The organism is Neobacillus camarae, from assembly GCF_054950115.1.
The window spans coordinates 804040-861710 of record NZ_JBUCKX010000003.1; the positions used below are offsets into that span (position 1 = coordinate 804040).

At 43.0% G+C, this 57671-nt stretch carries 59 protein-coding genes (2 of these 59 only partly in view); 3 read left to right on the forward strand and 56 right to left on the reverse strand.

The genetic code is table 11. The features are described 5' to 3' along the window. Window positions 1–908 carry the 5' portion of a Gfo/Idh/MocA family protein gene (locus tag ACY8D0_RS19320; protein WP_462412123.1) on the reverse strand. 214 nt of this gene lie to the left of the window's left edge, so only the first 908 of its 1122 coding nucleotides appear in the window; it begins with the start codon at window positions 906–908; its stop codon lies off the left edge, out of view. A 58-nt stretch (window positions 909–966) separates the two neighbouring features. Then, window positions 967–1893, reverse strand: a complete 927-nt coding sequence (gene rnz, locus ACY8D0_RS19325) for a ribonuclease Z (RefSeq protein ID WP_462412124.1) — start codon at window positions 1891–1893, stop codon at window positions 967–969. Between the two features lie 229 nt (window positions 1894–2122). Between rnz and zwf the strand changes: the two genes are divergently transcribed. Beyond that, window positions 2123–3592, forward strand: coding sequence for a glucose-6-phosphate dehydrogenase (gene zwf / locus ACY8D0_RS19330; protein WP_462412511.1), 1470 nt, complete (start codon window positions 2123–2125; stop codon window positions 3590–3592). 83 nt (window positions 3593–3675) lie between these two features. Here zwf and ACY8D0_RS19335 read toward each other — a convergent pair whose 3' ends face one another. From ACY8D0_RS19335 to mce, 4 genes are all read right to left on the reverse strand, one after another. Next, complete coding sequence (locus ACY8D0_RS19335; RefSeq protein ID WP_462412125.1) at window positions 3676–4950, reverse strand: DNA polymerase IV; 1275 nt, start codon at window positions 4948–4950, stop codon at window positions 3676–3678. A 72-nt stretch (window positions 4951–5022) separates the two neighbouring features. Beyond that, entirely contained in the window at window positions 5023–6144 is a 1122-nt protein-coding gene (locus ACY8D0_RS19340; RefSeq protein ID WP_462412126.1) for a tripeptidase T, read from the reverse strand. A gap of 85 nt (window positions 6145–6229) precedes the next feature. Continuing rightward, window positions 6230–7780 carry an acyl-CoA carboxylase subunit beta gene (locus tag ACY8D0_RS19345; RefSeq protein WP_462412127.1) on the reverse strand — a complete coding sequence of 517 codons (1551 nt, stop codon included), beginning with the start codon at window positions 7778–7780 and terminating at the stop codon, window positions 6230–6232. After that, a complete protein-coding gene (gene mce, locus ACY8D0_RS19350; protein WP_462412128.1) occupies window positions 7780–8193 on the reverse strand; it encodes a methylmalonyl-CoA epimerase in 414 nt (137 codons plus the stop codon). Before mce ends, ACY8D0_RS19345 begins: the two co-directional genes overlap by 1 nt. 156 nt (window positions 8194–8349) lie before the next feature. On the opposite strand from mce, the gene prli42 reads away from it, so the two are divergent. After that, window positions 8350–8448, forward strand: a complete 99-nt coding sequence (gene prli42 / locus ACY8D0_RS19355; RefSeq protein ID WP_462412129.1) for a stressosome-associated protein Prli42 — start codon at window positions 8350–8352, stop codon at window positions 8446–8448. Window positions 8449–8508: 60 nt separating this feature from the next. On the opposite strand, the gene ACY8D0_RS19360 is transcribed toward prli42, so the two are convergent. The 14 genes from ACY8D0_RS19360 to ACY8D0_RS19425 all read right to left on the reverse strand — a co-directional run bounded on the left by ACY8D0_RS19360 (window position 8509) and on the right by ACY8D0_RS19425 (window position 25817). Continuing rightward, window positions 8509–9018 (reverse strand): L,D-transpeptidase, encoded by a 510-nt coding sequence (locus tag ACY8D0_RS19360; protein ID WP_462412512.1) that lies wholly within the window; start codon window positions 9016–9018, stop codon window positions 8509–8511. Window positions 9019–9137: 119 nt separating this feature from the next. Continuing rightward, a complete protein-coding gene (locus ACY8D0_RS19365) occupies window positions 9138–9860 on the reverse strand; it encodes an amino acid ABC transporter ATP-binding protein (RefSeq protein ID WP_462412130.1) in 723 nt (240 codons plus the stop codon). Then, window positions 9853–10512 carry an amino acid ABC transporter permease gene (locus ACY8D0_RS19370; RefSeq protein WP_462412131.1) on the reverse strand — a complete coding sequence of 220 codons (660 nt, stop codon included), beginning with the start codon at window positions 10510–10512 and terminating at the stop codon, window positions 9853–9855. The genes ACY8D0_RS19365 and ACY8D0_RS19370 overlap by 8 nt, the downstream gene beginning before the upstream one ends. A gap of 80 nt (window positions 10513–10592) precedes the next feature. Continuing rightward, a complete protein-coding gene (locus tag ACY8D0_RS19375; protein ID WP_462412132.1) occupies window positions 10593–11369 on the reverse strand; it encodes a transporter substrate-binding domain-containing protein in 777 nt (258 codons plus the stop codon). Between the two features lie 250 nt (window positions 11370–11619). Further along, entirely contained in the window at window positions 11620–12057 is a 438-nt protein-coding gene (locus tag ACY8D0_RS19380) for a BrxA/BrxB family bacilliredoxin (RefSeq protein WP_462412133.1), read from the reverse strand. Window positions 12058–12143: 86 nt separating this feature from the next. Then, window positions 12144–13193, reverse strand: coding sequence for a methylmalonyl Co-A mutase-associated GTPase MeaB (gene meaB, locus ACY8D0_RS19385; protein ID WP_462412513.1), 1050 nt, complete (start codon window positions 13191–13193; stop codon window positions 12144–12146). Window positions 13194–13198: 5 nt separating this feature from the next. Beyond that, window positions 13199–15397 (reverse strand): methylmalonyl-CoA mutase, encoded by a 2199-nt coding sequence (gene scpA / locus ACY8D0_RS19390; RefSeq protein WP_462412134.1) that lies wholly within the window; start codon window positions 15395–15397, stop codon window positions 13199–13201. After that, window positions 15378–17246: a methylmalonyl-CoA mutase family protein gene (locus ACY8D0_RS19395; RefSeq protein WP_462412135.1), complete on the reverse strand. Its 1869-nt coding sequence runs from the start codon at window positions 17244–17246 to the stop codon at window positions 15378–15380. The genes scpA and ACY8D0_RS19395 overlap by 20 nt, the downstream gene beginning before the upstream one ends. Before the next feature lie 304 nt (window positions 17247–17550). After that, entirely contained in the window at window positions 17551–18855 is a 1305-nt protein-coding gene (locus tag ACY8D0_RS19400; protein ID WP_462412136.1) for a dihydrolipoamide acetyltransferase family protein, read from the reverse strand. Between the two features lie 82 nt (window positions 18856–18937). Then, window positions 18938–19921: an alpha-ketoacid dehydrogenase subunit beta gene (locus ACY8D0_RS19405; RefSeq protein ID WP_462412137.1), complete on the reverse strand. Its 984-nt coding sequence runs from the start codon at window positions 19919–19921 to the stop codon at window positions 18938–18940. Window positions 19922–19933: 12 nt separating this feature from the next. Further along, window positions 19934–20926 (reverse strand): thiamine pyrophosphate-dependent dehydrogenase E1 component subunit alpha, encoded by a 993-nt coding sequence (locus tag ACY8D0_RS19410; protein WP_462412138.1) that lies wholly within the window; start codon window positions 20924–20926, stop codon window positions 19934–19936. A 33-nt stretch (window positions 20927–20959) separates the two neighbouring features. After that, window positions 20960–22381: a dihydrolipoyl dehydrogenase gene (gene lpdA / locus ACY8D0_RS19415; RefSeq protein WP_462412139.1), complete on the reverse strand. Its 1422-nt coding sequence runs from the start codon at window positions 22379–22381 to the stop codon at window positions 20960–20962. A 126-nt stretch (window positions 22382–22507) separates the two neighbouring features. Further along, window positions 22508–23611, reverse strand: a complete 1104-nt coding sequence (gene bcd, locus ACY8D0_RS19420) for a branched-chain amino acid dehydrogenase (protein ID WP_462412514.1) — start codon at window positions 23609–23611, stop codon at window positions 22508–22510. A gap of 118 nt (window positions 23612–23729) precedes the next feature. Continuing rightward, a complete protein-coding gene (locus ACY8D0_RS19425) occupies window positions 23730–25817 on the reverse strand; it encodes a sigma-54 interaction domain-containing protein (RefSeq protein WP_462412140.1) in 2088 nt (695 codons plus the stop codon). Between the two features lie 166 nt (window positions 25818–25983). Here ACY8D0_RS19425 and ACY8D0_RS19430 point away from each other — a divergent pair, with 166 nt between their 5' ends. Further along, window positions 25984–26229, forward strand: a complete 246-nt coding sequence (locus ACY8D0_RS19430; RefSeq protein WP_462412141.1) for a DUF2627 domain-containing protein — start codon at window positions 25984–25986, stop codon at window positions 26227–26229. Between the two features lie 16 nt (window positions 26230–26245). Here the strand turns inward: ACY8D0_RS19430 and ACY8D0_RS19435 are convergent, their stop codons facing one another. The 36 genes from ACY8D0_RS19435 to ACY8D0_RS19610 all read right to left on the reverse strand — a co-directional run. Further along, on the reverse strand, window positions 26246–26971 hold the full coding sequence (locus tag ACY8D0_RS19435; protein ID WP_462412142.1) for a glycerophosphodiester phosphodiesterase: 726 nt from the start codon (window positions 26969–26971) through the stop codon (window positions 26246–26248). Between the two features lie 156 nt (window positions 26972–27127). After that, window positions 27128–27922 (reverse strand): sporulation transcription factor Spo0A, encoded by a 795-nt coding sequence (gene spo0A / locus ACY8D0_RS19440; protein ID WP_462412143.1) that lies wholly within the window; start codon window positions 27920–27922, stop codon window positions 27128–27130. A 460-nt stretch (window positions 27923–28382) separates the two neighbouring features. Beyond that, on the reverse strand, window positions 28383–29669 hold the full coding sequence (spoIVB, locus tag ACY8D0_RS19445; protein WP_462412144.1) for a SpoIVB peptidase: 1287 nt from the start codon (window positions 29667–29669) through the stop codon (window positions 28383–28385). Window positions 29670–29823: 154 nt separating this feature from the next. Next, entirely contained in the window at window positions 29824–31521 is a 1698-nt protein-coding gene (gene recN / locus ACY8D0_RS19450) for a DNA repair protein RecN (protein WP_462412145.1), read from the reverse strand. Between the two features lie 16 nt (window positions 31522–31537). Next, window positions 31538–31987 (reverse strand): transcriptional regulator AhrC/ArgR, encoded by a 450-nt coding sequence (gene ahrC / locus ACY8D0_RS19455; RefSeq protein WP_462412146.1) that lies wholly within the window; start codon window positions 31985–31987, stop codon window positions 31538–31540. Window positions 31988–32170: 183 nt separating this feature from the next. After that, window positions 32171–33001, reverse strand: coding sequence for a TlyA family RNA methyltransferase (locus ACY8D0_RS19460; protein WP_462412147.1), 831 nt, complete (start codon window positions 32999–33001; stop codon window positions 32171–32173). A 4-nt stretch (window positions 33002–33005) separates the two neighbouring features. After that, window positions 33006–34901: a 1-deoxy-D-xylulose-5-phosphate synthase gene (gene dxs / locus ACY8D0_RS19465; RefSeq protein ID WP_462412515.1), complete on the reverse strand. Its 1896-nt coding sequence runs from the start codon at window positions 34899–34901 to the stop codon at window positions 33006–33008. 148 nt (window positions 34902–35049) lie between these two features. Beyond that, window positions 35050–35940, reverse strand: a complete 891-nt coding sequence (locus ACY8D0_RS19470; RefSeq protein ID WP_462412148.1) for a polyprenyl synthetase family protein — start codon at window positions 35938–35940, stop codon at window positions 35050–35052. Between the two features lies 1 nt (window position 35941). Beyond that, the gene (locus ACY8D0_RS19475) at window positions 35942–36175 is read right to left on the reverse strand and encodes an exodeoxyribonuclease VII small subunit (protein WP_462412149.1); all 234 of its coding nucleotides are present in this window, start codon (window positions 36173–36175) and stop codon (window positions 35942–35944) included. Then, window positions 36159–37523 carry an exodeoxyribonuclease VII large subunit gene (gene xseA / locus ACY8D0_RS19480; RefSeq protein ID WP_462412150.1) on the reverse strand — a complete coding sequence of 455 codons (1365 nt, stop codon included), beginning with the start codon at window positions 37521–37523 and terminating at the stop codon, window positions 36159–36161. Before xseA ends, ACY8D0_RS19475 begins: the two co-directional genes overlap by 17 nt. Before the next feature lie 128 nt (window positions 37524–37651). Then, window positions 37652–38506 (reverse strand): bifunctional methylenetetrahydrofolate dehydrogenase/methenyltetrahydrofolate cyclohydrolase FolD, encoded by an 855-nt coding sequence (gene folD / locus ACY8D0_RS19485; RefSeq protein ID WP_462412151.1) that lies wholly within the window; start codon window positions 38504–38506, stop codon window positions 37652–37654. 42 nt (window positions 38507–38548) lie between these two features. Further along, complete coding sequence (nusB, locus tag ACY8D0_RS19490; RefSeq protein WP_462412152.1) at window positions 38549–38941, reverse strand: transcription antitermination factor NusB; 393 nt, start codon at window positions 38939–38941, stop codon at window positions 38549–38551. A gap of 178 nt (window positions 38942–39119) precedes the next feature. After that, window positions 39120–39527, reverse strand: coding sequence for an Asp23/Gls24 family envelope stress response protein (locus tag ACY8D0_RS19495; RefSeq protein ID WP_462412153.1), 408 nt, complete (start codon window positions 39525–39527; stop codon window positions 39120–39122). 18 nt (window positions 39528–39545) lie between these two features. Beyond that, a complete protein-coding gene (gene accC, locus ACY8D0_RS19500; RefSeq protein WP_462412154.1) occupies window positions 39546–40901 on the reverse strand; it encodes an acetyl-CoA carboxylase biotin carboxylase subunit in 1356 nt (451 codons plus the stop codon). Between the two features lie 13 nt (window positions 40902–40914). Further along, window positions 40915–41436, reverse strand: a complete 522-nt coding sequence (accB, locus tag ACY8D0_RS19505; RefSeq protein ID WP_462412155.1) for an acetyl-CoA carboxylase biotin carboxyl carrier protein — start codon at window positions 41434–41436, stop codon at window positions 40915–40917. Between the two features lie 337 nt (window positions 41437–41773). Further along, window positions 41774–42325 (reverse strand): SpoIIIAH-like family protein, encoded by a 552-nt coding sequence (locus ACY8D0_RS19510; RefSeq protein WP_462412156.1) that lies wholly within the window; start codon window positions 42323–42325, stop codon window positions 41774–41776. Between the two features lie 15 nt (window positions 42326–42340). After that, window positions 42341–43009 (reverse strand): stage III sporulation protein AG, encoded by a 669-nt coding sequence (spoIIIAG, locus tag ACY8D0_RS19515; RefSeq protein ID WP_462412157.1) that lies wholly within the window; start codon window positions 43007–43009, stop codon window positions 42341–42343. 1 nt (window position 43010) lies between these two features. Further along, window positions 43011–43631 (reverse strand): stage III sporulation protein AF, encoded by a 621-nt coding sequence (gene spoIIIAF, locus ACY8D0_RS19520; protein WP_462412158.1) that lies wholly within the window; start codon window positions 43629–43631, stop codon window positions 43011–43013. Window positions 43632–43647: 16 nt separating this feature from the next. After that, complete coding sequence (gene spoIIIAE, locus ACY8D0_RS19525; RefSeq protein ID WP_462412159.1) at window positions 43648–44847, reverse strand: stage III sporulation protein AE; 1200 nt, start codon at window positions 44845–44847, stop codon at window positions 43648–43650. A gap of 87 nt (window positions 44848–44934) precedes the next feature. Then, entirely contained in the window at window positions 44935–45324 is a 390-nt protein-coding gene (spoIIIAD, locus tag ACY8D0_RS19530; RefSeq protein WP_462412516.1) for a stage III sporulation protein AD, read from the reverse strand. 16 nt (window positions 45325–45340) lie between these two features. After that, on the reverse strand, window positions 45341–45544 hold the full coding sequence (gene spoIIIAC, locus ACY8D0_RS19535; RefSeq protein WP_042458257.1) for a stage III sporulation protein AC: 204 nt from the start codon (window positions 45542–45544) through the stop codon (window positions 45341–45343). 11 nt (window positions 45545–45555) lie between these two features. Next, a complete protein-coding gene (gene spoIIIAB, locus ACY8D0_RS19540; protein WP_462412160.1) occupies window positions 45556–46071 on the reverse strand; it encodes a stage III sporulation protein SpoIIIAB in 516 nt (171 codons plus the stop codon). Then, window positions 46072–46989 carry a stage III sporulation protein AA gene (gene spoIIIAA, locus ACY8D0_RS19545; RefSeq protein ID WP_462412161.1) on the reverse strand — a complete coding sequence of 306 codons (918 nt, stop codon included), beginning with the start codon at window positions 46987–46989 and terminating at the stop codon, window positions 46072–46074. It abuts the gene before it with no gap. Window positions 46990–47749: 760 nt separating this feature from the next. Next, window positions 47750–48259: a TlpA family protein disulfide reductase gene (locus ACY8D0_RS19550; RefSeq protein WP_462412162.1), complete on the reverse strand. Its 510-nt coding sequence runs from the start codon at window positions 48257–48259 to the stop codon at window positions 47750–47752. A gap of 68 nt (window positions 48260–48327) precedes the next feature. Further along, window positions 48328–48459 (reverse strand): CcmD family protein, encoded by a 132-nt coding sequence (locus ACY8D0_RS19555; RefSeq protein WP_462412163.1) that lies wholly within the window; start codon window positions 48457–48459, stop codon window positions 48328–48330. An 11-nt stretch (window positions 48460–48470) separates the two neighbouring features. Further along, on the reverse strand, window positions 48471–49232 hold the full coding sequence (locus ACY8D0_RS19560) for a cytochrome c biogenesis protein (protein WP_462412164.1): 762 nt from the start codon (window positions 49230–49232) through the stop codon (window positions 48471–48473). 3 nt (window positions 49233–49235) lie between these two features. After that, window positions 49236–49916: a heme exporter protein CcmB gene (locus tag ACY8D0_RS19565; protein ID WP_462412165.1), complete on the reverse strand. Its 681-nt coding sequence runs from the start codon at window positions 49914–49916 to the stop codon at window positions 49236–49238. Then, window positions 49913–50617, reverse strand: coding sequence for a heme ABC exporter ATP-binding protein CcmA (ccmA, locus tag ACY8D0_RS19570; RefSeq protein WP_462412166.1), 705 nt, complete (start codon window positions 50615–50617; stop codon window positions 49913–49915). Before ccmA ends, ACY8D0_RS19565 begins: the two co-directional genes overlap by 4 nt. A 26-nt stretch (window positions 50618–50643) precedes the next feature. After that, window positions 50644–51639: a hypothetical protein gene (locus ACY8D0_RS19575; RefSeq protein WP_462412167.1), complete on the reverse strand. Its 996-nt coding sequence runs from the start codon at window positions 51637–51639 to the stop codon at window positions 50644–50646. Then, on the reverse strand, window positions 51636–52010 hold the full coding sequence (locus ACY8D0_RS19580) for a hypothetical protein (RefSeq protein WP_462412168.1): 375 nt from the start codon (window positions 52008–52010) through the stop codon (window positions 51636–51638). Before ACY8D0_RS19580 ends, ACY8D0_RS19575 begins: the two co-directional genes overlap by 4 nt. A 12-nt stretch (window positions 52011–52022) precedes the next feature. After that, window positions 52023–52526, reverse strand: a complete 504-nt coding sequence (locus ACY8D0_RS19585) for a cytochrome c-type biogenesis protein (protein WP_462412169.1) — start codon at window positions 52524–52526, stop codon at window positions 52023–52025. A gap of 1 nt (window position 52527) precedes the next feature. After that, window positions 52528–54510 carry a heme lyase CcmF/NrfE family subunit gene (locus ACY8D0_RS19590; RefSeq protein WP_462412170.1) on the reverse strand — a complete coding sequence of 661 codons (1983 nt, stop codon included), beginning with the start codon at window positions 54508–54510 and terminating at the stop codon, window positions 52528–52530. Between the two features lie 25 nt (window positions 54511–54535). After that, a complete protein-coding gene (locus ACY8D0_RS19595; RefSeq protein ID WP_462412171.1) occupies window positions 54536–54988 on the reverse strand; it encodes a cytochrome c maturation protein CcmE in 453 nt (150 codons plus the stop codon). Window positions 54989–55003: 15 nt separating this feature from the next. Continuing rightward, window positions 55004–56065 (reverse strand): hypothetical protein, encoded by a 1062-nt coding sequence (locus tag ACY8D0_RS19600; RefSeq protein ID WP_462412172.1) that lies wholly within the window; start codon window positions 56063–56065, stop codon window positions 55004–55006. A gap of 530 nt (window positions 56066–56595) precedes the next feature. Next, window positions 56596–57288 (reverse strand): c-type cytochrome, encoded by a 693-nt coding sequence (locus ACY8D0_RS19605; RefSeq protein WP_462412173.1) that lies wholly within the window; start codon window positions 57286–57288, stop codon window positions 56596–56598. Between the two features lie 10 nt (window positions 57289–57298). Continuing rightward, on the reverse strand, window positions 57299–57671 hold the 3' portion of the coding sequence (locus ACY8D0_RS19610) for a PCYCGC motif-containing (lipo)protein (RefSeq protein WP_462412174.1). Its footprint extends 80 nt past the window's final position; the window shows 373 of its 453 coding nt (coding positions 81–453); its start codon lies off the right edge, out of view; its stop codon occupies window positions 57299–57301.

The window sequence follows — 57671 nt, forward strand, 5'->3', positions numbered from 1 at the left end:
TGAGCGGTGTTTTCCCCAGAAATCGGGATATCAATAGTCCAGCATTCCGGTTTTCCAAAACCGCCTTTATAGGCTGCATTAAATTCGCGTTCGGATTGAGTTAACCGATAAAAAGTCAGGTTATCCTTTTCAACGACGATTTTACCGCGGTCCCCTTGAATTTCAAAGCGGTTGGTTCCTGGAGCCTCTCCCGTTGAGGCAATAAACACTCCGGTTGCCCCATTTGCGTATTCCACATATGCCGTCACATCATCTTCGACTTCAATATCATGATATTTCCCATAATGGCAAAACGCGTGAACACGCTTTGGCTCAAGGCCGGTCGTCCATTGCCACAAGTCCAGTTGATGGGGAGCTTGATTTAATAAGACGCCGCCTCCCTCACCTTTCCAAGTTGCCCGCCAATGGCTGGAATCGTAATAACTTTGGGAGCGGTACCAATCGGTGATAATCCAGTTTGTGCGTTTAATTTCACCAAGTTCACCAGATAAAATAAGGCTCCGTAATTTTTGGTATAGCGGATTGGCCCGTTGGTTAAACATCATGGAAAAAACTTTTCCGCTTTCGGCTGCGGCCGCGTTCATCTGCAATACATTCTTTGTATAAACTCCCGCAGGCTTTTCCAACAATACATGCATGCCTTTTGCAAAAGCTTTCTTGCCAAGTTCGGGGTGGCTGTAATGCGGGGTGGCAATTAACACAGCCTCGATTCCGGATTCATTAAAGAAAGCATCCTCATCTGTAAAGAATTTCACATCGTCTTTCAAATTTCCCCTTACCCACTCCTGTTGGGCCGGCCTGCCGCAAACGGCTGTTAACTCCGCCCCGGCAATCATGCCCTTGTCCAATGTATGCACATAGGATTTCCCCATGTGTCCGATTCCAATGATTCCGACTCTTACACTCATGTTTCTTCCCTCATTTGTCTTTTATTTATTTATAGGCACTGCGTGGTTTAAAACTTAACTATTTTAAAAGAGGAATTGAAATTTCCTTAAAATCCTCGGCAATGTCAACATTAGGGAAGACTTCCATGGCCTCGTTGACTAGATCTTTAGAAGCATTCCGGTCGTATCTGGCACTTATATGGGTTAGGCATAGTTGCTTGCAACCTGCTTGTTTGGCAACCCGTGCCGCTTGACAGGTCGTCGAGTGGAAATACTCGTGTGCTAGTTTTTCTTCGCCCTTTGCAAATGTTGCTTCATGGACTAACAAATCAGCATTTTCAGCAAGCTTTACGGCATTACCGGTTAACCGCGTGTCACCGAGAATGGCGACAATTCTTCCCTTTTGCGGCGGACCAAGAAATTCGGCTGGATTAATTACCCTGCCATCTTCCAGCGAAACGATTTCCCCATCTTTAATTTTTCTAAAAATCGGACCGGGCTGTACACCTGCTTCCTTCAGCTTATCTGCCAGCAGCGTCCCTGGTTTGTCTTTTTCCACAATCCGATACCCGAACGAAGTGACTCCATGGTCCAAGTGCCGCGCTTCTACTGTAAATTGATCATCTTCGAAGATGATTCCTTCATCTATCTCTATGACGGTTAACCGGTATTTTAAATAAGTTTGGCTTACTGTAAGACTTACTTGAATGTAGTCTTTAATGCCTTTAGGGCCATATACCGTAACCTCCGACTCCCCGCCTTGGAACGAACGGCTGGCAAGCAAGCCTGGAAGGCCATAAATATGGTCACCGTGAAGATGAGTGATAAAGATTTTTTCAATTCTCCGGGGTTTTAACGATGTATGTAAAATTTGATGCTGGGTGGCTTCACCGGCATCAAATAACCAAATCGCCCCCCGTTCATCAAGAAGTTTTAGCGCAATCGATGTAACATTTCGAAGCTTTGCCGGTACTCCGGCACCTGTGCCCAAGAAAAATACTTCCATATCCAAACACCTCTTTTTCCGTCCTGTCTTAGTCTATAGGTTACTATAGCATAAACTTCCACTTCATGCTCCATGTAAGAAAAACATAATGCAAATGATTACATGCAATCCATTATATTTGAGAATTCTAAGAAAAACCGCTACAATTTAATCTTGATTTACATAAGCAAAAAATGCCAGTAAGAAAAGAGGTTTCAATTTAGTGGAACAAAACATATCTTCATTAATTATGATTTTTGGGGCAACTGGTGATTTGGCCAAGCGGAAATTATTTCCTTCCCTTTACCGGCTATACGAGCGAAAGAAACTAGATAAATTTGCCGTCATTGGCGTGGCCAGACGGCCGTTAACAAACGAGGAATTTCAGAAGAATATTCGTGAATCTGTCGTGTCTTCATTAGGAGACAAAGACAATCTCGATGAGTTTATTTCCCATTTCTATTATCAATCTCATGACGTAACCGATTCTGATTCCTATGTCGCGTTAAAAAATCTAGCCGATCAAATAGATGATCAATATGGCTTGGAAGGTAACCGTATTTTTTATTTGGCTATGGCACCAGAGTTTTTTGGCACCATTGCCCTTCACTTGCAATCCGACGGTCTAACAGATGTAACGGGCTATAAGCGGCTCGTGATTGAGAAGCCTTTTGGTCATGACCTTGCTTCCGCTATCGAATTAAACAACCAGATTAGAACCGCCTTTTCCGAAGAAGAGATTTATCGGATTGACCATTATTTAGGAAAGGAAATGGTTCGGAATATCGAAGTCATCAGGTTTGCCAATGCTATATTCGAGCCGCTCTGGAATAATCGGTACATCTCCAATATTCAAATAACTTCGAGTGAAACATTAGGAGTGGAGGAACGCGGCCGGTATTACGAAACAAGCGGGGCTTTAAGGGACATGGTGCAAAACCATATGCTGCAAATGGTAGCATTGCTGGCCATGGAACCGCCAATTCGGCTGACGACTGATGAGATTCGCTCAGAAAAAGTAAGGGTGTTCCGGGCGCTTAGAGTAGTTGAGGGCGAAAAGGTAAAGGATTATTTTGTGCGCGGACAGTATGGGGAAGGCACCCTTGATAACAACTCCGTTCCTAATTATCGGGATGAACCTATGGTGGACAAGAATTCGAATACCGAAACGTTTGTGGCCGGAAAGATAAAAATTGATAATTTCCGGTGGGCCGGGGTTCCTTTCTATATTCGAACCGGTAAGCGAATGGCAGCGAAAACGACAAAGATTGTGGTGCAATTTAAAGATATTCCAATGAACTTATATTACCAAACCGAAAAAGTTCTAAATCCCAACCTTCTGGTCATTCACATACAACCCGAAGAAGGAATTACCCTGCATTTAAATGCAAAAAAAGCCGGCGGACATCTCGATGCTCAAGAGGTTAAACTAAGTTTTGCCAATACCGGAACAAATGCCATGAATACACCTGAAGGTTATGAAAAACTGCTGTTTGATTGCATGCGTGGCGATGCAACCAACTTCACCCATTGGGATGAAGTCGCCTATTCTTGGGCGTTTGTTGATAGAATCTCCGAATATTGGGAACAAACGAAAGAAGAAAGTTTTCCAAATTATGCATCAGGTTCCATGGGTCCTAAAGCAGCGGATGAGCTTTTGGAAAAAGACGGGTTCTTTTGGTGGCCTGTCAACAATATGGATGTGGATGTTTGTAAATAGTAACTAAAACGCCTTGTTAGATATACTGAGAAAAGCGATAAAACTAATAAACAGGCTCCAATTGCTGCGTGCAATGGAGCCTGTTATTCATCCTCTTGGTCTTTATTCGGGAACGATTGAAGAAAATCTTTATTAAAGCTTGTAGCCGTGCCCGCATCGGCAGGGTTTTCTTTACGGGAACCTGCTGATTCTATGATAGTTTTGCCGTACTTCTCCCGAAGATCCGATAACGTTTTTAAAAGTGGTTCTTTTTTGGCTTCCTTTTCAAAGCTGAATAAATCCAATTGTTTGTAAGCCGATTCCTGTTCGACTAAATCGTAACCGGTAATTCCTAACAATCGAATTGGGTCACCATTCCAATGTTTTAGAAACAGCTGTTTGGCACTTTCGGCAAGATCCTCCTTGTGCTGGACCGGATTGGCGAGTTTCTTGCTTCTTGTGATGGTTTTTCGGTCTTTATACCGTACGGTAATTCCTAAAGTTGCGGCAAGAACATTTTTCCGCTTCATGCGGATTGAAACGGTTTCGGCAAGCGAATCCAGCACTTGAAAAAGCTCCTGCTGATGGCTGACATCCTTGGGCAGCGTGGTGGAATTGCCAATACTTTTAAATTCCGCAACAGATTCAGGATCAACCGGACGGTCGTCAATCCCGTTAGCCCGATTCTTTAATCGGCCCCCATTAATCCCAAGCAAGGCTTTTAGCTGCCATTCATTGGCTTGTGCTAACTCTCCAATGGTTTGAATTCCAATTGTTTGCAGTTTTTCGGCTGTCTTCTTTCCCACTCCATGCATCTCTTCAGTAGGCAGCGGCCACAGAACTGCTCGGACATCGCGCTTGCGAAGAATCGTAATCCCCATCGGTTTTTTCATATCTGAGGCCATTTTCGCTAAAAACTTATTAGGAGCAATCCCAATGCTGCAAGGTAAATCAAGTTGCTCATAAATTCGCTTTTGAATATTTTCAGCAATTTCTATGGGGCTTCCCAACTCATGGGAATTCGTAATATCCATATATCCTTCATCAATCGATACAGGTTCGACAAGGTCTGTGTAATTCCTCAAAATGGTAAACATGCCAATGGATGCTGTACGGTACCGCTCAAAATTGGGCTTTTTGACAATCAGCTGCGGGCACAATTTCTTGGCCTCCCAAAGCGGCATGGTGGTTTTCACGCCGAATTTTCTTGCCTCGTAACTGCAAGTAACAATGATGCCTCTCCGCTCCTCCACATTACCGGCAATGGCCAATGGCTTTCCCTTTAAACTTGGGTCATAGGCCATCTCAACCGAGGCATAGAAGCTGTTCATATCAACATGTAAAATGACCCGGCCGTTTTTCGGATACATTTCCTTCATCTTGATCATCCTTGTTTATCGTATATCTTAAGTATAGCAAAAAGGAGAGCCGAAGACTCTCCTTTCAAGATCCTATTGGTTCGTGACAATATCGATAATAGCTAATGTCATGTCCGCCAATTTGTATAGCTCCTCGATCGACATCCGTTCATTGGTCGTGTGAATTTCTTCATAGCCAACAGCCAAGTTGACAGTTGGTATGCCCAAACCGTTGATGACGTTTGCGTCACTGCCGCCGCCGCTTTCCTGCAATTCACAGCTGCGGCCAATTTTTGCCGCTGCGCTGCGGGCAATTTCCACAACTTGGTCGCCTTCGCCAAATTTAAAGCCGGGATACATGACCTGTACGTGAACTTCGGCTCTGCCGCCCATTTCTTCAGCAGTGGTTTCAAACGCCTTCTTCATTTTGCCTACTTGAGCTTCCATTTTTTCAGGAACTAGTGAACGGGCCTCTGCTAAAATATCGACACGGTCACAAACAATGTTGGTTGCCTGTCCGCCTTCAAATCTGCCGATATTAGCCGTCGTTTCTTTGTCAATTCGTCCTAATGGCATTTTGGAAATGGCCTTTGCAGCTATCGTGATAGCTGAAACGCCCTTTTCAGGAGCAACGCCAGCATGAGCTGTTTTCCCATATATCACAGCTTTCACTTTTGCCTGGGTAGGGGCAGCAACCACGACGTTCCCTACTAAACCATCGCTATCAAGCGCATAGCCGAACTTTGCCTTTAACAAAGATGGCTCCAGCGCCTTAGCGCCAACAAGACCGGACTCCTCTCCAACGGTAATAACAAATTGAATAAGGCCATGCTGAATATTTTGTTCTTTTAGTACCCGAATGGTCTCGAACATTACGGATAAACCGGTTTTATCATCCGCACCCAAAATCGTTGTGCCGTCTGATACTACAAACCCATCCTTAATGGATGGCTTTACGCCTTTTGCTGGTACAACGGTATCCATATGGGATGTAAAGTAAATTGGTTCTACCCCTTCTTTGGTAGCCGGAAGGGTACAAATTAAATTGCCTGCTCCATGCCCGGTCACAGAGGTAGTATCATCTTCCACCACTTCTAGGCCTAAGTCAGTAAACTTTTGTTTGAGGACTTTGGCAATTTGCGCTTCGTTTTTTGTTTCTGATTCGATTTGAACGAGCTCTAAAAATTCATTTAACAGACGTTCCTGATTAATCATCTAGAAGACCTCCAAATATGTACTCTCTATATCAGTATACCTTTTCCGGTTCCCTCCATCAAATAAAAGGCGGCACAGGTCGCATTTATAGCGGAATATTCCCATGTTTTTTCTTCGGTCTTGATTCTTGTTTATTCCGCAGCATTTCCAATGCCTGGACAATTTTGATTCTTGTGTCCCTTGGGTCAATCACATCATCCACCATCCCCCGACTGGCGGCCACATAAGGATTGGCAAACTTTTTCCGATATTCTTCAATTTTTTGCTGTCTAGTTATTTCGGGATTTTCACTGTTTTGGATTTCTTTGGCAAAGATGATATTGGCTGCCCCTTGCGGACCCATAACGGCTATTTCCGCATTTGGCCAGGCAAAAACCAAATCTGCCCCAATCGACTTACTATTCAAGGCCACATATGCCCCGCCATATGCCTTTCTTAAAATAACCGTAAGCTTTGGAACCGTTGCCTCTGAGTAAGCAAATAAAATTTTTGCTCCATGGCGGATAATCCCGCCATGTTCTTGTTTGACACCTGGGAAAAAGCCGGTGACATCCTCAAATGTAATAATAGGTATATTAAAAGAATCGCAGGTCCGGATAAACCGGGCTGCCTTGTCGGAAGAATCAATATCCAGGCCGCCGGCCATTACCTTAGGCTGATTGCAAACAAGCCCTACGGTTTCTCCCTTTACCCTGGCAAACCCAACCACGATATTTTTGGCAAACTCCTGGTGGATTTCCATAAATGAATCCTCGTCCACCACATGTTCGATGACTTTGCGGACATCGTATGGCCGGACTGCATCAAATGGTACAACATCAATTAAGTCCGGGCGATAATCTTCCTGTTCGTGATATTCATGCCTTGGGGGTTTCTCTTGATTGTTTTGAGGAAGATAGCTTAGCAGCATGCGGACATTTTGTAAGACTTCCTCTTCTGTAGCCGCTTTAAAATGAGCATTACCGCTGATAGAATTATGGACGGCAGCACCCCCAAGGTTTTCGGGTGAGATTTTTTCTCCCGTAACAGTTTCAATTACCTTAGGGCCGGTAATAAACATCTGGCTCGTCTTTTCCACCATAAATACAAAATCGGTAATAGCAGGCGAATAGACAGCCCCACCGGCACACGGCCCCATAATAACAGAAATTTGTGGGATAACGCCGGAGTATATGGCATTCCGGTAAAAGATCTGTCCATAGCCATCCAATGAAACGACCCCTTCTTGGATGCGCGCCCCTCCTGAGTCATTCAAACCAACAAACGGTGTGCCATTCTTTGCAGCCAAATCCATGACATTGGCGATTTTCTTGGCATGCATTTCCCCTAAGGCACCGCCAAAAACGGTAAAATCTTGGGAGAATAAGTAGATTGAGCGTCCGTTTACTTTTCCATAACCTGTGACAACCCCATCGCCCGGACCTTTTTGTTCGTCCAAGCCAAAATCATTGGTCCGATGTTCGATAAACGGATTCAATTCGACAAAGGTACCGCTATCCACCAATAGGTCGATTCTTTCCCTCGCTGTCAGTTTCCCTTTGACGTGCTGCTTTTCAATCCGTTCATCACCGCCGCCGAGCTCGATTTCCCGTCTTTTATCATACAATTCATTCAATTTTTCGAAGATGTCTACCATTACCCCTTCATCCCCTTCTTTTCACAAAGCTCAAATAATACACCGGATGCCGACTTCGGATGCATAAAGGCGATATGTGCTCCCCCGGCACCAAGCCTCGGGCTTTCATCAATCATCCGGATCCCTTGTTCCTTCATTTCCCTAATTCTTTCTTCTATGGATTCCACACCAAACGCAACATGGTGAATGCCTTCGCCACGTTTCTCAATAAATATGGCGATTGTGCTTTGTGGTGAGGTTGGCTCCAAAAGTTCAAGCATCGTTTCTCCCGCCTGCAGAAAGGCCACCTTCACCTTTTGACTGTCCACCTCTTCAATTTTTAACAATGGAAGCTTGAGCACCCCCGTATAAAAAGGAAGAACGGTTTCAAGCGACTTGACTGCTATCCCGATATGGTCCACCTTTTTAATCATGACTTCTCCCCTTGTCCCAATATTGACATTTTTTAGACAATTACATTATTCTAGAAAAAATTCATAAATCCTTCCTAATTTCCCATATCCGTTCCGTTGTTTAACTTGACCTATCGATGTAAAATGTTCGTATAGACTTGAAGGAGGTACTTATCATTGAGAAATAAGAAAACAAGAAAAATAATTGTCTATTTAATGCTGTTTGCTATGCTTGCCTCCACCCTCCTCCTTGGAATCGCGCGTTTTCTAAATTAGCGGCATAAAAAGAGGATGACTTGTACGGATAGTAACCCATACTAGTCATCCTCTTTGCCTTTATTGGATGGCTCCATGTTCCCTCGCTAATTCCTCAAACGAATGCTTGGAACTGGTGATCAGCAATTTAGTTCCGATTGGAATCAATTGAAATAAATTGCTGATTATTTCATTTTGAGTGCGGATACAGCCCTGTGAAATATATTTACCGACAGATGCGGGTTGATTGGTGCCGTGGATGCCATAGGTTCTGCCATCAGTTCCTCTTGCGTCAAACCCTATCCAACGTGCCCCGAGCGGATTTCTCGGGTCTCCGCCTGGGATATCTTTACGTCGGTAATAGGGATCTTTTGCTTTTACGGTAATCGTAAACAAGCCTTCAGGTGTCAGTTCTTGTGTCTTACCGGTCCCGACACTGACTGTCGTTTGTACCCGGTTTTCGTTGACAAACGCCAATTCATTTGTACTTTTATTCACAATCACAAACGGGTCACCAGGCATTGGATTGGTGCCGAGTGGCCATAATGGAGACAGGAATACCGTAAACAGGACTGTTGATAAAATCTTTATCAAATAAACCACCTGCCTTTTTTTCCTTAGCTTGCCTCGATTTGTCTCACTCATTCATTTTCCATTTTTCTGACAAAACAAAAAGATGGCCGAATAGGCCATCTGAATTAAACTTTATATTAAAGCATTTTTTGTAAGAATTCTTGTGCTCTTTGGCTCTTTGGTTTGGTAAAAAATTCCTCTGGCGAGCTGTCCTCAACGAGCAATCCATTATCTAGGAAAAGCACCCTGTCGGCAACCTCTTTGGCAAAGCCCATTTCATGAGTCACGATTGCCATTGTCATACCAGTATGTGCCAATGTCTTCATAACGTCTAATACTTCTTTTACCATTTCTGGGTCAAGAGCGGATGTTGGTTCATCGAATAGCATAACATCTGGCTGCATGGCCAATGCCCTTGCAATCGCTACCCGCTGTTTCTGGCCTCCTGACAGCCGATTGGGAAATTCGCCCGCCTTGTCAGATAAACCTACCCTCTCTAGTAATTCTAACCCTATTTTCTCCGCTTCGGCTTTGGTGTAGCCTTTCACCTTGATTGGTGCATAGGTTAGATTCTCAAGAACCGTTTTATGTGGAAAAAGATGAAAGTGCTGGAACACCATTCCGACATTTTGACGGACCTTCATGATATTGGTTTTCTTACTTGTTATTTCCTGATCGCCAATCCAGACCTTCCCGTCCGTCGGTTTTTCCAAATGGTTCATACAACGCAAGAAGGTCGATTTTCCTGATCCGGATGGCCCAATAATGGCTACCACTTCCCCCGGTTTTATCGAAGTCGTAATCCCCTTTAATACCTCAAGTTTTCCATAGTTTTTATATAAATTTTCTACCTTAATCACTGCGTCTCATTCTCCCTTCAACTGCTTTTCCCAAGAAGGTTAAGGCAATAACAAGTACATAATAAATCAGCCCGGCAATTAACAATGGTTCAAAGTACGAATAATATTCCGCTCCCACCTGATAAGAACGGCGCATAACATCCATTACACCAATTGTGGTAACAATGGCTGATTCTTTGGTCAAAGAGATAAATTCATTTAATAGTGCAGGCAGGATATTCTTTAATGCTTGCGGCAGGATAATATCCCACATCATTTTTCCGTAAGGCACGCCTAAAGCCATCGCCGCTTCCTGTTGTCCCTTATCTACCGCAAGAATTCCGGCGCGGATAATTTCGGAGATATAGGCTCCGGAATTTAGCGAGAAGGATAATACGGCAGCCGTATAGGGCTCTATTTGATAACCAAAGATTTGCGGTGACCCAAAATAAATCAGCATCAGCTGCAAAACAAGCGGAGTCCCGCGGAAAATCGATGTATACAGGTCGGCAAACCAGCCGAGTACTTTGATTGAACTTATTTTAAATAGAGATAAAATAATACCAAAAATAAATCCCAGTACCCCTGCTAATAGAACAATTTTCAAGGTTACTAAAACACCTTTTAAAATATAGGGCAGAGAAGGGATGAATTGTGCAAAATCCAAATTCATTATGATCGTCCTTCCTAATAAAAATAGGAGAGACGTCTGGAAGCAATTATATTTCCAAACGTCTCATTAAGTAATTGATGTTATTGTTGATCGCCAAACCATTTTATGACTAGTTTATCCAATTCGCCATTTTCTTTCATTTTCTTTAGTTCTTTATTAAACTTTTCAGTTAGGTCACTGTTCTTTGGAAACGCAATGGCAGAACCAGCTTCAGGGTCGTCATTAAGTGTAAAGCCTTGCAGCTCGGTTTCTTTAGTAAAATAACCCTTCGCAACGGTGTCTTCAATAATTGCAGCATCAAATCGGCCTGCTTTAATTTCTTGGATAAGATCTTGGATACGATTGCGGTCTTCAATTTTAATCGGAATCTCTTTATTAATTTCTTTTGCTTTATCTGCCTGAATAGAACCAAGCTGGACGCCAACCGTTTTGCCTTTCAGGTCTTCTAGTTTGGAAATGCCGCTGTCCTTTTTGGAAACAATCATGAATTGCGCGTTATAGTAGATATCACTGAAATCCACATTTTTCTTTCTTTTCTCCGTAGGAGTCATCCCAGCTAAAACAAAGTCTGCCTGGCCTGATTTTAAAGCTTGCACAAGGCCATTGAAATCCATGTCTTTGACTTCCATCTTATAGCCAAGCTTGCTGGTAATTGCTTTTGCCAAATCCACATCGAAACCGATAATTTCATCGCTTTTTTCTGTTTCGATATACTCAAATGGAGCATAATCTGCAGAAGTTCCCATTACCAATACTTTTTTGTCGCTGGCTTTGCTTGTTTTTTCGCTGGAACCACAACCAGCCAGTAAGCCTGCTGCCAATACCATTGAGGTTAATAAAATAAATCCCTTTTTCATTTGTTTTCCCCCTATAAAGTTATCCGACTATTTGAATTATTGTTTTTTACATAATCTGAATACAATTATTATCCTTTTAGCAGATTAATAGTCTACAGGATTAATAATTATTCAACGTATTGAATTTTAACACATAAAAATAATTATGCAAATATATTTTCAATAATTCCTTAGATATTTTTTTGATGTAAATTTTGCCAAAAAAAATAGACCATTTTCGATAGGAAAATGGCCTTTTTGTGTCGGGGATTTATACTTCTTCACAGTATTTTTCGAATTCTTGTTGTAGTTTTGCTACAACAGTTGCTGGATCATTACCTTCAATTTGATGTCTTTCAACCATCGTACAAATCTTTCCGTCCTTCAACAGAGCAAAAGATGGTGAGGATGGCGGATATCCAGTAAAATAGCTTCTAGCTTTTTCCGTAGCATCTTTATCCTGTCCGGCAAAGACGGTTACCAAGCGGTCAGGGCGCTTATCATAATGCACGGCATAGGCCGCAGCTGGACGGGCAACGCCACCGGCGCATCCGCATACAGAATTGATCATGACCAATGTGGTGCCTTGTTGTGTTAGAGCCTCATCCACTTCCTCCGGTGTTTTAAGCTCTTCATATCCTGCAGAAACGATTTCTTGCCGCGCTTGGCGAACAACATCGTTCATGAATATATTAAAATCCATACTCATAAAATCACTCCTTATTAATCAATATACCTACATCATAACAGTAAAAATATTATTTATTCAAATGAAGAGTTCACCATGTAGTATATTTATTGATTTTGTTCCATAAAAAGTCTAAACAGCATGTCGGCAGCACTTGCGACAGTCCGTTCACCAGCAATCACCTGATTCTCCAATTTCGGGAGTTGGCTTTTTACATCAGGATGATGATAAAACTGGTAATGGAGATGGTCCGCAATAATGGAATACAACCACTCTCTTGATTGGGCCTTCCGTCTCTCCTCAAATCCTCCTGAAGCTCTCCCGGTTTTCTCAAAGGATTGGATTACCTGCCATATATCACTTATGCCTTCATTAGTGATGGAGGAACAAGTAAAGGCTTTTGTTTCCCAGCCTTTTGTCGCAGGCTGCAGGAAATGCAAAATCCGGTTATATTCCTGCCGGGTCTTTTCTGCCTTCGGTTTATTGGAACCGTCTGCCTTGTGGACAATGACCGCGTCCGCGAGTTCCATAATTCCCTTTTTCATCCCCTGCAATTCATCACCAGCACCCGTGAGGACGAGCAGCATGAAGAAATCCACCATATCCCTAATCAAGACTTCACTTTGCCCGACGCCAACAGTTTCGATAAGGATCACATCGAAACTGGCTGCTTCACATAGCAGCATGGCTTCCCTTGTTTTGCGGTGCACCCCTCCCAATTTTCCCGCTGTGGGGGATGGCCTGATAAACGCCCGTGGATGTTTGGACAGCTGCTCCATTCTCGTTTTGTCGCCAAGGATACTGCCGCCGCTGATGCTGGAGCTTGGATCAATAGCCAAAACTGCAACACGATATCCTTTATTGCATAAATACAGGCCGAAGGATTCAATAAATGTGCTTTTTCCTGCCCCAGGCACACCGGTAATCCCGATGCGGATTGAGTTACCAGTATAAGGCAGCAATTTTTGCAAAAGAGACTGGGCTTTTTGGAAGTGTTGCTCTGCATTGCTTTCTGCAAGCGTAATGGCCCTAGCCAGAATACTCCTATTTCCCCGAAGGACTCCTTCAAACAATTCATCTATTGATGGCTCGGTATTCCGGCGTTTTTGAAACCGGATATTTTTTTGTATTGGGCTGTTCTCGGGGCGTTGGTCCATAGCCATTATGGTGCCACTTCCTCATAGCCCAGCTGTTTATAAATTTCCTTGATTACCTTTTGTGCGGCGACTGGGATAATCGTACCCGGCCCAAAGATGGCGGCTGCACCGTGATCGTATAAATATTGATAATCTTGAGCGGGTATGACGCCGCCTGCCACCACGAGAATGTCTTCTCTGCCCAGCTTCTTCAATTCTGCCACAAGCTGCGGCAAAAGCGTCTTGTGGCCGGCAGCAAGCGAACTCATGCCGATGACATGAACATCATTTTCGATCGCTTGCATAGCGGTCTCCTCTGGAGTTTGAAACAGCGGTCCGATATCGACGTCAAACCCCAGGTCGGCAAATGCTGTTGCAATGACCTTTGCTCCGCGGTCATGACCATCCTGGCCCATTTTTGCGATTAAAATCCGCGGTCTTCTGCCCTCGTTTTCTACGAACTCATCAGTCATTTTTTGAACCACTATGATTTCCTCATCGTTGTGGAAGGCTGTGCTGTATACACCACTTATGGATCGAATCACGGCTTTATGCCGTCCGGCCGCTTCTTCGATTGAATCGGAAATTTCCCCTAGCGTAGCCCGCACGCGTGCCGCTTGAACAGCCAATTCCAATAAGTTGCCTTCACCACCTGCTGCAGCAGCCGTTAGGGCTTTCAGGGCTTCCGCCACTTTTTGGTCATCACGTCCTGCCTTGAGTTGATTCAATTTTTCAATTTGTGTTAACCTTACAGCCGTATTGTCAATGTCCAATATCTCAATTGGTTCGTCCCTTTCCGGACGGTAACGGTTCACACCTACTATAATTTCATTGCCTGAGTCAATTTGCGCCTGCCTCCGTGCCGCCGCTTCCTCTATCCTCATTTTTGGCAGCCCCGTTTCAATGGCTTTTGCCATGCCTCCAAGACTCTCGATTTCTTCAATATGTCCCCATGCCCGCTTGATTAATTCATCGGTCAGCTTTTCCACATAATAAGATCCGCCCCATGGGTCAATAACCTTGGTGATGCCCGTTTCCTCTTGCAAAAATAATTGCGTGTTTCTGGCAATTCGCGCCGAAAAATCCGTAGGAAGGGCAATCGCTTCATCCAATGCATTGGTATGCAAGGATTGGGTATGGCCCATAGCTGCCGCATGAGCTTCAATCAAGGTCCTAGTCACATTATTAAACGGATCCTGCTCCGTCAGACTCCACCCGGATGTTTGCGAATGTGTCCGCAATGCCATTGATTTTTCGTTTTTAGGATGGAAGGATTTCATCATCTTTGCCCAAATGAACCTGGCCGCCCGCATTTTGGCCACTTCCATAAAATAATTCATCCCTGTGGCCCAGAAAAATGACAGCCTTGGCGCAAAGGAGTCGATATCGATTCCTGCCTTCAGCCCGGTCCTTACGTACTCCAGTCCATCCGCCAGTGTGTAGGCCAATTCCAGGTCGGCGGGTGCCCCCGCTTCCTGCATATGATAGCCGGAAATACTGATGCTGTTAAACTTCGGCATGTACTTTGACGTATATTCAAAAATATCAGCAATAATTTTCATGGACATTTCAGGAGGATAAATATATGTGTTACGGACCATGTATTCTTTTAAAATATCATTTTGAATGGTGCCGGAGAGCTTATCTTGGGTAACCCCCTGCTCCTCTGCCGTGACGATATAAAAAGCCATTATTGGCAGTACTGCCCCGTTCATAGTCATCGAGACAGACATTTGGTCTAATGGGATTCCTTCAAAAAGGGTTTTCATATCCATAATGGAGTCAATAGCAACCCCCGCTTTGCCCACATCGCCTATTACCCGGGGATGATCTGAGTCATATCCCCTATGGGTAGCCAAGTCAAAGGCGACTGATAATCCTTTTTGGCCCATTGCCAGATTTCTGCGATAAAACGAATTGCTCTCCTCGGCTGTTGAAAAACCGGCATATTGCCGGACCGTCCAAGGCCGGTTCACATACATCGTCGGATAGGGTCCCCTTGTAAATGGAGGGATTCCCGGCAAATGGTCAAGATGTTCTAATCCCTCCAAGTCCAATTTTGTATAAATGGGTTTTAGGCTGATTTGTTCATTTGTTTCAAACAGCAGATCGTCCAAGGGCGCTTGAAGGTCCTTTTCTGCCAGTTCCCTCCAATTTTCCTTCGTGGAAAAGAGTGGTTGATCAAATAAGGACAAACTTTGGAAATTAGGCCTTTGTTTCTTCATTGAATTGCACCTCCATGCTGCCCAATATGGCTGAGACGGTTTCATAGCAATTGCTTTTTACATGGATAAACTGATTGATTCCTTCTTTTCTCCAGTGCTCCTGTTTTTCTTTTTCAGGCAGTCCCGCCAAACAGAATACTAGATTGGGATATTCCGTTTTTAAAGCTAAAAGAAGCTCGTGCCCCATTTGTTCATACTGCTCATTGGTGCCGCACAAACAAGCCCATTTCAGTTGTGCCTCGTTTAAAAATCGCTTTGCCTCCTCTAGACAGAAAAGCGGTCCACTCTCAATGGTTTGGATTCCCCCTGCCGCCAAGAACCCTTTCATAAAATCAAGCCTTGGTTTATGCTGCTTTAACTCCCCCAGACAAAGCATTCCTGCAACAACTGGCGCACCTGTGTTAGCTTCAAGTTGTTTTGCTCTGTTTCTTAGTTGTTCATATGGCTCAGATAATCTTCTTTGCGGGATATTTGTGATTTGAATTTCGGAGGCGGCACCAAAGTCTCCCCAAGTAACTGCACAATCCTTTTCTGCCGGCTCAAGAAGAGCCTCGTCAACTTTTGCATACGCATTTGTTCCAATGATGCTTTGCTTCCTAAATTGAACATCATGGTTTCTTTTAGAAAAAACCGTTTCTATCTGCTCTTGCAGCCAATCAGATTTTAAAACTTCAAGGATGCCACCCCTTGCGTCAATCTGCTGGAAAAACGCCCAGGCTTCTTCCGCTAACTGATTGGTCAGCGATTCTATATACCACGAGCCTCCTGCAGGGTCGATGATTTTCTTGAGCTGGGTCTCTTCTTTTAAGATCAGTTGAATATTGCGGGCAATCCGTTCGGAGAGAGCGGTGTATCCTGTGATTTCATCGTATGGTGCGGTATGTAAATACTGTACACCTCCCAAAACAGCAGCAAAGGTTTCATTTGCCGTCCGCAGCAGGTTAACATGCGGGTCAGTTACCGTCAACGTAAACCGGGATGTCTCTGCCGCAATTTCCATTCGCTGCGTCTGTTGTTCCGCCCCATATAGGGAGGCAATCCGACCCCAGACAATCCGAGCGGCCCTCAATTTGGCCAACTCGGTAAAAAATTGGCTGCCTATCGAGAATTGGAAAACCATTTTGGAAAGCGCCGACTCGACATCCATTCCCGCTTCCGTTAGCTGATCCAGGTAAAAAACCCCGGTTGCTGCGGCGATACCAATCTCTTGTACCGAGTTTGCCCCGCCGTTATGGAAAGGGGATGAATCAATAAGAACTGTTCGCAATTTAGGATAATATTGGTTTGCATTAACAATATCATTCAGCCAGTCCTTGAAAGTATTTTGGTCGAAGCGACCCTGGACGGCCGAAAGGGCAACGGGGTCATTGGCAATATATCCGGTTACTTGGCTTGAGTTATATTGGTTGTTGATTAGATGGGTTAAAAATTCGGCATGCAGCCATTTGGTGTTCACCGCAAAAGGAAAGTGTGGGTAGAAATCCGAAAAGCCAAGATTTTCGACTAAATCCTTCGTTACCTCAAAAGAGATAGCCGTTTGTCCTTTTTCGAATGCGAAGTTGAGTTTATCTTTCAGTTCATTCGGTGTATCCGCCTTTATTCGTTGGGCAATCTTCCATTCGTGGGTCACATACCCCAACGGATGGATCCCCCTTCGTAAATCGGAACCGCATGGATATTGGGGCACAGTCTGTTCATCTTTGGGTGAATAAAGCGGCTTTAAGCCAATATTTTCGTATGTGGTACCCATTAACACGCCGAGCGGCTTTCCTTTTAAAGACGCTTTGGCCCGTTCTTCCCATTCTTGTAATGATGGAGAAGGAAAAGTTTGATTTTTGATACTCTCCATACCTTCTTCATCCCCCTTCCTGATATTTAATAATTAGGCAATGTTAAATGATATTATTGACTTTTTAACACTGTTGATTAGAGCAGATAAGCTCGATTCCTGCGGGAGTACGGGGCAGGGCAGGGGAGCGCGCTGCCAGCTCTCCGGCACGCCTGTGGGTTCGCTGAGCTTCTTCGCTCCAAACAACAGCCCTATTTAACAGAGATAATTATTAAAATTATAAAATTCAATTAATTTTATTGTAGAATAGAAAGCGTTATCAAGCAATAAAAATAACCGCTGCCATTTTAGACAGCGATTATTTTTAATAAATAGAGGTAGTGGTCTTTGAGGTATGTTCAATAATATCTTTCACCCGCTGCAGGAATCGGCCGCAAATCAAACCATCCAAGATCCGGTGGTCCAGGGACAAGCACAAGTTTACCATATCACGAACAGCAATCATTCCGTGATTCATGACCACAGGCCGTTTCACAATTGATTCAACTTGTAAAATGGCGGCTTGCGGATAATTTATAATCCCCATAGATTGGACAGAACCAAATGATCCCGTATTATTGACGGTAAACGTACCACCCTGCATATCATCGGGGCGAAGTTTTCCCGTTCTGGCCTTGGCAGCCAACTCGGAAATTTCGCGGCCAATCCCTTTAATGGTTTTTTCATCGGCATGTTTTATGACTGGGACGAATAATGCATTTTCTGCCGCAACCGCAATCGAAATATTAATTTCTTTTTTCTGGATGATTTTATCCCCCGCCCACATGGAATTGATTTGCGGGAATTCTTTCAAGGCCTGGGAAACCGCCTTAACAAAGAACGCAAAATAGGTCAAATTGAAACCCTCTCTTGACTTAAACTCATCCTTAAGCGAATCACGAAAAGCGACAAGATTGGTTGCATCCACCTCAACCATCGTCCATGCGTGCGGTGCTTCATGCTTGCTGCGCAACATGTTTTGGGCAATTGCTTTGCGGACACCGGTAACCGGTATTTCTATGTCTCCTGCCATCACCGGAATATTTACTGCCGAAGCTGCTGGTGTCTCCTTAGTGGACGGCCGGTTTGCAATGAACTGCCCAATCATTTGATTTTCTGCTTGCCCTTCAACTGGCTGTGGTTGTGCTGTTTCCTGTTCACCGGCTTTTGGAATATTTCCTGTCTCAATGATTTTAAGCAAATCCTTACGTGTAATCCGGCCTCCGGCACCTGTTCCTGATACTTGTGTCAAATCAATACCATGTTCTTGGGAAATTTTCAACACAGCAGGGGAATAGCGCGCTTTGGCCTCTTGAGGGTTGTCAGACGCCGGGGCCTTGACTTCCGGTTGTCTTTCTTGTACCCCAGTAGAAACCTCATCTGCGCTGTTTTCTAATTCAATCGTACAGATAATCTCCCCGACTGCCACTGTATCTCCCTCATCGGTGATTAATTGTTTAATCACGCCAGCAAAAGAAGACGGCACCTCCGCATTTACCTTGTCGGTCATTACCTCCGCAAGTGGGTCATATTTATTAACGCGGTCTCCCGGTGCAACAAGCCATTTACTGATGGTGCCTTCCGTAACGCTCTCTCCTAATTGCGGCATTTTAATTTGTTCAACGGTCAATGGTCTCATACCCCCTGTGATACTTCTGTTCCTGCAGATAAAATAAGGAGCAAGCTTAAGTCAATACCGTTATTAGGCTTGACTAGAACTCTGCAAGCTCCCGCATGGCTTTTTCAACCTTATCCGGATTCACCATAAAAAATTTCTCCATTGTCGGTGCATATGGCATTGCCGGCACATCCGGTCCAGCCAGACGTTTTATTGGTGCGTCTAAATCAAATAAACAATGTTCTGCAATGATGGCGGCCACCTCACTCATGATGCTTCCTTCTTTATTGGCTTCCGTCACTAACAGAACTTTCCCTGTTTTGGAAGCTGCTTCGATAATGGCTTCTTTATCTAGCGGGTAGACGGTACGCAAGTCAAGAATGTGGGCTGAAATTCCATCCCCAGCCAGTTTTTCGGCGGCTTGCAGGGCAAAATGCACACAAAGCCCATAGGTGATGACGGTGAGATCTTCCCCTTCCCGTTTCACATCAGCCTTACCGATTGGAAGCGTATAATCATCCGTTGGAACCTCACCTTTTATTAAACGATAAGCCCGTTTATGTTCAAAAAATAAAACAGGGTCATTATCGCGGATGGCGGCCTTTAACAGTCCTTTCACGTCATAAGGTGTTGACGGCATGATAATTTTTAGTCCGGGCTGATTGGCAAAAACGGCTTCAACCGACTGGGAATGATACAGCGCTCCATGAACACCGCCGCCATATGGGGCCCGGATCACAATTGGACAGTTCCAATCGTTGTTGGAACGATAGCGGATCTTCGCCGCTTCCGAAATAATTTGGTTAACAGCGGGCATAATAAAATCAGCAAACTGCATTTCAGCAATCGGACGCATGCCATACATGGCGGCACCTATTCCCACACCTGCAATCGCAGATTCCGCCAGAGGTGTATCGATCACCCGCTCCTCGCCAAATTGTTGGTATAGGCCTTGAGTCGCTTTAAAAACGCCTCCTTTTTTCCCGACATCTTCCCCCAGGACAAACACCCGCGGGTCCCGTTCCATTTCTTCGCGAATGGCCATGGTCACGGCATCAATATATGAAACAATCGCCATATTCCTTCCCCCTTATTCCCCATACACATAGTTCATAGCATGTTCTGGTGCTGCATATGGAGCATTCTCCGCATAATCTGTTGCTTCATTGACCACCTGCATCACCCTGTCATTGATTTGGGATTCAAGGAGGTCATCCATGACGCCCGTCTCCTTCAGATAGGCACCGAAGGTAATAATCGGGTCTTGTGTTTTGGCAGCAGCCACTTCGTCCGGAGCCCGGTAAGAACGATCGTCATCATCTGAAGAATGCGGGGTTAACCTGTAAGAAACGGTTTCAATTAAGGTCGGACCATCCCCCCTGCGGCCTCGGTCGGCAGCCTCTTTTACGACCCGAAAAACTTCTAAAGGGTCATTTCCATCAACCGTAACCCCGGGCATTCCATACCCGATAGCACGGTCGGAAACTTTATCGCAGGCCAACTGCTTCTCGATTGGAACTGATATCGCATACTTGTTATTTTCACACATGAATATCACTGGCAACTTATGAACACCCGCAAAATTGGCTCCTTCATGGAAGTCCCCTTGGTTTGAGGAACCTTCTCCAAAGGTTACAAACGAGACAAAATTCTGTTTTTCCATTTTTCCCGCAAGGGCAATGCCAACCGCATGAGGTACTTGGGTTGTAACGGGTGAAGAGCCGGTAACAATCCGGTTCTTTTTTTGGCCAAAGTGTCCAGGCATTTGACGGCCGCCTGAATTTGGATCTTCTGCCTTGGCAAAACCGGAGAGCATAATTTCCTTGGGAGTCATCCCAAAGGATAATACCACTCCCATGTCACGATAATAGGGGAGCACATAATCTTGATTCCTGTCAAGAGCAAAAGCAGCACCGACTTGGGCTGCCTCTTGCCCTTGGCATGAAATGACAAAAGGAATTTTACCTGCACGGTTTAACAGCCACATCCGTTCATCAATTCGCCGTGCCAAAATCATTGTTTCATACATTTCAAGTACTGTTTCATCATTTAAACCTAACGCCTCATGACGCTTATTAACCATTGTTATAACCTCCCGACGTCCATTAAAAATTACCTAACCATGCAAAGCTCTTCCGTCAACTGCCAGCGCCGCTTCCCCGATAGCTTCCGATAGAGTTGGATGCGGGTGTATGGTGTGGGCAATTTCCCATGGCACAGCATCCAAAACCATCGCCAAACCCGCTTCGGAAATCATGTCGGTTACATGAGGGCCAATCATATGCACCCCTAGAATATCCTCCGTCTGGGAGTCGGCAATGATTTTGACGAAGCCATCGGTTTCACCGAAAACCAGAGCCTTGCCAATCGCCCGGAATGAAAATTTACCGACTTTTACTTGGTAGCCTTTTTGAATAGCCTGTTCTTCCGTCCACCCCACACTTGCCGCTTCAGGATTGCTATATATACATTTGGAAACCAATTTATAATCAAGGGGATCGGGATTCATGGCCGCCATATGTTCCACAGCAATAATTCCTTCATGGGATGCAACATGTGCTAACTGAAGTCCCCCGATTACATCCCCTATCGCATAAATATGGGATTCCTTTGTCTGATAAAATTGGTTAGTGACAATATTGCCCTTTTCAAGTTGTATATCCGTATTCTCCAAGCCAACCCCTTCTGTATTTGCCTGACGCCCTACTGAAACAAGCAGCCGCTCTGCTGTAAATTCTTTATTGGCACCATTTACCTCTGCGGAAATCGTTATTTCTCCGTGTTTGCGCAGGGTTTCAGGGAGTACTTTTGCATGGGTCACAATCTTTATTCCCTTTTTCTTCAAAAGCCGTTGCATTTCCTTCGAAATTTCTTTGTCCTCAGTAGGGATTATTCGATCCTCGTATTCCAAGACCGTCACTTCGGTTCCGAAATCGGAAAGCATCGATGCCCACTCAATCCCAATGACACCGCCTCCCACAATAATAATGGACTTTGGTATGGAATTTAGTTCTAATGCCTCATCAGAGGTCAAAACGTATTTGCCATCCATTTGCAATCCAGGAAGCAATCTTGGTCTTGAACCTGTGGCAATAATCACATTCTTGGGAATCAGCATTTCATTTTCGGCCCCGTTATTCATTTCAACGGAAATCGTCCCTGGCAGCGGGGAAAAGATGGACGGGCCGAGAATCCGGCCAATTCCTTCGTATACATCAATTTTCCCCTTTTTCATTAATTGCTCAACACCGCGATGGAGAGTATCAACAATTTTTGATTTTCGTTCCTGTACTTTTGTAAAGTTAACGGTAACCTCACTTGTTACTACCCCATATTCCTCGCTTTGCCTTGCAGTTTTGTAAACTTCAGCACTCCGGAGCAGTGCTTTACTTGGGATACAGCCTTTATGGAGGCAAGTTCCTCCTAGTTTCCCCTTTTCAACAACAGCTGTTTTCAGACCAAGCTGTGAGGCGCGAATGGCGGCTACGTAACCGCCTGTACCACCCCCAAGAATGACTAAATCATATTCTTGTGCCACAACTTTTCCCCCTAAGATTCTGCCATTTCTTGGCATTTAATGTCCTGGATATTTCCTTACTTAACCAGTGTTTCCAAAATAGGATCCCTTCTAAAATCATATTGAACAATAATTTTCGGGACGTAATTAGTTGGTTCTCCTTCGGCTTAAAATATGGTGCCCATTTTGCAGGAATTGGCTTCTGGCATTGCGAACCTTCTCAATTCTTTCCTCCGCAAGCCGATCCGCTGCTAAATAGGTGGGAATTCCATCACGCTTCGAAATTCCGATGACTTTTTCAATACTATTATAAATCTGGTCTACCTTTTTCATGGCCCGGTCGTGATTATATCCGTAAAGCTCATCGGCGACATTGATTACACCGCCGGCATTAATGACGTAATCTGGTGCATAAACTATTCCCAACTCATGGATTATGTCGCCATGGCTAGCATCCTTTAATTGGTTGTTGGCGGAACCGGCAATTACTTTTGCCCTTAACAAAGGTATGGTTTCATCATTAATAGTGGCTCCCAGAGCGCATGGAGCATAAATATCGCATTCCGCATGGTAAATATCATCCGGATCCACAGCTGACGCGCCAAATTCCTTTACAGCCCGGTTCACGGCCTCTTTATTAATATCCGTTACTATGAGCTGGGCTCCTTCATCATGTAAATAACGGCAAAGGGTATAGGCCACGTTCCCAACCCCCTGAACCGCTACTGTTCTTCCCTCGAGTGAATCACTGCCAAACGCCTCTTTGGCAGCTGCTTTCATTCCTCTGTATACCCCATACGCGGTTACAGGCGAAGGATTCCCAGAAGACCCGAAGGCTGGAGAAATCCCCGTAACATAATCGGTTTCTTCATGAATGATATCCATGTCGGCAACGGTTGTTCCCACATCTTCAGCAGTAATATACCTTCCGTTAAGACCTTGAATATACCTTCCAAAAGCCCGGAACAATTCCTCGCTTTTATCTTTTCGAGGGTCTCCAATGATTACCGTTTTTCCGCCTCCAAGATTCAAACCTGCAGCCGCGTTTTTATAGGTCATTCCACGGGCAAGTCTTAATGCGTCTTCAATCGCCGCTTCTTCTGAAGCATATGTCCACATACGTGTTCCGCCTAAAGCGGGTCCCAGCGTTGTATCGTGTATCGCAATGATGGCCTTTAATCCAGACGTCTTATCCTGACAAAAGACCAACTGTTCATAATCATATTTCTCCATATATTTAAAAATCTCCATCATTCCATCCCCTTTTTCTTATTGAGCCACCCGTTAAAGTAATATGCAAGTTTCATGCCAGTTGAACAGGAATTGAAAACGCTTCATTGGAAGGAAAGGGACGTCTGCAAAATCTTTCTTACTGTGAAAAATTTTGCATGCCATCTTTTTCAAGTTTATATTTTTCAAGCTTATAGTATAAATTACGCACTGACAGCCCTAATGCTTTTGCGGTAAGGGTCTTATTTCCTTTGAATTGCAATAGTGTATTCCGGATAATATTAGCCTCATACGCCTCCACCATTTTCAATAAAGGCCGCCCGCTGGTGGTTGATACCATCTCATGGGCCAAGATAGGTTCATGAACCTGTTTGCCATTGTCTAATTCAGGCAGGTGAAGGACATCAATGATGGTATCCGTGTAATGCATATAGATAATCGCCCTGCCAAGAATATTTTCTAATTCCCTTACATTTCCAGGCCAATCATATTCCATTAGCTTATTAAGCGCAGCATGAGATATTCCCTCTACATTCCGGCCGTAATCTTGATTGATTTTCGTAATCAGCCTTTCACACAATGCCGGAACTTCTTCCTTCCTTTGCCGTAAGGGAGGAATATGAATAGGCATACGATTTAACCGATAATATAAGTCTTCCCGAAACGTACCTTTGGCAATCCCCTTTTCAAGATTGACGTTCGTGGCAGCTATCACTCTAACATTAATGGACATAGGCTTTGTGCCCCCAACGCGGATAATTTCATTTTCTTGAAGCACCCTGAGGAGCTTGGCCTGGGTATTTGCGGACAATTCACCAATTTCGTCCAAAAATATACTTCCGTTGTTTGCCTCTTCAAACAGTCCTCTTTTTCCTCCCCTGACAGCCCCGGAAAAAGCTCCTTCTTCATAACCAAATAATTCACTTTCCAATAACGATTCAGATAGTGCTGCACAATTAACACGAATGAATTTGTTATATTTTCGGTCACTCGCATTATGGATGGCATGGGCAAATAATTCCTTCCCGGTCCCGGATTCCCCCCTAAGAAGAATAGTAGCCGGGGTTTTCGCCCCAAGTTTGGCCTGTTCAATGGCAAGCATCATTTCTTCGGAGATTCCGATGATATCCTCAAATGTGTACTTAGCTTCCAATGTCCGAATCAGTTGTCTCGCCCGATTTAATTCCCTGCTGAGCGATTTCATTTCTGACATATCGTGAATGACGCCCACACTTCCCTTTAACTTGCCATTTACGATAATGGGCGCCACGTTGACAATAACTTCCCTTTTACTAGGGCCGACCCGCATTGGAACACCACGGACAGCTCTTCTTGTTTGCAGTACCTTCATATGCATACTTTCGCCTTCTGATATGTCAGCAGTTGCGGGATGTCCAATCACTTGTTCCTCCGTAAGGCCTGTCAATCTCGTATAGGCCGGATTAATCAAAATGCCCCGGCCGTTTTCATCGACAACGGAAATGGCATCATCGCTGGAATGAATGATAGCCTGCAGCATGGTTTGGATCTCTTTTAAATCGGTAATTTCCTCCGCAAGGTCTACAACCTCCGTAATGTCCTTAAAGACGGCAAGAGCTCCGATCAATGTTCCATTTTCCTCAATGATTGGAATTCTGGTCGTAACGACTTTTCTCCCATTGCCCAATATCATCTTTTGATTTGATTCAACCCGCTTGGTTTTTAAGATGATTGGCAACCGGCTTTCCGGGATGACTTCCACCACATGCCTCCCAAGGACTGTCTCTTTCCCTACCCCCATCATTTCTTCTGCCCGCCTGTTAAAGAGAATCACTGCACCCACGTTGTCAATCACAATCATTCCATCGCTTGTGGCATTAAAAATCAAATCCTGAAGATAGGATTCATACTGGTGTTTATGGATTAATTCTTCCTTCTCCTCCATCAGCTCTGAAACAAGAAAAGCAACGCTGCCTGGTATTAATACGGTGCGCTTAGGCTTCGAATCCCTTATGACCTGAAACACCGCATTGTCTCCTGTTACTTCAATAATAATATCAATATCTTCATTCAAAAAAGGGCCCCATCCGGTACCCGTCGGGATCCCTTCCGTTTGCGCATATAAGATGCCTGGAGCACTTGGATTCCGGTCAATAACAGCAGTTACTCTTAATACTTCGGATTCTTTTAATATTTTTAAAACGGCGGTTCCGCCTTTTCCCGCTCCCACTATCATAACGTTTTGCATGATACCATCCCTTTCTGGGCAGTCATCAAGAAAAATTTTTCAATGCGTGGAAAATTTATGCAGTTTATTTCATACTAACATTGTAATTTGAAACTGTTATCTTGACAAATCAAATCCATATACTATTATTTTTGTAAGGGAAAAGAAAAGTGGAAGGAACTTAAAAATGAAGAGGATAATTGCACTGTTAATATTAGTATTTCCTGGGATACTTGCTGTTTGGGGAATAAAATTAATGCGGGATATGATATTTGGCATTTTAGATGCACCATTTCCCTACTTTTGGCTTCAGTTTTTGGCCGGGCTCATTTTATGCATCGGCGGGGTTGGTTTTATTGCAGGCTTTATCTTGCACAGGGACCGAAAGCAAAATAAGGTTCAAACTAAGTTTAAAAAAATGAAAGAACAATAATAGGATGACCCATAGGTCATCCTTTTTGGTAAAGTTTTCTCAAATTTATTGCCTTAACAGGGTCGTCGGTAATGATGGCCGAACAGTTTATATTGAATAAACGCCGCATGTGGGCCTCTCTATTGACCGTATAAGGGCGGACCGCAACCCCATTTTCCATGGTGGATTTTATAATTTCATCCGGAATTGTCGAATGCTTGGGATGAATCCCTTTTGCCCGAATAGATTGCGAGTAAATCCACGGCATATAAATGGCCTCAATAAACAGAGGTGCTGTCTCGATTTCCGGGGCTATTCGATAACTGTAAACAATACTGTAATGATTAAAAGAAGAAAAAACAATCCTGTCAGACAAATTATATTTCCGAACCAGTTCAACTACTTTTTCTTCCATTCCTTCATACGGTACTAATCCATTTTTGAATTCGATATTACAGACTAAATTCTTTGTCTTCATCCATTCAAGAACTTCTTCCAGGGAAGGAATTGGTTCTTTTTTTACGCCTTTCTTATTGGCATTCAGTTTTCTGATCTCTTTAAATAAATAATCCTTAACAAACCCGTTACCGTCGGTTGTCCGATTGACCCTTTCATCGTGAATCACGACGATTTCCCCATCTTTTGTTAATTGGACATCCAGTTCAATACCATCTGCCCCGGCATTCTCCGCTGCAATAAAGGCACCCATTGTATTTTCGGCATAAGAAGCGGAATATCCCCGATGTGCGAAAATTTGTGTCATCCACTCACTCCTTAACGATCAATATACAAAGTAACTTCCGAAAAAAGTCCACCTAGACCAGCTTATGCAAGTTCGTTGAGTTTACCCCTATTTTTTCTTGTATTGATAAAAAAGCCTCAGGAACGAGGCTTTTTTATCATACACATTTTATTAATTTTAAGATGCCTTATGTTCCAAACGGAGTTTATCCGCAACCATGGCAATGAATTCAGAATTAGTTGGCTTTGCTTTTGACATACTGACAGTGTATCCGAATAATGACGAGATGGAATCAATATTTCCACGGCTCCAGGCCACTTCAATCGCATGGCGGATAGCTCGTTCCACACGGCTCGCAGTAGTATTGTACTTTTTGGCAATATCAGGATACAACACCTTGGTGATAGAACCCAATAATTCAATATCATTGAATACCATCGCTATGGCTTCACGCAAGTATAAATAGCCTTTAATATGGGCGGGGACACCAATTTCATGTATGATGCTTGTTATAGAGGCATCTAAATTTTTCGGTTTGGATTCCATTTGCGAACGGTAGCTGCCAACAGAAGTTTTTCTCGCAGATACTGAGGTTTTGTTGCCGCTGACTTGGCGGATGTGACTTCCTAAGTTCTCCATGTCAAATGGTTTTAAAATAAAGTAAGATGCTCCAAGTTCCACTGCCTTCTTAGTAACATCTTCCTGTCCGAATGCCGTCAGCATAATAACATTTGGCAGGACTCCCTTTTTCATTTCACGAAGCCTTTCCAGAACCGCCAATCCATCAAGATGAGGCATAATGATATCCAACACAAGAACATCCGGATCGGTTGAACTTAAAATTTCCAAGCATTCCTGTCCGTTGTGGGCGACTCCAGCTACTTCCATATCTTCCTGGGATGTAATATAATCCTCTAATAATTCAACGAGCTCTCTATTGTCATCAACGACACAGACTTTTATTTTTTTCAACTTGGTTCCTCCTCAATACGAATCCGATCTATTTTTTATAACACACATAATGTTCTAACTCTATTCTAAATTAGAAATTCGACAATGCAACAAAAATTCCTCTCATTTTTTTAATATTTCTTAAAATAGTGATAAAATCTTAGTTTTTCTAAGCTTTTCTTCTTTTTTCGACGAAAAACGCTAAGTATACGGTAAATACTGTCTGTATGTCGAAAAATCTTTAAATAAAACCCTGTTAAATCTGGCTGTTGATTGCAGCGAAAAGAGGGCGCTTTCTACTGGCGTGCCCCGGGTAGCCTCCTCGCGCTGGAAGGGTCCTGCGGGGTCTCCCCAGCCCTGTACTCCGCAGAGTCGAGCTTACCGCTCCCATCAACAGTGTCTAAAAAATCGACAATACTGTTTAACGGAGCTTAAATAAAAAAGAAGCAAAATAGGGACTATGACCTATTTTGCTCTTGGGTTAGCTTGCCTTTTCTTTTGGCATTTCATATATGTTAATTCCCGCTTCATTCAACATCCATTCTATATGGACCCCATAACCGGAGGTCGGATCATTTACAAAGACATGTGTTACGGCACCCACGAGCTTGCCATCTTGGATAATCGGACTGCCGCTCATGCCTTGGACAATCCCCCCTGTTTTTTCCAGGAGCCTTGGGTCCGTTACTTTAATCACCATGCCCTTTGTGGCTGGGAATTTTTGCGGGATGGTACTGACAATTTCAACATCAAACTCTTCCACTTTGTCATTATCCACCACTGTCAAGATCTTGGCAGGTCCTTCTTTTACCTGATGCGATAATGCGATTGGCAGTGGTTTATCCATAATTCCATTTTTTAATTCTTTGTTTAGTTCACCAAAAATACCAAATGGACTATTCTTTTTAATATTTCCTACAATTTCCCGGTCGGAAGAAAAGCGGGCCAATTTTTCTCCAGGATCTCCGTTACTGCCTTTTTCGATGGAGGTTACCGTGGATCGAACAATTTGACCATCTTCGACAACTATTGGTTTCTTCGTATCCATATCCGAAATCACATGGCCAAGTGCACCATATTTTTTTGATTCCGGATGAATAAATGTCATCGTGCCAATTCCTGCAGCTGAATCTCTAATATATAATCCAAGCTTGTAGGTATCTTCACCTTTATCCTTTAATGGAGTAAGCTTCGTTGTAAACTTGCCGTTTTCCCTGCTGATCACCATATCCAGCGGCTGTTCATTTTGTCCGGCTGCTTGAACATATGGCGCTACATCGGTCATCTTTTCAATTTTATTTCCATTTATTTCTGTTATGATATCGCCAACTTTTATTCCTGCCAATTCACCTGGAGACTTTTTTCCGTTTGAGGTGTTAACCAAATGGTGCCCTACAACTAAAACACCAACCGTGTTTAATTTAACACCAATTGACTGACCGCCTGGAAGAACCCGAAAATCTTTTAGTACATTAACATCCACTTTTTTAATGGGGATTCCTGCATATTCTAAAAGCAGCTGGTTTTTTCCCGTTTCTTTTGCAACAAGGGAAATGGAGCGTTTTTCCTGATCAAGTGTCAGATTGCTTTGGGACTTTAACTGGGCTGAAACCGGAGAAGCTTTTGGTAACTTTATACTTTGTCCTTCGAAAACGGTAATCGTTTTCGGGATCGTTACATATTCACGCATAGGCTGAAAAAAAATAAGGCTGAGTAATGAAACAAGGAGAATTCCACCAATAATTCTTCGTAATAACTCTAACTTCAAATTTTTCACTCTCCTCGCTTCTTTTTCACAATATAAATGGCTACATCTTTAATTTTGCCTCCTTGACAGTCATTTATAACTTGGACCCAAATAAAAAAGCTACCCAAGTTGGATAGCTTTTCATATTTTTTATAAAAATAACATATTGTAATGGTCAAACGGGGGTTTCTTCCTTAATTTTATCGGCCAGCTGCAACAGTTCTTCAGCGTGTTGTTTTGTTAAGCTGGTAATTTCCACTCCTGAAATCATCCGGCCAATTTCTTTAATTTTTTCTATTTCATTTAACGGTTTTACTGATGTTGTTGTTCTACCAGCTTTAATGACTTTGGAAATGAACAAATGAATATCTGCCATGGCCGCAACCTGGGGCAGGTGGGATATGCATAAAACTTGGGAATTGACAGCGACTTTATAAATTTTTTCGGCAATTGCCTGCGCGACTCTTCCGCTAACGCCAGTATCGACTTCGTCAAAAATAATGGAAGTGACGCCTTGATGTTTGGAAAAAATACTTTTTAAAGCCAGCATTATGCGTGACAATTCACCACCGGATGCTACTTTTGACAATGGTTTTAAAGGTTCGCCCGGGTTAGTCGTAATATAAAATTCAACATGGTCGGCACCAGTGCTTGAAAAATGCTGTAAATCGGTTTCAAAGCGGATCTCAAATACGGTTTTTTCCATGTACAATTCTTTTAATTCTTTATGTATGAGCCCTGTTAGTTTTTTTGCCGATTTACGCCTAAGTTCACTCAAATTTTTGGCTTCTAGAACCAAATCTTTTCTGATTGAGGCCAATTCTTTTTCAAGTTCGTCAATCCGAGTCTCTTTATTTTGGATGGTATCGATTTCGTCTTCAATTTTTGCCGCGTATTCTAAAATCTCCTGAATGGTTTTGCCATATTTTCTTTTTAAATGGTTAATTTCATTTAAACGGTCATCAATTTCATTTAATCTTTGCGGATCATATTCCAAACGGTCCAGTTCCTGCCTTAATAAACTCGCCGCATCTTCCAATTGATAAAAACAATTCGACACTGATTCGTAAACAGGCCGGTAGGCCGTGTCAAGTGAAGCGGCATCCTCCAAATGGTTCATCGCCATCCCAAGCCAATCAAGACCTTTCTGCTCCCCGCTTAAGGAATTATAACTCAGTTGGAAGGCCTCAAATACTTTTTCAAAATTGCCTAATCTTCTTTTTTCCTCATAAAGACCATCATCTTCACCAGGCTTTAAATTCGCCTTTTGAATTTCACTTAATTGGAATAAAATCAGATCAAGACGGTGGGCCATTTGCTGGTCATTCTCACTTAAAGCCTTCAACTTTTGTCTGGCGTGTTCAAAACGGCGGAAGACATCTTGATATTCCTTAAGTGAAGCCGTAATCTCTTTCGCTCCAAATTGATCCAGCAACGGCAAATGCCGGGTTTCATCCATGAGTTCTTGGTGTTCATGCTGTCCATGGATATCCACTAATGTGCCGCCAATCTCCCGTAAAGTCGAAATGGTCACCAGCTTGCCATTAATCCGGCAGACGCTTTTTCCCGTTTTGGAAATATCGCGGCGTAATATGACCATTCCTTCTTCAATGTCAATCCCGAATTCCATCGCTTTGTTGTAAACCGGATGGTTATCATTGTCAATTTGGTATAATCCTTCTATTTCCGCTTTTTCCTCACCATGGCGGACGAATTCCGCTGAACCTCTCCCGCCAATTAATAAATGGATGGCATCGATGATAATGGACTTTCCTGCTCCGGTTTCCCCTGTTAGAACAGTCAATCCCTTTTCAAATGAGATTGTTAACCGCTCGATAATCGCAAAGTTTTTTATTGAAAGTTCTGAAAGCATGAAACACTCCCCCAATTTAGAGCATATCAAGGAATCTCTGTGTGATGGTTTCCGTATCTTCTTCTGTCCGGCAGATAATCAGCATGGTATCATCACCACAAATGGTACCTAGTATCTCATCCCATTCAAGATGGTCAATCAGTGCGCCAATGGCCATGGCGTTCCCTGGCAGACATTTCATGACCAGCAAATGTCCAGCCGAATCAATCCTGACAAAAGCATCGATCAACGCTCTTTTTAGTTTTTGTAACGGGTTAAACCTTTGATCAGCAGGCAGACTGTATTTGTACCTGCCATCGGATAAAGGAACTTTAACAAGATGCAGCTCTTTAATATCGCGGGATACTGTTGCCTGAGTCACATTATAGCCAGCATTTCTAAGCTCATCGACCAGTTCATCCTGTGTTTCAATATCATTGCCGGCTATAATTTCTCTTATTTTGATATGTCGTTGTCCCTTATTCATTATTTCACCTCGAACGTATTTAAGCACCTTAGTAGTACAATCATACTTACATGCCTCTTCTACCCATATGTTAGCCGATTTATCTTGAATTGTCATGCAAACTTTGAATGAAAATAAGGAAAAATGTATAAAAGGATAAGCTTAACCGCTTATCCTTTTTCTGTGAATGTTTTATTACATCATTTATTCCTGCTTGGCATGGAGCGAATTATGGGCTTCCTTTACCACATCAACAGGAGGAAACGGCAAAAGATTAACACCCTGCTGCCCTTCTCCAGACCATTTCAAGTGAATAAGGAATTCGATATTTCCATCACCGCCAGTAATCGGTGAATAAGACAAGTTACTTATTTCATATCCTTGCTGAAGTGAGAAATCGATAATTTTTTCAATGACTTGAAGGTGTACCTTTTCATCCCGTACAATTCCCTTCTTGCCGACTTGTTCTCGGCCGGCCTCGAATTGAGGCTTAATGAGCGCAACAATATCACTCCCAGGGACCAGTAATGTTTTTAAAACCGGCAGGATTAACGTTAGGGAGATGAAGGAAACATCGATGGTGGCAAACGTTGGCATTTCACCTTGCAGGTCAGCAGGTGTTACGTAACGGAAATTGGTTCGTTCCATCACCACCACCCGCTCATCCTGCCTGAGCTTCCAAGCCAACTGATTGTACCCGACATCCAATGCATAGGACATTTTGGCACCGTTTTGAAGGGCGCAATCTGTAAACCCTCCCGTCGATGCCCCGATATCCAACATCACTTTGCCTTCAACAGATACATCAAACACTTTTAACGCTTTTTCCAGCTTTAACCCGCCACGGCTGACATATGGCAGGGCATTTCCTTTTACTTGGAGTGGAATATCCATTTTAACTTTTTCACCCGGTTTGTCTAGCCTTTCTTCGTTCGAAAACACCAAACCGGCCATAATTGCCCTTTTTGCTTTCTCTCTTGTTTCACATAGACCTCTTTCTACCAGTAAAACATCTAAACGCTCTTTCGTTTTCATTATGTTAAGCCCTTTGCTGTTTTTTCCCGGCCATAACGGAGATTCTTTTTACCGCTTCTTCGGAAGTAAGGCCGATTTCCTCAAGTAATAAGGCGACATCTCCATGTTCAATAAATTGATCCGGTATACCCATTCTGTCAATTTGTGAGTGATAATATCCGTGGTCATGGGCATACTCAAGAACGGAACTTCCAAATCCCCCTTGGAGAACCGCCTCTTCAATGGTTAGGACAGGTATATTCTTATCAAATATTTTTGTTAGCATCGTTTCATCAAGTGGCTTGATAAACCGGGCATTTACTACTTGCACCGAAATCCCTTGTTTTTCAAGCTGCATTGCAGCATCAAGTGCCATTGGTATGGTTGTGCCAAAGGTCAAAATGGCAGCATCATAACCATCTTTTAAAACTTCCCAAGATCCGATTGGAATAGGCTTTAATGTCTCTTCCAGCGGCACACCAACACCATTGCCGCGCGGAAATCTCATCGCAATGGGCCCATCATCATATTTTAACGCTGTATAGACCATATGCTGTCCTTCGTTTTCGTCTTTTGGCATCATTAAAACCATATTCGGGACATGTCTTAAAAAGGCAATGTCAAAAACCCCCTGATGCGTCTCTCCATCAGCCCCAACGAGCCCTGCACGGTCAATGCCAATAAACACATTCAGGTTTTGCCGGCAGATATCATGAACCACTTGATCATAAGCCCGCTGCAGGAACGTGGAGTAAATCGCCAGAAACGGTTTCATGTTTTGGGTTGCCAATCCTGCCGCAACTGTAGCCGCATGCTGTTCTGCAATCCCCACATCATACATGCGCTCCGGAAATTCATGGGCAAACCCCTCAAGTTTGGAGCCCACGGGCATTGCGGGAGTAATGGCGACCACACGTCCGTCATCCCGGGCAATCTTCCTAACTGTTTCACTAACCAAACTGCTCCAAGCGGGAGGCTGTTTTTTGCTGGGTTTAACAAAATCCCCTGTATCCATCTTATAAGGACCCGTTCCGTGCCAAGTCCCGATTTTATCGGCTTCTGCCGGCTTAAACCCTTTGCCTTTTTTGGTGACAACATGCAAGAGGACCGGTCCCTCTGTTTTTTTGGCGTAGGCAAGATTTTCGAATAATGCCTCAAAATTGTGGCCATCAATTGGTCCTAAATAAGTGAATCCCAGTTCCTCGAAGAACATTCCTGAGACAAAAAGATATTTTAGGCTATCTTTTATCCGCTCAGCAGTTGCCGCCAATTTCCCGCCGACAGCGGGCACCCTTTTCAAAAGGACTTCCAGTTCATCTTTTACCCATTGATACTTTCCTGCTGTCCGCAATTGACCAAGAATATTGTGCAAAGCACCTACATTTGGTGCAATCGACATCTCATTATCATTTAATATGACAATCATGTCCTTTTTCTCATGTCCGATATGGTTCAAGGCCTCAAGCGCCATGCCGCCCGTTAAGGCCCCATCACCAATGACCGGCACCACATAATGTTTTTCTTTTTTTATGTCCCTTGCGATGGCCATTCCCATGGCAGCAGATAAAGAGGTGGAGCTATGGCCGGTCTCCCATACATCATGTTCACTTTCCACTCTTTTGGGGAAGCCGCATAGTCCTTTAAATTGCCTAAGGGTGTCGAATTCACCGGCTCTTCCGGTTAGAATTTTATGGACATAAGACTGGTGCCCGACATCCCATATGATTTTATCTTTTGGACTATCGAAGCATTTATGTAAAGCAATCGTCAGTTCCACTACCCCTAAATTGGGACCTATATGCCCACCGGTAACGGAAAGCTTTTTAATTAAGAAGCGGCGTATATCCCTGCTTAATCCCTCCAGCTCGGCATTGGACATCCTTTTAAGAAAGGATGGGTCTTTTATTGATAATAGATCCATATCTGGATCACTCACTTTCATAACTTTTTCTCTTTAGTGGCTATTTAAAAATAAGCCGCTAACACGGGCGTGATAACGGCATTGTTCACGGTTTTCTAGTTTCAATCCATTATAACATACTAATTATGTTGCCTCAAATAGCTGTCTTTTAACGATCTCGTGACGCCACTAAATCAGTCAATTCCATAAGCAAGCCTGTCTTTAAGCCTGTCTTTTCTAGATTTTCCGTTGCATTCCGTATTTGCTGCCCCAAAGCATCCTTTGCCCCTTGTAACGTCAAAACGCTGGGGTAGGTACTCTTATGGTTAACTGTATCGCTGCCTACGGGTTTGCCAATTATTTGCTGATTGCCGGTCAAATCAAGAATATCGTCCTGGATTTGGAAGGCAAGTCCAAGATGATGAGCAAAGCGTCCAAAATGGCCAAGCAACGTTTCGTTGGCCCCAGCCAAGATTGCTCCTGCTTGTATACTGAATCCCAACAGCTTTCCGGTTTTATGAATATGGATGTACTCGAGCTCCTCGATGGTAAGTGCCCTGTCTTCCCCTTCCATGTCGGCAACTTGTCCGCCGACCATACCTTCTGCGCCTGCTGCTTTGGCCATTTCAACCATTAATCTGAGTTTAGTCTCAGGAGAAGCAAATTCAGACGGGATACTGGAAATCACTTCAAAACTATAAGTTAACAACGCATCCCCGGCAAGGGTGGCAATCGCATCTCCGAAGACAATGTGATTGGTTGGCTTTCCCCTTCTCAAATCATCATTATCCATGCTCGGCAGGTCATCATGTATGAGTGAATAGGTATGAATCATCTCTATGGCTGCCGCTGCTTGGGTCCCCATTTTCGGGTTCATGCCAAATGCATCAAGAGTCGCAAATAAAAGCAATGGGCGGATTCTCTTCCCTCCGGCTTCGAGAGAATAAATCATCGATTCTTTGAGTTTTGGCGGTGCGTCCAGCTGTTCCACCATCATGCGGAGTTCTTTATCCAATAATTTTTTATATTCCAGCATAAATGATTCAAGCCTGGTTTCCACCTTAATCCTCCTCATCAACTGAGAAACTCTCAGTGCGTCCATCTTCTGTAATGATTTGGGTTAATTGTTCCTCCACACTTTTTAGTTTATCATGACAAAGTTTCGATAATTCCATACCCTGCTTATAGAAGCTAATGGCCTCTTCTAATGGAACATCTCCTTCTTCAAGCTTTTCAACAATCCGTTCAAGTTTTGTCATGGCTTCTTCAAAAGAAAGGTTATTGTCCGCTGTCATTTTTTTCGCTCCCTTCGATGGTCTCTACTTTACAGTATACTTGCCCATCTGATAATTGTATTTGAACCGGTTCCTCCGGCTTTACTTGCGTTACACTTTTTAACAGGCGACGATCCTCCGTATAGGCTAAGCTAAAGCCCCGTTCCATGATTTTCAACGGACTAAGCGCTTGAAGGGTGACAAGAACCTTGTCAAAATCCGTTTGTTTTTTGGCTACCGTTTGTTGAATGGCCCGGTTTAAGTCCTTTTGCACCCTTTCAAACTTGAGTTTGGCATCGCCTGCCATTTGACGGGGATGGTTACGTTGTATTCGTTGATTTAGTGCAATATGTTGGTCCTTTTTACCCGTGATTAAGCGCGAGGTATTCCTAACCAGCATTTCGGTAAGCTTGTCAGTCTGCTCCAGTTTTTGCTCATATAACCGTTGCGGATAGCGGAAGGCGTACGACCGCTGAACCCGGTTCAGACGATCCGTTTCATAACGGAATCTTTCCCGCATGGTTCGAATAAGCCTGGACTGCCTCTGCAATACCCTATCCATTAATTCCTCAATGTGCGGAACAGCCAGTTCAGCAGCTCCGGTAGGGGTTGGTGCCCTTAGGTCCGCAACAAAATCAGCTATCGTAAAGTCCGTTTCATGCCCCACTGCGGAGATGATGGGTATCTTTGATTGGAATATGGCACGGGCGACAAGTTCTTCATTGAATGCCCATAATTCTTCAATGGAACCCCCGCCACGGCCGACAATTAAAACGTCTATATCCCCCATGGCATTAGCCCTGTCGATAGCACGGGCGATTGACGATGCCGCGGCATCTCCTTGAACAAGAGCGGGAAAAACAAGAATTTTCCCAATAGGATATCTTCTTTTGATAGTCGTAATAATGTCTCTAATCGCAGCCCCTGTCGGAGAGGTAATCACCCCGATTGTTTTGGGGAACAATGGCAACGTTTTTTTATTGTGGGCAGCAAACAAACCCTCAGCTTCCAGTCTCTGTTTTAATTGTTCATAAGCCAGGAATAATTCACCAATGCCATCCGGCTGCATCGTTTTAATATAAATTTGATACTGGCCGCTCGGTTCATATACCGTGATATCGCCCTTTACAATGACTTTCATCCCGTTTTCCGGGGAAAATTTCATGGACCGGGCTTGACTGGAGAACATAACAGCAAGGATCCGGGCCTTTTCATCCTTCAAGGTAAAATACATATGGCCGCTTGAGTGCTGTTTGAAGTTTGAGATTTCCCCTCGTACATGGATATCATGTAAATGCGGGTCCGCATCAAATTTTCGTTTTATGTATTTGGTCAACGCATTCACAGTTAAATATTGTTGTTCCTGCATAACGTCTCCTTCTAAAAAAGAGGATAAAAACTAAACTGTCCTTATTCATCATATAATTAGCCTGTTGTTTTGTCCGCAAAATGAACCAAACCGGCTAAAATAAAGAATAAGGACAATTGATTTACTCGCTATCGGTTTAAACTTTCTTCCGCTGACTTTAACGTATTATACATCAACATGGTAATCGTCATTGGGCCCACACCCTTTGGTACGGGGGTAATAAACCCGGCTTTCTCGCTTACTTCATCAAAATTTACATCACCACAGAGCTTTCCAGCCTCATTGCGGTTGATGCCCACATCAATAACTACCGCTCCTTCTTTAATATGGTCGGCCGTAATAAAGTTAGGTATTCCTACCGCTGCCACCACAATGTCAGCCTGCTGGGTATGCTGCTTTAAATCTTTAGTTCTAGAGTGGCAATAAGTGACGGTTGCGTTTTGATTTAAAAATAACTGTCCGACTGGTTTGCCGACAATATTACTCCTTCCAACCACAACAACATGTTTGCCTTCCACCTGAATTCCCATCTCTTCAAGCAGCACCATGATTCCATATGGAGTACAAGGCAAAAAGGAATTTTGTCCAGTCATCATTCTGCCGATATTGATTGGGTGAAAACCATCGACATCTTTTAATGGTGAAATGGTTTCAATCACATTTTTTTCGTCAATATGGTCCGGAAGCGGAAGCTGCACCAGTATTCCATGAATGGCGGGATCGCTGTTTAATTCCCCGATTTTTTCAAGCAATTCCTGCTCCGAGACCTGTTCTGGCAATTCGATTAATAAAGAGTTCATGCCAAGTTCATGGCATGCTTTTTCTTTATTTCGTACATAGGTCTTGGAAGCATCATTGTTCCCTACTAGAATGACAGCCAACCCTGGGGTAACGCCCTTTTCCTTTAAAACCTTTACCTTTTCTGCAATTTCAATCCGTTTTTTCGCGGCAATTTCTTTGCCATTAATCAACACTGCAGTCATTTTTTCTCCCCCTTGCCCTTAGAAGCGCGTTTAAACTTTTCATTAGCTAAGCTGTTGTTTCACCTTTGAGAGCACGCCATTGATAAATTTGCTTGATTGGTCATCACCGTAGACTTTTGCAATTTCAATCGCTTCGTCTAAAACCACATTTCCTGGGACTTCATCAAGTAAATACTTTAATTCATAAGCAGCGATTCTTAAAATGTTCCGGTCTACGGGCGCCAGACGGTCCATCGACCATTTTTCAAGGTTTTTACCGATAAGCGGATCTATTTCTGACATATGTTCAACCACACCGGTAACAAGCTTTGATAGATACTCATCACCAGCTTGTCCTTCTAATACATGAAGGATGGCTTCTTGTGGTTCACTGTTGCTGACATCAATTTGAAATAGTGCTTGCAATGCCTTTTCCCGGGCTGTTCTTCTCTTCATTATATCTATATCTCCTTTGACGGTTTTAACTAGTTTGTCTATTTATATACATTATTTAGTATTAAACAAATAGGAAACCTTACACATAAAAAGATAATAGCATAACTGACGAGGTTTAGCACGGTCTGAAATAAAACGGAAATAGAAAAACCAAAGGATTGCCCTTTGGTTTTTCTAATTAGACTTCTTCTTCGACCGGTGATTCAGGCTTTTGATTCTCAAATTGAACCCCGACGACATGGATATTAACTTCCTCGGCCTCTAATGCTGTCATAGTCAATAAGGCTTGACGGATATTCTCTTGAATCTTTGAAGCAACGGCAGGAATTGATATACCAAATTTAATTAAGCAATACACATCGATAATAATACCGGTCTCGGCCAGTTCCACTTTAACACCTTTGCCGTGATTTTTTCTTCCTAACCGTTCCACTACTCCCGTAGCAAAATTGCCGCGCATGCCAGATACGCCTTCAACCTCGGAAGCCGCAATACCTGCAATTACTTCAATTACTTCCGGAGCAATCTCAATTTTTCCAAGACCGTCGTTATCTTGTTCCATTTCTAAAATATTAAATTCGCTCATCCCGAACACCTCCAAGATTTATACTGTTTTCATCACGTCATACAATTCCAGAAATTTGGTGTTAAATGCTCCTTCAACAAACTTTTCATGGTCAAGAAGCTTTAAATGAAACGGAATGGTGGTATGAATGCCTTCTACTACAAATTCACTCAGCGCACGCTTCATTCGGGCAATAGCCTCGTCCCTGGTACTGCCATACGCAATCACTTTGGCAATCATGGAATCATAATAAGGTGGAATGGTGTACCCAGGATAGGCAGCTGAATCAATCCGGACTCCCAAACCTCCCGGCGGCAAGTACATTTTTATTTTACCTGCTGAAGGAAGAAAGTTTTTCTCAGGATTTTCAGCATTAATCCGGCATTCTATCGCCCACCCTGTGAAGGTGACATCCTTCTGGGTCAACGTTAATTTTTCTCCATTAGCGACCCGGATTTGTTCTTTTATTAGATCCACCCCGGTGACTAATTCCGTGACAGGATGCTCCACCTGAATCCTTGTATTCATTTCCATAAAATAAAATTTGCGATTGCGGTAATCATATATAAATTCTACCGTTCCCGCACCTGAATAATCAACCGCTTTTGCGGCCATTACTGCGGCATTTCCCATCTCAGCACGAATTTCTCCATCAAGTGCAGGTGAAGGCGATTCTTCCAACAGTTTTTGAAGACGCCGCTGGATGGAGCAATCCCTTTCCCCTAAATGGATTGTGTTCCCGTAATTATCTGCAAGGACTTGAATTTCAACATGACGGAAATCTTCAATATATTTTTCCAAATAAACCCCAGGATTTCCGAATGCTGTTAATGCTTCCTGCTGGGTAATATTTATGCCTTTGATTAATTCCTGTTCATTTTTGGCAACGCGGATTCCTTTTCCGCCGCCGCCGGCAGTCGCTTTGATAATCACAGGATATTCAATTTTGCGTGCCAACTCAATTGCCTCATCGACATCACTGATGATTCCTTGGGAGCCTGGGACAATCGGCACGCCAGCTTCCCGCATGGTTTCTCTAGCGATATCCTTCGTTCCCATCTTATTAATGGCTTCAGGACTTGGCCCGACAAAGGTAATATTACATTCCCGGCAAAGCTCCGCGAAATCGGCGTTTTCCGCCAAGAAACCATACCCCGGATGAATGGCGTCACAGCCTGTCAATTTAGCCACGCTGATAATATTTGCCACGTTTAAATAACTATCTTTTGAAGATGTTGGTCCAATACAGTATGCTTCATCAGCCAGTTGTACATGCAATGCCTCGCGGTCTGCCTCAGAGAATACGGCAACCGATTCAATCCCCATTTCCCGGCAGGCACGAATAATCCTGACTGAAATTTCACCTCTATTTGCAATTAACAGTTTTCTTATCATTCTGTTACGCTCCTTATTCAGGTCTTACCAAAAACAATGGCTGGCCATATTCTACTAGTTGACCGTTTTTCGCCAACACTTCCACGATTTCCCCATTGATTTCAGCTTCAATTTCATTGAATAATTTCATTGCCTCCACAATACAGACAACCGTATCTTTGGATACCTTTGAACCTGGCTTAACATATACATCAGCATCAGGACTTGAGGAAGCGTAGAAAGTGCCTACCATTGGCGAAGTAATTTTATGTAGATTTTCAGTTTCAGCAGCAGGTGACTCCGTTTTTGCCGTTTCCTGTGTTGGCTGTTGTCCTGAAACAGGCGCTGCTTGTCCGTCTACAGCAACTGGCGGCATTTGTATCGCGGCGGTCATTTGTGGAATAGCTGCTTGGCCAACTGGCTGTACCGTTGTCACTGTCGCTGATCCGGCTTTTTTCATTTTAATTTTCGAACCATCATTTTCATAAACAAACTCGTCAATGCTCGATTGGTCAACCAGTTTTATTAATTCTCGGATTTCCTGTATTTTTAGCATAAACTACACCCCTTGAACTTTAATTTTTTCTGTAGGATCATTAAATCTCCGTCTAAAACTACAACTGCTTCTTAAACAACTTTATGGACTATAAACGGAAGAGCCGTGATTTATGACTAGCTACTAATACTATACGATAATAACTCCTATTAGTTCAATAAGCTATTTTTCGTAATCTGCAGGACTCCCCTTCCTTCATCTTAATATGTTCTGGAAGAAATGTGAAATAAGATGACCTTTTATGACTATCAAAAATTCATTTTTTCCTTTTTAACATAAATTAAAACAAAGGAAAGCCAGTTTGGCTTTCCTTACTAAAATTTATGTGATACTGTGATTATTTTGTTGGCTGGAAAGTAACGGCGACAAAATTGGTGTCTCCCATCTCCTTCTTAACTTCAAGGATAATTTTATTAGCTTCAGATGCGGACGGTTTATTTTTTGATTTTACCGTTACGTTCACTTTTTCTCCATCGGCCCTGACCAGGACATCGTCATATCCCATTGTCTTAATAAAGCCCTCCAGCATTTCTTCCTTTTGGGCGGTTTCGGTCAGTTTTTCCATCTGGTCTTTAGCTTTGCTTCTGTCAGCAGCCGGGAGATTGGTGGATGCAACAATATTTGTTAACTGTTCTTGCTGCTTGCTGCGGGACTCCTCAAGTTGCATGCGCATTTTTTCAAATTCAGCATCGCCAGCAATGGTAGAAACAATGGTCTGTTCATCCTTCGATTCTGCATTTGTTTTCGTTTGCGCCTTATCTTTAACATCTTGCTGTACTTGGGCAAGGTCATTTGTTTTTTGTTCCGGCGAAGTAATATAATATACGGATAACACAACTACAAGACTTAACATTGTTAATAACCAAACTGTTTGTTTTTTCAATAACATTGATAAATCCTCCTTTTATTTTTTAGGAAATACCCCAACTCGATGGCTCGGGACTCCTAAGACTTTGGTGACTGCTTCCACAATCCATTTTTTCACCTGAATGTTTTCTGCTCCCTTGGCCACGACCATGACACCACGAATATCGGGCCTTTTGGTTTCTACTACAATCGGAACCTCTTTCTCTCCGTTGCGGATAATGACAACTTGTTCATCAGTTGAAATATCCTGAACCTTTCTTTGACCGCCTTCCCGATCTGTTTCTTCGGTTGTCTGTTCCTTGGTGACTTGATTTTTTTCAAGAACCTTGCGATCGGTCGAATCAATCGTCACTACAACTGTTACATCATCCACTCCCAATATCTCCTTGAGAGCTTTCTCCAACTGACTTTCATATTTTTTTTCATAATCTTCAATAGACTGATTAGTTGAACTTTTGTTCAATCCAAATGCCGGAACATCTTCGTCTGGCTCTGTTTGACTGGCATTTGCCGGTTGATTAGCCCCTGAGCTTTTACCCGTTGTCATGAATACATTGCCAACAATCATAAAGGCTGCCCCAATACAGAGGACAAGGAGCATATACTGATACTTGCCTGGCTTTTTCCCTGGTTTATCTTCGCTCGTTTGATTTTCAAGTTTTAGCAGCTTTTTGAGCCATGAGAGCGGTCCTTGGTTATTGCCCATTTTACTTTTGGATCCCCCCTTCTACCGATACTTCGATTGTTTCTTTGGATACATTCCATTTTTGCGATAGAAACGCGGCAATTTTTTTGGTTTCATCTAATTCCGTTTTAGATGGAAGAGGTGCTTTTGTGTTAATTTCTACTGGATTGATTGCTTCCACTGCCTTACTGCCTGTATCAGGCGGTTTTAATTGAATCATTACCTTTTGGAGGTTTTCAGGAAATGCTTTGTCCCCTTGTCCATTCGTTTCGATATCGATCTTTGCTATCTCCAATCCGTATTGTTCCATCAACTCCTCCTTAGCGTCCTTTTTTAGCTGGACAGCCATTTCTTCTAAAATATATGCATCTTGGGAGGCTTGTATTTCTTTTTTCTTCGAATCTATTAAATTTTCCATATTTTTTTCTCCAGAAGTTTGGAAGGATGGAATCGATGCGATAGCCGTTTCAAAGTCCTTGGAGATCAGTTTTAAAACCGGGGTTAGTATAATCGCAATTAATAGTAACCCGGTTACCATTTTTGTATATTTTTGAAAGCCGGAATTGGGAAGGAGCATATCTATGACAGTTGCCAGCAGAATGAAGAGAATGATATTGGTAACCCATTCTTTTAAAAATTCCATTTCATTTTCGCACCCCCTATCTCATCATCATGGTTAAATTGCCAGCGGCCACAATTACAGTGATACTTAAAAAGAACATAAGAGAAACGATACTTAATGCCGCAAAAACATAAATGACACTTTTGCTGATAATATCCAAGCAGGTAATGATGGGTCCACCGCCCAGCGGCTGAAGGATGGCGGCAGCAAATTTATATATAAAAGAAATCATTAAGATTTTTAAGGCAGGAAATGCCACAATGATCAGAAGAATAGCCACCCCGGCAATGCCCACAGTATTTTTCAGCAGCACCGAGGCACTGACAACCGTATCGGTCGCATCCGTAAACATCCTCCCGATAACCGGTATGAAGTTTCCCGTGATGAATTTAGCGGTTCGGATTGTGATTCCATCCGTTACTGCAGCAGAAGCCCCTTGCACGGAAATAACCCCTAAAAATATCGTTAAAAATAAACCCATTAATCCGATACTCCAGTTTCTCAAGAGCCCGGCCAGCTGTGTAACTTTATACTGATCCGAAATCGTGCTGACAACGCTGAGCAAGGTTCCTAGAAACAGAAGCGGCAAGATAATGTATTGCATAAACATCCCGCTGATATTCATGAGAAACAGGATCACAGGATGGAAAAAGGCTGCTGAAACAAGCCCGCCGGAAGCGGCAATTAAGGCCAGCAAAATCGGAATTAAGGCAAGCACAAACGATATCATCGTCTCTATGGCTTCAGTGGTATAGCTGATCGCGATATGAAAGCTGTTGAGTGCAAGAATGACCAAAACCATATAAACAATGGCATAGGCAATCTTGCTAATATTGCTTTTTTCAAACGCGTTTTGCATGGATTGCAGGAACATGCTGAAAATAGCCAACATAATTAAAGTTCCTAGCAATTTGCCATTTGCCGTGAACTCATGGAAGATAAATTTTAACAATCCCTGTCCCCACTGTTTTAACGAAAAGTCTTTCTCCCCTTTAATAAAGTCATAAAGGCTCCCTTTTTGGCTCTCGGGCAGAAAGCCGCCGTATTTAGCCGTAATATCTTCCCAAAATTTCGTCAGTTCAGATAAATCCAATGTTTCCAGCTGAGCATTTACCAGTTCCTGAGGTGATTGAGGAGTTGCGGATTCTTTCGTATTTTCGACGGCTTGTACACCTGACGTAAAAAAAAACAAATAAATCACAATCATTATTGGAATAAACTGCAGCCTCTGCTTCAATGGTTACACCTCTTTAGAAACATTAAGCGCCCTGCTCACATGGACTTGAACCGAGCGCTCCGTTTGCTTTTTAACTTCAGACCTGGATTAACTTGGAATCAACTTGATTATCGTTTCAATTAATACAGTCAAAATCGGGATCGCCATAGCTAAAATGATGATTTTACCAGCTAATTCAATTTTTGAAGCAATTGCTCCCTGACCGGCATCTTTGGTAATCTGTACAGCAAATTCGGCTATGTATGCGATGCCAATGATTTTGAGTATCGTTTGCACATAAACCATATTTACCTTTGCATTGATCGCAAGCCGCTCGAGCATATGGATAATTTCATAAATTTTGTCCACCAAAAAAAGAAAGATGGAACAGCCGACAAACACAATTAACAGGAATGCGATGTTAGGTTTTTGCTCTTTAATAATTAAAGACAGGAAGGTTGCAATAAGTGCGATGCCCACTATTTTAAGAATTTCAATCGCAAAGCCCTCCCTTCTATTGAAACAAAAACACCGATTTTATTTTTTGGAACAAATCATTCACAATCGATGCTACCTGAAACAGAATGTATATAAATCCAAACAACGTTACCCACTGGGCATATTCTTTTTTCCCAACCTGATCCAGCACGGTATGCAGAAATGCCACAACAATACCTACCCCGGCTATTTTAAAAATAATATCCACTTCTAAGCCCATTGCTTTTCCCCCTAAAATAGTAGAATAATCAACAGCAAGCCTGACAAAAATCCCAGACTCTTGACCATTTTTTCGTATTTTGCCTGTGCTTGGACAGCATCGGCTTCTTCCCTCTCTAAATGGGAAAGAGTCAGCATAATCTGCTTTTGCTGGGAAAAGCGGTCATGTCGTCCCAAGGTCTCTCCGAACTGCTTCATAATCTCAAACTCCGCGTTTCTCAAGGCTGTCGTGTTCCATACTTCTTTTAAACTGGTTTGCCAGGCCTCTTTTACCGTCGTCTCAGTATCCATTAATTTCTGTGAAAAGCTATCGAAGAAGGTTGATAGCGGTTTTGCCAGCTGTTCCGACAGCCTTCTTGCAGCCTCATGCAGGGGGGTGTGGCCATACATGATTTCTGCTTCTAGTGATTGTAAGGCACTCCTTAATGCCCTTAACTGTTTGGGACGCTCACTAAAGTGCCTGGCGGCCTCAAATCCTGTCAATGTCGTGGCAACAATAATAAATATGGCGCCAATCACCTTAACCATCTATGTCACGCTCACTTTTTGATTTAAATCTCTTCCCGATTCATCCAATATGCGGGCTATCGTTCCGGGACCGGAACTTCTGTTCAGGATAATATATCGCTCGAAAATTTTTTGGCTGATAATCTCTCTTAGAGTCGGCCTTCCTGTTAACTCTTCCAGGCTCGTCCCGTGAGTGGTCATGACCAGTTTTATGCCGGCATGAACAGCCTCGAGTATTGCCTCTGTGTCTTCCCGACGGCCAATTTCATCGACGATCAATACCTCTGGGCTCATAGAGCGGATCATCATCATCATTCCTTCGGCTTTTGGGCAGGCATCCAAAACGTCGAGCCGATGGCCAAACGTTAATTGAGGGACCCCATTGACGCACCCGGAAATTTCACTCCGTTCATCGACAATTCCCACTTTGTTGGCAGGGATGTTTCTATCACCTGTTGAAATAATTCTGGCTATGTCCCGAAGCAAGGTTGTTTTACCCGTTTGCGGCGGTCCGATGACCATGGTATTTTTCCAGCTTCCGTTAAAGATAAATGGAATGATGGCCTTGGCGGTGCCAATTTTTTCCCTTGCAATCCGAATGTTAAACGATGAAACATCCCGAATCGCCTTTACCTTTCCATTCTCCAGAATCACCTTCCCGGCGAGTCCGATTCGGTGTCCACCGGAAACCGTGATATAACCCCGTTTAAGCTCCTCTTCTAAGGTATAAATTGAAAAGTGGCTGATCTTATTTAACAAGTGAAAAGCGTCATCAGGCTGAATGACATACGATAAAAAGCATGGAGTCCCTTTTATCGACAGTTCTATTGGCCGGTGAATCCTAATTCTGATTTCTTCTATCTCTTCCAGTTGTTTAGGAGGGATTTGTTTAACTTGTTCTGCAATAGTTTTTGGCAAAAAGTTCAGGATGGTTTCCACATAGCTTCCTCCTTTAATACCGTAGTTCAACCTCAAATTGTCATTCTGATGCTCTCTAGTATCTCGCTACTTAAAATGTATGCCTGCTTGGACACAATATGACTGATAATCTCTCTATTCTTTCAATCTATTGCCTAAGAAAAGCGCAAGCGCCCTGGTCAGCGCTCGACAGGCCTCCTCCAAAAAGCTTACGCTTTTTGTTCGTGCGATGCCTATGCTTCCGAAGCCTTCCTTAGTGGAGGGCTCCAACTGAGATAAAGGAAACACGAAGAGCCAGCAACTACCTGAAGAAGCTTCCAGGGCTTTGCGACGAGCTGAACAGCCGCTTCCTCGAATATGCTTTGGCGCAGGAGCAGGAGGCGCATTCGTGCTTGACTTATCGCAAGCGCGGAGACCGAAGGCGTCTCGTCGCTAGGGCGCTCCTCGAAAAAGCTATCGCTTTTTCTTCGTGTGATGTCTATGCTTCCGAAGCTTTCCTTGTGGAGCTAGACAATTCTCATGGTCAAAAATTTTATACTTTCCTATCCATCAAAAACAAAAAAAGGATTGAACCATTTGAACGGTTCAATCCTTGTTTATTAAAAATGGCTGTTAATTTTCGCTCCAGTCGCTAAAGCAAACCCGCAGGCATGCCGGAGCCTCCTCGGCGCTGGCAGCGCCTGAGAGGTCTTCCCTGCCCCGTTCTCCCTCAGTAGTCGAGCTTATCCGCTCCAGTCAACAGTGTTTTTAAAGAATAACATTATCATTTAACATAGCCATATTATTTGTCATACTTTTTTACCCAATTGTATATCTGCATTTCCGTTACCGGGCCATTATAATGCTCCCTGATGATTCCCTGTTTATCTATGACGAAGGTTTCCGGCTGACCGGTGACATTAAATTCCTTTGACACTTTCGCGTTATAATCAAATAGATAGGTCATCCCATCTTTATTGTTTTCGGACACCTTTTTGATGCGGTCAATAGTTTCACCGCGGTTTATCATTAGTAATGGATATTGGTTCCCATAATCCTTTTGAAAGGCTGCCAGTTCCGGGAATTCTTCCTTACAAGGGGCACACCAGCTTGCAAAGTAATTTAAGATCACTACCTTACCTTGATATTCAGCCAGTTTGGTTGTCCCTCCATCGTAATTTGGCAGTTCAAAATGATATGCCTGATCGCCCACATCCGTATGTTTCCCTTTTGTGACCAAACTGTAGCCAAAAAATCCAAACATACTAATTATCAGAATTAACACGAGTGATTTGATGATCCGTTTATTCATCGTATCGCCTCCTTACCGCCCTGGGTGTTGTACAAAACAGGCTGACCTAACCGTCAGCCTCTTTAAAGCTATTTTTCCAGCTGCTTTAAAAATGCCATTTCCTTTTTCAGTTTGCTTTGTTTCCGGTCCAGAATAAACAGATAGCCAAATATGACCACCCAAGCAACAGTATAGGCTGCATACATATATTGATAAGTCATTTTGATTCCTCCTAATTTTCAATATCCGATCTTAATTTTTCTTTATACTGCTCTACTTTAATTTTCATATTTTCAAGCGTAACGCCTTTATTTAACAGATAACCATAAAGAACCGTGAACGCTAATATAGAAATCAACAGTGCAGCAAGCATCGATGGGGCAATCCCACCGCCAGATTGGTCTGACCCTTCACCGAATACCACCGGATGCAATTTGGTTTGCCACCAGCGAATGGCAAAGAAAACGATTGGTACATCCACAAAACCTATGATGCCAAAAACAGATGCCAGCCGGGCTTTTTTATCCCACACTCCATCCATTTGACGGATCATAATGTAAGCAATGTAGATGAAAAATAGAATCAGAGTGGTAATTAACCGCGGTTCCCAAACCCACCAAGTGTTCCATGCTGACTTTGCCCAAATAGGGCCGGTTGTTAAAACAATAATCGTGAAAACAATGCCAATTTCAGCAGATACATAGGCATAGGTATCAAAAATCCGGTTACGCTTTACCAGATACATAATACTAAACAAACAAGTGATGAAAAAGGCAAAAAAGGCCACCCATGCGGAACTCACATGGAAATAAAAGATTTTTTGGGCAGCACCCATCGTCTTCTCTTCTTCCGCAAAGAGGAAGATAAAATAAATAGCGGTTAACATCGTTACGACCGTGCCGCCAAATAATATCTTTGGCAGATAAGATTCTTTCGATCCCACGAGCTGTGTTTCAGGGAGCAGCGGTTTCTCTTTTTCGAGATTCATACTCATAGCTTAAACCTCCAGCACATAATCAATTAAAAATAAAGAAATAACAAAGAATATAACATCATAGGAAGCAACCATCTGAGTCCAAGACAGCGCGCTCGATAATTTACTCATATCGGATAAGACGATTCGAGTCGCCTGCGTGACTCCAATTAAGACAGGACTTGCAATGGGAAAAAGCAATAAAGGGAGCAACATTTCGCTGCTCTTTGAGTTTCCTGCCAAAGCCGCTAAAAACGTACCGATAGAAACAAACCCAAAACTTCCAACAACTATAATAAGAATAAAATAGGGTATACTTCCGGCCACCTTAAAATCAAACAGCAAAAACAAAAACGGAACCGCAATCAATTCAACAATGATGAGCATGGTGAAGTTGGCGAGGAATTTGCCCAAATATATTCCCGCTGGCTCCATCGGCGCAACGAGCAGGGCATGCAAGGTGTCATTCCGCTGTTCCGATACAATGGACCGGTTCAAGCCTAAAATGCCCGCGAACACGATAATCACCCAGATAATTCCCGGGATAACCGCCTTTGTCATATTGTTGGAAGGATCAAAGGCGAAGCTGAATACTACAATGACCAGGCTGGCGAAGATGGTTTGCGTCACCAGCACCTGTTTGGTTTTCCATTCAGAAAGTAAATCCTTTTTGGCGAGCAGGAGGGCGGATTTTAATAGATTCATGACACTCCCTCCATCTGTTGCTCATATTTCTCAGTAACCGTTCCTAAGGATTGGTTTTTTACCGGAAAATCATCAACCATTTTCCCGTTTTTTATGATAATAATCCGGTCACAAATTTCAGCTGCCTGTTTAAAATCATGGGTAACCATTAATGTGGTCGTCCCTTTTTTCTTCATAGAAAGGATGACATTATTCAATATAGTCATGGCCCCCTGATCGAGCCCTGTATGCGGCTCATCCAAAAGCAATATTTCCGGGTCGTGAATTATGGCTCTGGCAATGGCGATTCTTTGAATCATCCCACGAGAAAAATTTTTGACTGGGTCATGCAAAAAGAATGATAGCCCCACTTCTTTCACCAGTTGAATAGCCCGCTCTTCGGCACGGTCCACTCCGTATAGCTTCCCAAAGAAAACAAGATTTTCCATTGGGGAATAATGATCATATAGTAAGCTTGCATGGGGTAAATAACCGATGTTTTTTTTGGCTTCAATGGCCTTTTTTCTCAAATCCAAGCCATTCATTTTGACCGACCCGGTTGTGGGTTTAATCAAGCCTGCGATAATTTTTAATAGAGTACTTTTTCCTGCACCATTCGGTCCCAGGATGGCAACTGTTTCTCCTTTGCTTACCTTGAGGTCAATACCGCGCAAAATCAATTTATTATCCGCTTGCTTTGTCAGCTTGGTTATGTCTATCATTTGCAGTTTCCTCCCTTACTAGCAAGCTACTCTATGTATTGACGTAAACTTAATTTCACCTGTACCAGATGCTGTTTATAGGCGTTAAGCTTTGCATGATATTCTTCTTCGGTCAGCTTGCCATCACCAAAGGTCTCTTCGAGTTCAATAATTTTGTCCATAATGGCCTTTTGCTTGGACATTAACAGTTTAAATGCCTTCTCTTCCTTATCTGCACCGAGCCGTTCCTGCTCTAATCTAGCTTTTCTTTTAAAGTATATATAGTAGGAGACACCGGCAATAATGATGGCTCCCATAACAATCAAAAACACATGCGGGTTAAAACGGTTCAATGGTGATTGGGCCCACATTCTCAAATGACCCGGGTTATGGAAAGCAGGTGCCGTTCTTGTGACAGAGCTGGTGGTTTTATCAGTACTATCTGTTCCCGTCTGGGACGAACTATCACTTTTGGGCTGCACGTCTTTGTTATAGACAATGGTGAAGGTCTGGTCTGCTTTGATATTTTCAATACTGTAACCCCAATAGTTTTGGTCATCAAATTTGAAAAGTCCCTGACTGGTGGAATCAATTCCTTTGGTTTCAATACTTCCCATGCCCTCTGGCACAAGAATTTGGAACAACTGCACTGGATAGTCCACAGTGAGGTTCATTTCTTTCCCTTTTTCGACCCGGTAGCTGTAGGGCAGCACCATGGTTTGGTTGGCTGGAATCGGGGTAGTAGTAATAAAACCAGTGTCTGTCTGTTTAAAAGCAATTTTACTATCTGAAAAATTTAAGTCTTTGATTCCATTCGGAAGAGTTACCTTTAATACCGCCTCATCTTGCCCGTCTCCTTTATACTCCTGATCAGAGGAATTTGTGTAATTCACCATGTTCATCATGTTGACAGACCCGTCATCCCCAGGACTGACAACGAGGTAATCCATATCAATCACAACGCTTGATTCCGATGCAGCTTCCCCATAGATGGGGAAAACCAGCAGCCAGCCAAGAAGGAATACGGTGATTTTTCTGATCACTTTGCATCCCCCTTTTTCTGTTTATAGCTTTTCATTTGTGTCTCAATTTCTTTTTCCACTTCGGCCATTAACTCTTGGTCAATACTGACATTTTGCAGTTGTTCTTCCTCCTGCATGATGTTCGCAATCTCCACCTCATACTGCTTTTTTAAATTCTTGTAGTCGGCATGCGAAATTTTATCCATTTTATATTCGAATTCAAGCTCGTTTAAAGTGGTCAACAGTGCTTCTTTTGTTATTGATAAATCTTTGCTGCTATTTCCGAACTGTAAGTAGTTATCCCACCTAAATAAAGGTGATAGGATAAAAAAAAGACATACCAGCGCTAATGCAGCAGTAAAAATCATGGAAACAACGGAGATATCCGGCATTATGTTCACATCCTAAAGGTACTTTTTCCGTTCTTCATCAATTAGGGATGATAGGATTTCACCCTCAACTTCCTCTTCGATATTCCGATCATCTATTACTGGGTCCTCGGTGCCTTTCCTCTTTACCCATTTTCGGATAACCAAGAACAATCCGGCTCCGGCAATGCCCAATGCAGCAAAGGGGAGAATCCAGGCCGTTAAACTAAAACCGCTTTTTTCCGGGGCAGTCAATATTTCTTCTCCATAAATGTTGACATAATAATCACGGATTTTATCCTTATCCCATCCTTTATTCATCATATCAACCAAATCTTGTTTAAACTCTTTGGTTTCGTTACATGTATTTGGGTCACATTCGTAATGATCTTGTCCGCAGCCGCATGTGCAGCGGAACTGCGATGCCACTGCTTTGAATTCAGCGGATTTGTAATCCATTGCCGCTGCCTGTACCCGGAATACGGAAACTTGAAATAGGAGCAACGTCATCAGAAGACCCAAATAAATTTTATTTTTCATGTTATGCCACCTCTTTGCGCACGCCAGTGTACCGCGGAGTGACATTTCCATATTTCCCGTTCCAAATGGCAAATAGTGCTCCTATGACAATCATGAAGGAACCAACCCAAAGCCAATTCATCATTGGGTTGACCTTTACAACAAAGGTTGCCTTTCCATCATCTTCCCAAGCGCTTAATACAATATACAGATCCTCTTTCATCGATGAGATGATGGCTACCTCTGAGGAAGGCTGATCCCAGTTTCCGTAAAATACCTTTTCAGGTTGATAGGTTCCTAGCTTTTCTCCGTCTTTAAATACGGTTACATCGGCATATACGATATCGTTGATTCCTTCCTTTTTCTGGTCAAGACGTTCATAGTTTAACCGGTAGTCATTTATTTCAATGGATCCACCCAATGGCACTGTTTTCATCGTTTCTTTATCGTAGTTTTGGGAGCCGATAATTCCCATTGCTATAAAGGCGATACCCAAGTGGACGATGTATCCCCCGTATCTGCGGCGATTACGGATCATTAAGCGATATAAGGCCACATGCGGTTTTTCTTTTGTCATTTTTCTACGTGCCTTTACACCCCGGTAAAATTCCAAGAAATGAGTAATGAGAAGAAGTGTAATCACGCCGTATCCAATAACAGCCCATGCTTTGTTCATACCCAAGATAACCATTAACCCCATTGCGACAACGGCAAGAATAGCCGGCATCAAGAAGTTTTTCCTAAGATTTTTGACGGTCGATTTTTGCCAAGCAAGCAAAGGGCAAACAGCCATCACAAACATCATGGATAAAAGAATTGGCGCCTCCACTTTGTTAAAGAATGGCAATCCCACTGTAACTTTGGTCCCCCGTACTGCTTCTGAAACAAGCGGAAAGATTGTTCCCCAAAATGTGGCAAACGCAGCACCGACAAGCAGAAGATTATTGACTAAAAAGCTGCTTTCCTTTGATACAAGGGATTGAAATTCCCCTGCGCTTCTTTTTAACAAATTGTAGCGGCTCATCAGCACATACAGCGCCCCGATTACCGCTATAGCCATAAACACCAAGAAGTAAAGACCTAAATTCGAGTTTGCAAACGCGTGCACACTGGTCAGTACGCCACTTCGCACCAAGAATGTTCCAAAAAGTGTCAAAGCATATGACACAATAATTAAGCTGATATTCCAAACCTTGAGCATATTCTTGCGCTCCTGAATCATCACCGAATGCAAGAAAGCAGTAGCCGTTAACCATGGCATAAACGAGGCATTTTCAACTGCATCCCAGGACCAATAACCGCCCCAGCCCAGTTCCACATAAGCCCATTGTCCGCCAAAAATATTTCCCAGGCTTAAAAATAGCCAAGCGACAATGGTCCAGCGACGGGTCATTTTGATCCAAAAATCATCAACATTCTTCAGGATTAACGCTGAAATCGCGAATGCGAACGGTATGGCAAGGCCAACGTAGCCAAGGTAAAGCGTTACCGGATGAATAATCATCCCCGGGTTTTGCAGCATCGGGTTTAGACCTTTTCCTTCAGTAGGAACGGTGTCCAGCAGGGCAAATGGTTTTGAAACGAACCCCAAAATGAAGAAGAAAAAAACAGCATTCGCTAATAAAATGGAAGAAATATAGGGAACCATTGGATTCCCCTTCATTTTCCTTGAAAAGGCAATCATGGCCATATAAAGTGTTAAGAAAAATGTCCATAATAATAGCGATCCGGAATTCCCGGCCCATAAAGCGGTAAGCTTATAGATAATCGGAAGTTCGCTGCTGGTGTAATCCGATACATATTCATACTGGAACTGCGATGTTCCCAGCAGATAAAGCAATGAAAGCATGGCCATTGATGAGCATACCAGCAAGGCAACAATGCCGCCTTTTCCGCTGTTCACCAACTTTTGATTTTTCGTGCTGATGCCCAGAGTAGTAATAAGCAGGGAGTATAATGATAAAGCCAGTCCTATATAAATTGTTGCGTTAGAGAATAAATACATTTGGTCACCTTCTCAAGTTTGCCTGTTATTGTTCTTTCGGTGGCTGATTTAACTTGTCCTTATGTGTTTCAGGGTCATAGTTTTTGATATCCTGTCCTTCATATTTTGAAGGACATCTTGTTTTGACGGTTTCCGCCACAAACGTATCTTTTTTGGTTGGAGCCCCTTCAAGGATGGTAATGACTCCTTCCACAAAGTTGTCTGGCTTCGTTCCGTGATAGATGACATGCATCAAATTGTCCTTGTTATCCTTCACGTCAAATTTCAATTCAATTTTGTCCGGGTCCCACTTAATGGAGTCTTCAATCAACAATCCTTCCACTGTCACATAATCATCTTTGTGCTGGTTCTGGGTGGCTAAAAGCTCGTCCAACGTTAATTCCACTCCGCTTGAGCTCGGAGTGGCAGCCATAAGGAGGAAAACAATGGCCCCTGCAATAATAAATCCGCCAATTATTACAAGCGTGTTTTTCTTCATCCTGCTCACCTCTCATTAAATTAACTTTTTCATTTCTTCTTCGTACGTGTCTTGATCAATTTTTCCTGTCAGCAGTTTTTTACGAAGTTCCTTCTTTTCGTCTGTCCGATCTTGAAGGTTTTCCTTTTTTGCCGCAGTCTGTTTCTTCGAAGTTATCTTGTTTGATTTTGCAGGCTTACTGGCGCTATGAGAATTTGCTTTAAGTCCTAAATACACAAAAATCCCTGCGATGATAATGGCGATTCCAATGATCGATGCACCACCAATTCCAATGATTGGCTTGCTGGAATTAGAACTTTTGGTGCCTTTTGTGATTTGATCGGTAGCTGTGCCGGTCACTCCTGAGTGGGTTTCATCATCCGGGGGATTAAGTTTGCTAATCGCCTCCATGGATGATTCGGTCCCATCCTTTTTATAGGAAAACGAGTATTTTAATGGCTCGTCAATTTTTACATTATTGTATTGGTAAAAATAGAGCTCTTCGCCGTAATCGTCCTTTGAATTATCCTGTGCTTTTGGCTCCATTTGGTTATCCTTCGAATTCATGGGCGCGTAGTAAACAATGTCGAGCTGCTCAATTTCTGCATTATTTTTGAATTCGTATGTAAAGGTTTTGCTGTTTTGATCTTTTACATCAATCGTTTGGGTGTAGTACTCAATGACATATTCATAAGTCTCGTTATTTTTGATTGGATTGGATGGTTTCCAGGAAATAATCCCCTTTTCTTTATCAACATCATAGGGCCGCTGAACTTCAGGCTGGTCTTTTTCCGGAAAGTCAGCTACTAATATGGCCTCGAAACCTTTATCAGCAGCAGGGACAGGAATCTCAATCTTCCCATCGTAAGCTTGTCCACTTTTATTGGTTACGGTTCCATACTGGCTGATTAATAAGGATGGGATGTCCCGTGACGACCAATCCTCAGGATAGTCAAACTCCGGCATTATTTGAACCTGCATGGATTGAAAGGGAAACTTATCCGCTTGAAATGCAGTTTCTGCATGTGCTCTTGGAGTGATGAAGCCAATCGAAAATAAAACCGTTACCATAAATGCCAGTAACTTTCTTCCTCGCATAATAATCCTCCTTGATTCCAACGAACTAGAAAAGTTCTAAAGTTTTCCACTATAGTCCTCTTTGAAATAAATATATTCTTTATCGGACCCTCACGGCAGAATCACTATTGAACATTTTGTTAAACGGGCAAAAACGTTACGTTTTCGTCATAAAATAACCACAATTTATTCACATTTATAATCTTTTGAATTTTCCCTCGCTCCATGTGTGTACATAAAAAATGGATCTGTTCAACTATCTTGGTGATTCTTACACCCCTGTTGATTGGAGAAGATAAGATTGATTCCTCGAAAATCCTCAATATGCTATTCGCTAATTTCGTGCGATGAAAATTCATGGATGCTTTCCTCGTGCAATCGCATTTTCTTCATGCGTGGGCCGATTCGAGGATAAATTTCATTTCCCTGCGGGAGTACGGGGCAAGGGTTCCACAGGCGCTTCCAGCATCGAGGAGGCTCCCCCGGCACGCCCGCGGGTTCGCTGAGCTTCTTTCGCTGCAATCAGCAGCCTAATAAAAAAAACCGAACCCTTATTGCGGATTCGGTTCAAGATACTCATCTGGAAAATCATTATTAACTTTTATTGAGCGGATATAACTAACAATATCTGAAATATCCTGTGTTTTTAACTGACGCACCCCATCAAGACCTTTGAGTGATGGCCCCATTCTTGTTTCTTCACGACCATATGCGATACTTATCCAAATCTGGCGATCCGTTGTATATTTTAGATATTGAGGGTTGGATAGCGCCGTACCCATTTTAAGCTTGCCCTCACCTGACGCGCCATGACAGTTTTGGCAATAAATATTATACTTCTTTAAGCCCCGCTCCGGATTGCCCGAAATTTTCTCTGGCACCTTAAAATCTTTTTCTTCCGATTGCCAATCACGAATAAACGAAACAAGATTGTTTAAATCTTTTTCTGACAATCTACTTCCGTAAGCAGGCATACCTGTGTCTTGTCTTCCAAATTTCACATAATGATAAAGATTCTTGTCAGAAACAGAGTTTAAAAAATTTTGATTATTAATGGCCGTACCTGACTTTGCTCCTTCACCATTACCAGATTCACCATGACAAATCTGGCAATTTTCATTGTAGACTTCTTTACCAGTTGCAATTGCTTGTGCGCTTTTGCTTTCGAAGATACCGCTATTACCGATTCCAAAAATGACAACAATGACAATAATTATGTAGCTGCCAATTAATATTTTTTTCATCTGGCGCTCCCTATTTTGGTTCAGGTGTTGGCGTTGCTTCCCCTATATCTCCGTATTTTGAATGAATTAAATCGTAAATTTTCTTAGGGCTTTTACCATCAAGATGCATATCTACCGCCTCCCGGGCGATATCGACACAAACATCTCAAGAGACGCCCATCGAATCCCATTCATTAACTGCTTTATCGTCACCAAATTGGCCAACAAAGCAATCCAAGTTACTCTTATGACCGTCACTCACTCCACAGCCGCAAAAGCATGGAACTTGAGCAAGTACCTCCGGATATTCAGAAGCGATAATATAGGTTTGTTGAACCTTTTCAGGTGACTGCATGACATAATCGGGAAGCGCCGTATGTTTTTTATCAAGCGTAAATTTTTTA

Coding starts and splice junctions, on each gene's coding strand:
- rnz (WP_462412124.1), bottom strand. CDS start 1,893: ATGGAAGTATTTTTCTTGGGCACAGGTGCCGGAGTACCGGCAAAGCTT.
- zwf (WP_462412511.1), top strand. CDS start 2,123: ATGATTTTTGGGGCAACTGGTGATTTGGCCAAGCGGAAATTATTTCCT.
- ACY8D0_RS19335 (WP_462412125.1), bottom strand. CDS start 4,950: ATGAAGGAAATGTATCCGAAAAACGGCCGGGTCATTTTACATGTTGAT.
- ACY8D0_RS19340 (WP_462412126.1), bottom strand. CDS start 6,144: ATGATTAATCAGGAACGTCTGTTAAATGAATTTTTAGAGCTCGTTCAA.
- ACY8D0_RS19345 (WP_462412127.1), bottom strand. CDS start 7,780: ATGGTAGACATCTTCGAAAAATTGAATGAATTGTATGATAAAAGACGG.
- mce (WP_462412128.1), bottom strand. CDS start 8,193: ATGATTAAAAAGGTGGACCATATCGGGATAGCAGTCAAGTCGCTTGAA.
- ACY8D0_RS19370 (WP_462412131.1), bottom strand. CDS start 10,512: ATGAATTTGGATTTTGCACAATTCATCCCTTCTCTGCCCTATATTTTA.
- ACY8D0_RS19375 (WP_462412132.1), bottom strand. CDS start 11,369: ATGAAAAAGGGATTTATTTTATTAACCTCAATGGTATTGGCAGCAGGC.
- ACY8D0_RS19380 (WP_462412133.1), bottom strand. CDS start 12,057: ATGAGTATGGATTTTAATATATTCATGAACGATGTTGTTCGCCAAGCG.
- meaB (WP_462412513.1), bottom strand. CDS start 13,193: ATGGACCAACGCCCCGAGAACAGCCCAATACAAAAAAATATCCGGTTT.
- scpA (WP_462412134.1), bottom strand. CDS start 15,397: ATGAAGAAACAAAGGCCTAATTTCCAAAGTTTGTCCTTATTTGATCAA.
- ACY8D0_RS19395 (WP_462412135.1), bottom strand. CDS start 17,246: ATGGAGAGTATCAAAAATCAAACTTTTCCTTCTCCATCATTACAAGAA.
- ACY8D0_RS19405 (WP_462412137.1), bottom strand. CDS start 19,921: ATGGCGATTGTTTCATATATTGATGCCGTGACCATGGCCATTCGCGAA.
- ACY8D0_RS19410 (WP_462412138.1), bottom strand. CDS start 20,926: ATGGTTAATAAGCGTCATGAGGCGTTAGGTTTAAATGATGAAACAGTA.
- bcd (WP_462412514.1), bottom strand. CDS start 23,611: ATGGAGATTTTTAAATATATGGAGAAATATGATTATGAACAGTTGGTC.
- ACY8D0_RS19425 (WP_462412140.1), bottom strand. CDS start 25,817: ATGCAAAACGTTATGATAGTGGGAGCGGGAAAAGGCGGAACCGCCGTT.
- ACY8D0_RS19430 (WP_462412141.1), top strand. CDS start 25,984: ATGAAGAGGATAATTGCACTGTTAATATTAGTATTTCCTGGGATACTT.
- ACY8D0_RS19435 (WP_462412142.1), bottom strand. CDS start 26,971: ATGACACAAATTTTCGCACATCGGGGATATTCCGCTTCTTATGCCGAA.
- recN (WP_462412145.1), bottom strand. CDS start 31,521: ATGCTTTCAGAACTTTCAATAAAAAACTTTGCGATTATCGAGCGGTTA.
- ahrC (WP_462412146.1), bottom strand. CDS start 31,987: ATGAATAAGGGACAACGACATATCAAAATAAGAGAAATTATAGCCGGC.
- ACY8D0_RS19460 (WP_462412147.1), bottom strand. CDS start 33,001: ATGAAAACGAAAGAGCGTTTAGATGTTTTACTGGTAGAAAGAGGTCTA.
- dxs (WP_462412515.1), bottom strand. CDS start 34,901: ATGGATCTATTATCAATAAAAGACCCATCCTTTCTTAAAAGGATGTCC.
- ACY8D0_RS19475 (WP_462412149.1), bottom strand. CDS start 36,175: ATGACAGCGGACAATAACCTTTCTTTTGAAGAAGCCATGACAAAACTT.
- xseA (WP_462412150.1), bottom strand. CDS start 37,523: ATGCAGGAACAACAATATTTAACTGTGAATGCGTTGACCAAATACATA.
- folD (WP_462412151.1), bottom strand. CDS start 38,506: ATGACTGCAGTGTTGATTAATGGCAAAGAAATTGCCGCGAAAAAACGG.
- nusB (WP_462412152.1), bottom strand. CDS start 38,941: ATGAAGAGAAGAACAGCCCGGGAAAAGGCATTGCAAGCACTATTTCAA.
- ACY8D0_RS19495 (WP_462412153.1), bottom strand. CDS start 39,527: ATGAGCGAATTTAATATTTTAGAAATGGAACAAGATAACGACGGTCTT.
- accC (WP_462412154.1), bottom strand. CDS start 40,901: ATGATAAGAAAACTGTTAATTGCAAATAGAGGTGAAATTTCAGTCAGG.
- accB (WP_462412155.1), bottom strand. CDS start 41,436: ATGCTAAAAATACAGGAAATCCGAGAATTAATAAAACTGGTTGACCAA.
- ACY8D0_RS19510 (WP_462412156.1), bottom strand. CDS start 42,325: ATGTTATTGAAAAAACAAACAGTTTGGTTATTAACAATGTTAAGTCTT.
- spoIIIAG (WP_462412157.1), bottom strand. CDS start 43,009: ATGGGCAATAACCAAGGACCGCTCTCATGGCTCAAAAAGCTGCTAAAA.
- spoIIIAF (WP_462412158.1), bottom strand. CDS start 43,631: ATGGAATTTTTAAAAGAATGGGTTACCAATATCATTCTCTTCATTCTG.
- spoIIIAC (WP_042458257.1), bottom strand. CDS start 45,544: ATGGGCTTAGAAGTGGATATTATTTTTAAAATAGCCGGGGTAGGTATT.
- spoIIIAB (WP_462412160.1), bottom strand. CDS start 46,071: ATGGTTAAGGTGATTGGCGCCATATTTATTATTGTTGCCACGACATTG.
- ACY8D0_RS19550 (WP_462412162.1), bottom strand. CDS start 48,259: ATGAATAAACGGATCATCAAATCACTCGTGTTAATTCTGATAATTAGT.
- ACY8D0_RS19555 (WP_462412163.1), bottom strand. CDS start 48,459: ATGACTTATCAATATATGTATGCAGCCTATACTGTTGCTTGGGTGGTC.
- ACY8D0_RS19560 (WP_462412164.1), bottom strand. CDS start 49,232: ATGAGTATGAATCTCGAAAAAGAGAAACCGCTGCTCCCTGAAACACAG.
- ACY8D0_RS19565 (WP_462412165.1), bottom strand. CDS start 49,916: ATGAATCTATTAAAATCCGCCCTCCTGCTCGCCAAAAAGGATTTACTT.
- ccmA (WP_462412166.1), bottom strand. CDS start 50,617: ATGATAGACATAACCAAGCTGACAAAGCAAGCGGATAATAAATTGATT.
- ACY8D0_RS19580 (WP_462412168.1), bottom strand. CDS start 52,010: ATGCCGGATATCTCCGTTGTTTCCATGATTTTTACTGCTGCATTAGCG.
- ACY8D0_RS19585 (WP_462412169.1), bottom strand. CDS start 52,526: ATGAAAAATAAAATTTATTTGGGTCTTCTGATGACGTTGCTCCTATTT.
- ACY8D0_RS19590 (WP_462412170.1), bottom strand. CDS start 54,510: ATGTATTTATTCTCTAACGCAACAATTTATATAGGACTGGCTTTATCA.
- ACY8D0_RS19595 (WP_462412171.1), bottom strand. CDS start 54,988: ATGAAGAAAAACACGCTTGTAATAATTGGCGGATTTATTATTGCAGGG.
- ACY8D0_RS19600 (WP_462412172.1), bottom strand. CDS start 56,065: ATGCGAGGAAGAAAGTTACTGGCATTTATGGTAACGGTTTTATTTTCG.
- ACY8D0_RS19605 (WP_462412173.1), bottom strand. CDS start 57,288: ATGAAAAAAATATTAATTGGCAGCTACATAATTATTGTCATTGTTGTC.